54 protein-coding genes (2 of these 54 only partly in view) are annotated in these 56,378 nt (G+C 74.1%); 37 read left to right on the forward strand and 17 right to left on the reverse strand.

What is annotated here, in order from left to right; all coding sequences use genetic code 11:
- Positions 1-719 carry the 5' portion of a DUF4394 domain-containing protein gene (locus tag ACQZ2A_RS06910; protein WP_430208773.1) on the reverse strand. Its footprint begins 124 nt before the window's first position, so only the first 719 of its 843 coding nucleotides appear in the window; its start codon is at positions 717-719; its stop codon lies beyond the left edge, outside the window.
- A 278-nt stretch (positions 720-997) separates the two neighbouring features.
- Here ACQZ2A_RS06910 and ACQZ2A_RS06915 point away from each other — a divergent pair, with 278 nt between their 5' ends.
- From ACQZ2A_RS06915 to ACQZ2A_RS06945, 7 genes are all read left to right on the forward strand, one after another.
- Positions 998-1,786 carry an electron transfer flavoprotein subunit beta/FixA family protein gene (locus ACQZ2A_RS06915; RefSeq protein WP_430208775.1) on the forward strand — a complete coding sequence of 263 codons (789 nt, stop codon included), beginning with the start codon at positions 998-1,000 and terminating at the stop codon, positions 1,784-1,786.
- Positions 1,787-1,818: 32 nt separating this feature from the next.
- Entirely contained in the window at positions 1,819-2,778 is a 960-nt protein-coding gene (locus ACQZ2A_RS06920; RefSeq protein ID WP_430208778.1) for an electron transfer flavoprotein subunit alpha/FixB family protein, read from the forward strand.
- Between the two features lie 23 nt (positions 2,779-2,801).
- Positions 2,802-3,212, forward strand: a complete 411-nt coding sequence (locus ACQZ2A_RS06925) for a VOC family protein (RefSeq protein ID WP_430208781.1) — start codon at positions 2,802-2,804, stop codon at positions 3,210-3,212.
- A 46-nt stretch (positions 3,213-3,258) separates the two neighbouring features.
- Positions 3,259-4,443: a cysteine desulfurase family protein gene (locus tag ACQZ2A_RS06930; protein ID WP_430208783.1), complete on the forward strand. Its 1,185-nt coding sequence runs from the start codon at positions 3,259-3,261 to the stop codon at positions 4,441-4,443.
- A complete protein-coding gene (gene mnmA / locus ACQZ2A_RS06935) occupies positions 4,443-5,525 on the forward strand; it encodes a tRNA 2-thiouridine(34) synthase MnmA (RefSeq protein WP_430208785.1) in 1,083 nt (360 codons plus the stop codon). Before ACQZ2A_RS06930 ends, mnmA begins: the two co-directional genes overlap by 1 nt.
- On the forward strand, positions 5,515-5,874 hold the full coding sequence (locus tag ACQZ2A_RS06940; protein ID WP_430208787.1) for a TraR/DksA family transcriptional regulator: 360 nt from the start codon (positions 5,515-5,517) through the stop codon (positions 5,872-5,874). The genes mnmA and ACQZ2A_RS06940 overlap by 11 nt, the downstream gene beginning before the upstream one ends.
- Before the next feature lie 68 nt (positions 5,875-5,942).
- Positions 5,943-6,917: a pirin family protein gene (locus ACQZ2A_RS06945; RefSeq protein ID WP_430208789.1), complete on the forward strand. Its 975-nt coding sequence runs from the start codon at positions 5,943-5,945 to the stop codon at positions 6,915-6,917.
- Between the two features lie 69 nt (positions 6,918-6,986).
- Here the strand turns inward: ACQZ2A_RS06945 and ACQZ2A_RS06950 are convergent, their stop codons facing one another.
- From ACQZ2A_RS06950 to ACQZ2A_RS06960, 3 genes are all read right to left on the reverse strand, one after another.
- On the reverse strand, positions 6,987-7,265 hold the full coding sequence (locus ACQZ2A_RS06950; RefSeq protein WP_430208792.1) for an excalibur calcium-binding domain-containing protein: 279 nt from the start codon (positions 7,263-7,265) through the stop codon (positions 6,987-6,989).
- A 287-nt stretch (positions 7,266-7,552) separates the two neighbouring features.
- Positions 7,553-7,774 (reverse strand): hypothetical protein, encoded by a 222-nt coding sequence (locus ACQZ2A_RS06955; protein ID WP_430208794.1) that lies wholly within the window; start codon positions 7,772-7,774, stop codon positions 7,553-7,555.
- 10 nt (positions 7,775-7,784) lie between these two features.
- Entirely contained in the window at positions 7,785-9,206 is a 1,422-nt protein-coding gene (locus ACQZ2A_RS06960) for a PLP-dependent aminotransferase family protein (RefSeq protein WP_430208796.1), read from the reverse strand.
- Positions 9,207-9,287: 81 nt separating this feature from the next.
- Between ACQZ2A_RS06960 and ACQZ2A_RS06965 the strand changes: the two genes are divergently transcribed.
- Genes ACQZ2A_RS06965 through ACQZ2A_RS06975 form a run of 3 tightly spaced genes read left to right on the forward strand, consistent with a single transcriptional unit; the run spans position 9,288 to position 12,168 of the window.
- The gene (locus tag ACQZ2A_RS06965) at positions 9,288-10,193 is read left to right on the forward strand and encodes a DUF1272 domain-containing protein (protein WP_430208799.1); all 906 of its coding nucleotides are present in this window, start codon (positions 9,288-9,290) and stop codon (positions 10,191-10,193) included.
- Complete coding sequence (locus tag ACQZ2A_RS06970) at positions 10,190-11,194, forward strand: methionine synthase (protein ID WP_430208801.1); 1,005 nt, start codon at positions 10,190-10,192, stop codon at positions 11,192-11,194. The genes ACQZ2A_RS06965 and ACQZ2A_RS06970 overlap by 4 nt, the downstream gene beginning before the upstream one ends.
- On the forward strand, positions 11,194-12,168 hold the full coding sequence (locus ACQZ2A_RS06975; RefSeq protein WP_430208802.1) for a DMT family transporter: 975 nt from the start codon (positions 11,194-11,196) through the stop codon (positions 12,166-12,168). The genes ACQZ2A_RS06970 and ACQZ2A_RS06975 overlap by 1 nt, the downstream gene beginning before the upstream one ends.
- 10 nt (positions 12,169-12,178) lie before the next feature.
- Here ACQZ2A_RS06975 and ACQZ2A_RS06980 read toward each other — a convergent pair whose 3' ends face one another.
- Positions 12,179-13,012, reverse strand: coding sequence for an alpha/beta fold hydrolase (locus ACQZ2A_RS06980; protein WP_430208805.1), 834 nt, complete (start codon positions 13,010-13,012; stop codon positions 12,179-12,181).
- A 91-nt stretch (positions 13,013-13,103) separates the two neighbouring features.
- Positions 13,104-14,324: a PucR family transcriptional regulator gene (locus ACQZ2A_RS06985; RefSeq protein ID WP_430208806.1), complete on the reverse strand. Its 1,221-nt coding sequence runs from the start codon at positions 14,322-14,324 to the stop codon at positions 13,104-13,106.
- A 119-nt stretch (positions 14,325-14,443) separates the two neighbouring features.
- Between ACQZ2A_RS06985 and ACQZ2A_RS06990 the strand changes: the two genes are divergently transcribed.
- Complete coding sequence (locus ACQZ2A_RS06990; protein ID WP_430208808.1) at positions 14,444-15,229, forward strand: SDR family NAD(P)-dependent oxidoreductase; 786 nt, start codon at positions 14,444-14,446, stop codon at positions 15,227-15,229.
- A gap of 28 nt (positions 15,230-15,257) precedes the next feature.
- Here ACQZ2A_RS06990 and ACQZ2A_RS06995 read toward each other — a convergent pair whose 3' ends face one another.
- Together ACQZ2A_RS06995 and ACQZ2A_RS07000 are read right to left on the reverse strand one after the other, a co-directional pair.
- Positions 15,258-15,767, reverse strand: a complete 510-nt coding sequence (locus ACQZ2A_RS06995; protein ID WP_430208809.1) for a hypothetical protein — start codon at positions 15,765-15,767, stop codon at positions 15,258-15,260.
- 34 nt (positions 15,768-15,801) lie between these two features.
- Positions 15,802-17,292 carry a long-chain-fatty-acid--CoA ligase gene (locus ACQZ2A_RS07000; protein ID WP_430208810.1) on the reverse strand — a complete coding sequence of 497 codons (1,491 nt, stop codon included), beginning with the start codon at positions 17,290-17,292 and terminating at the stop codon, positions 15,802-15,804.
- 158 nt (positions 17,293-17,450) lie between these two features.
- Between ACQZ2A_RS07000 and ACQZ2A_RS07005 the strand changes: the two genes are divergently transcribed.
- From ACQZ2A_RS07005 to ligA, 4 genes are all read left to right on the forward strand, one after another.
- Positions 17,451-18,485 carry a hypothetical protein gene (locus ACQZ2A_RS07005; protein WP_430208811.1) on the forward strand — a complete coding sequence of 345 codons (1,035 nt, stop codon included), beginning with the start codon at positions 17,451-17,453 and terminating at the stop codon, positions 18,483-18,485.
- Positions 18,486-18,503: 18 nt separating this feature from the next.
- Positions 18,504-19,034, forward strand: coding sequence for a DUF664 domain-containing protein (locus ACQZ2A_RS07010; RefSeq protein ID WP_430208814.1), 531 nt, complete (start codon positions 18,504-18,506; stop codon positions 19,032-19,034).
- Between the two features lie 164 nt (positions 19,035-19,198).
- Entirely contained in the window at positions 19,199-19,558 is a 360-nt protein-coding gene (locus ACQZ2A_RS07015; RefSeq protein WP_430208816.1) for a hypothetical protein, read from the forward strand.
- 51 nt (positions 19,559-19,609) lie between these two features.
- Entirely contained in the window at positions 19,610-21,772 is a 2,163-nt protein-coding gene (ligA, locus tag ACQZ2A_RS07020) for an NAD-dependent DNA ligase LigA (RefSeq protein ID WP_430208819.1), read from the forward strand.
- A gap of 64 nt (positions 21,773-21,836) precedes the next feature.
- Here ligA and ACQZ2A_RS07025 read toward each other — a convergent pair whose 3' ends face one another.
- Positions 21,837-23,600 (reverse strand): hypothetical protein, encoded by a 1,764-nt coding sequence (locus ACQZ2A_RS07025; RefSeq protein WP_430208821.1) that lies wholly within the window; start codon positions 23,598-23,600, stop codon positions 21,837-21,839.
- Positions 23,601-23,763: 163 nt separating this feature from the next.
- On the opposite strand from ACQZ2A_RS07025, the gene ACQZ2A_RS07030 reads away from it, so the two are divergent.
- Entirely contained in the window at positions 23,764-24,105 is a 342-nt protein-coding gene (locus ACQZ2A_RS07030) for a hypothetical protein (RefSeq protein ID WP_430208823.1), read from the forward strand.
- 30 nt (positions 24,106-24,135) lie between these two features.
- Here the strand turns inward: ACQZ2A_RS07030 and ACQZ2A_RS07035 are convergent, their stop codons facing one another.
- Complete coding sequence (locus ACQZ2A_RS07035) at positions 24,136-24,807, reverse strand: trimeric intracellular cation channel family protein (protein ID WP_430208825.1); 672 nt, start codon at positions 24,805-24,807, stop codon at positions 24,136-24,138.
- A gap of 34 nt (positions 24,808-24,841) precedes the next feature.
- Here ACQZ2A_RS07035 and ACQZ2A_RS07040 point away from each other — a divergent pair, with 34 nt between their 5' ends.
- From ACQZ2A_RS07040 to gatB, 4 genes are read left to right on the forward strand one after another with little or no spacing between them, the layout of a single operon-like run.
- A complete protein-coding gene (locus ACQZ2A_RS07040; RefSeq protein WP_430208828.1) occupies positions 24,842-25,207 on the forward strand; it encodes a hypothetical protein in 366 nt (121 codons plus the stop codon).
- Positions 25,208-25,262: 55 nt separating this feature from the next.
- Positions 25,263-25,559, forward strand: coding sequence for an Asp-tRNA(Asn)/Glu-tRNA(Gln) amidotransferase subunit GatC (gatC, locus tag ACQZ2A_RS07045; protein ID WP_430208830.1), 297 nt, complete (start codon positions 25,263-25,265; stop codon positions 25,557-25,559).
- Positions 25,560-25,567: 8 nt separating this feature from the next.
- Positions 25,568-27,085 carry an Asp-tRNA(Asn)/Glu-tRNA(Gln) amidotransferase subunit GatA gene (gene gatA / locus ACQZ2A_RS07050; RefSeq protein ID WP_430208832.1) on the forward strand — a complete coding sequence of 506 codons (1,518 nt, stop codon included), beginning with the start codon at positions 25,568-25,570 and terminating at the stop codon, positions 27,083-27,085.
- On the forward strand, positions 27,082-28,608 hold the full coding sequence (gene gatB, locus ACQZ2A_RS07055; RefSeq protein ID WP_430208835.1) for an Asp-tRNA(Asn)/Glu-tRNA(Gln) amidotransferase subunit GatB: 1,527 nt from the start codon (positions 27,082-27,084) through the stop codon (positions 28,606-28,608). The genes gatA and gatB overlap by 4 nt, the downstream gene beginning before the upstream one ends.
- Here the strand turns inward: gatB and ACQZ2A_RS07060 are convergent.
- Positions 28,580-29,200 (reverse strand): histidine phosphatase family protein, encoded by a 621-nt coding sequence (locus ACQZ2A_RS07060; RefSeq protein ID WP_430208836.1) that lies wholly within the window; start codon positions 29,198-29,200, stop codon positions 28,580-28,582. The two genes, gatB and ACQZ2A_RS07060, sit on opposite strands and share 29 nt — an antisense overlap.
- A gap of 122 nt (positions 29,201-29,322) precedes the next feature.
- Here ACQZ2A_RS07060 and ACQZ2A_RS07065 point away from each other — a divergent pair, with 122 nt between their 5' ends.
- Positions 29,323-29,853 carry a SixA phosphatase family protein gene (locus tag ACQZ2A_RS07065; RefSeq protein WP_430208839.1) on the forward strand — a complete coding sequence of 177 codons (531 nt, stop codon included), beginning with the start codon at positions 29,323-29,325 and terminating at the stop codon, positions 29,851-29,853.
- Between the two features lie 9 nt (positions 29,854-29,862).
- Here the strand turns inward: ACQZ2A_RS07065 and ACQZ2A_RS07070 are convergent, their stop codons facing one another.
- Both ACQZ2A_RS07070 and ACQZ2A_RS07075 read right to left on the reverse strand, forming a co-directional pair.
- A complete protein-coding gene (locus ACQZ2A_RS07070) occupies positions 29,863-30,846 on the reverse strand; it encodes an SDR family NAD(P)-dependent oxidoreductase (protein ID WP_430208841.1) in 984 nt (327 codons plus the stop codon).
- Positions 30,846-31,334 carry a MarR family winged helix-turn-helix transcriptional regulator gene (locus ACQZ2A_RS07075; protein ID WP_430208843.1) on the reverse strand — a complete coding sequence of 163 codons (489 nt, stop codon included), beginning with the start codon at positions 31,332-31,334 and terminating at the stop codon, positions 30,846-30,848. The genes ACQZ2A_RS07070 and ACQZ2A_RS07075 overlap by 1 nt, the downstream gene beginning before the upstream one ends.
- Positions 31,335-31,390: 56 nt before the next feature.
- Here ACQZ2A_RS07075 and ACQZ2A_RS07080 point away from each other — a divergent pair, with 56 nt between their 5' ends.
- The 5 genes from ACQZ2A_RS07080 (at position 31,391) to ACQZ2A_RS07100 (ending at position 38,048) form a co-directional block, all read left to right on the forward strand.
- Entirely contained in the window at positions 31,391-33,451 is a 2,061-nt protein-coding gene (locus ACQZ2A_RS07080; RefSeq protein WP_430208846.1) for an MMPL family transporter, read from the forward strand.
- Positions 33,448-33,927 carry a TspO/MBR family protein gene (locus ACQZ2A_RS07085; protein ID WP_430208848.1) on the forward strand — a complete coding sequence of 160 codons (480 nt, stop codon included), beginning with the start codon at positions 33,448-33,450 and terminating at the stop codon, positions 33,925-33,927. Before ACQZ2A_RS07080 ends, ACQZ2A_RS07085 begins: the two co-directional genes overlap by 4 nt.
- A gap of 66 nt (positions 33,928-33,993) precedes the next feature.
- A complete protein-coding gene (ilvD, locus tag ACQZ2A_RS07090; protein ID WP_430208850.1) occupies positions 33,994-35,694 on the forward strand; it encodes a dihydroxy-acid dehydratase in 1,701 nt (566 codons plus the stop codon).
- Complete coding sequence (locus tag ACQZ2A_RS07095) at positions 35,687-36,463, forward strand: ABC transporter ATP-binding protein (RefSeq protein WP_430208852.1); 777 nt, start codon at positions 35,687-35,689, stop codon at positions 36,461-36,463. The genes ilvD and ACQZ2A_RS07095 overlap by 8 nt, the downstream gene beginning before the upstream one ends.
- 13 nt (positions 36,464-36,476) lie before the next feature.
- Positions 36,477-38,048 (forward strand): hypothetical protein, encoded by a 1,572-nt coding sequence (locus ACQZ2A_RS07100; protein WP_430208854.1) that lies wholly within the window; start codon positions 36,477-36,479, stop codon positions 38,046-38,048.
- Between the two features lie 28 nt (positions 38,049-38,076).
- On the opposite strand, the gene ACQZ2A_RS07105 is transcribed toward ACQZ2A_RS07100, so the two are convergent.
- Entirely contained in the window at positions 38,077-42,294 is a 4,218-nt protein-coding gene (locus tag ACQZ2A_RS07105; protein ID WP_430208857.1) for a BTAD domain-containing putative transcriptional regulator, read from the reverse strand.
- Between the two features lie 379 nt (positions 42,295-42,673).
- Positions 42,674-42,871 carry a hypothetical protein gene (locus tag ACQZ2A_RS07110; RefSeq protein WP_430208859.1) on the reverse strand — a complete coding sequence of 66 codons (198 nt, stop codon included), beginning with the start codon at positions 42,869-42,871 and terminating at the stop codon, positions 42,674-42,676.
- A gap of 4 nt (positions 42,872-42,875) precedes the next feature.
- Here ACQZ2A_RS07110 and ACQZ2A_RS07115 point away from each other — a divergent pair, with 4 nt between their 5' ends.
- Positions 42,876-43,442, forward strand: a complete 567-nt coding sequence (locus ACQZ2A_RS07115) for a hypothetical protein (protein ID WP_430208861.1) — start codon at positions 42,876-42,878, stop codon at positions 43,440-43,442.
- Between the two features lie 9 nt (positions 43,443-43,451).
- Here ACQZ2A_RS07115 and ACQZ2A_RS07120 read toward each other — a convergent pair whose 3' ends face one another.
- Positions 43,452-44,405, reverse strand: a complete 954-nt coding sequence (locus tag ACQZ2A_RS07120; protein ID WP_430208863.1) for an FUSC family protein — start codon at positions 44,403-44,405, stop codon at positions 43,452-43,454.
- A gap of 291 nt (positions 44,406-44,696) precedes the next feature.
- Between ACQZ2A_RS07120 and ACQZ2A_RS07125 the strand changes: the two genes are divergently transcribed.
- The 5 genes from ACQZ2A_RS07125 to serA all read left to right on the forward strand — a co-directional run bounded on the left by ACQZ2A_RS07125 (position 44,697) and on the right by serA (position 50,505).
- The gene (locus tag ACQZ2A_RS07125; RefSeq protein WP_430208866.1) at positions 44,697-46,577 is read left to right on the forward strand and encodes an acetolactate synthase large subunit; all 1,881 of its coding nucleotides are present in this window, start codon (positions 44,697-44,699) and stop codon (positions 46,575-46,577) included.
- Between the two features lie 10 nt (positions 46,578-46,587).
- On the forward strand, positions 46,588-47,100 hold the full coding sequence (gene ilvN, locus ACQZ2A_RS07130) for an acetolactate synthase small subunit (protein ID WP_166118768.1): 513 nt from the start codon (positions 46,588-46,590) through the stop codon (positions 47,098-47,100).
- A 69-nt stretch (positions 47,101-47,169) separates the two neighbouring features.
- Positions 47,170-48,201 carry a ketol-acid reductoisomerase gene (ilvC, locus tag ACQZ2A_RS07135; RefSeq protein ID WP_430208869.1) on the forward strand — a complete coding sequence of 344 codons (1,032 nt, stop codon included), beginning with the start codon at positions 47,170-47,172 and terminating at the stop codon, positions 48,199-48,201.
- Between the two features lie 109 nt (positions 48,202-48,310).
- Complete coding sequence (locus ACQZ2A_RS07140; RefSeq protein WP_430208871.1) at positions 48,311-48,775, forward strand: DedA family protein; 465 nt, start codon at positions 48,311-48,313, stop codon at positions 48,773-48,775.
- Positions 48,776-48,918: 143 nt separating this feature from the next.
- Positions 48,919-50,505 (forward strand): phosphoglycerate dehydrogenase, encoded by a 1,587-nt coding sequence (gene serA, locus ACQZ2A_RS07145; RefSeq protein ID WP_430208873.1) that lies wholly within the window; start codon positions 48,919-48,921, stop codon positions 50,503-50,505.
- On the opposite strand, the gene ACQZ2A_RS07150 is transcribed toward serA, so the two are convergent.
- Positions 50,492-51,004, reverse strand: a complete 513-nt coding sequence (locus ACQZ2A_RS07150; protein WP_430208876.1) for a DUF3995 domain-containing protein — start codon at positions 51,002-51,004, stop codon at positions 50,492-50,494. The two genes, serA and ACQZ2A_RS07150, sit on opposite strands and share 14 nt — an antisense overlap.
- Positions 51,005-51,381: 377 nt before the next feature.
- On the opposite strand from ACQZ2A_RS07150, the gene ACQZ2A_RS07155 reads away from it, so the two are divergent.
- The 5 genes from ACQZ2A_RS07155 to ACQZ2A_RS07175 form a co-directional block, all read left to right on the forward strand.
- A complete protein-coding gene (locus tag ACQZ2A_RS07155; RefSeq protein ID WP_430208877.1) occupies positions 51,382-51,474 on the forward strand; it encodes a 3-isopropylmalate dehydrogenase in 93 nt (30 codons plus the stop codon).
- Positions 51,475-51,597: 123 nt separating this feature from the next.
- The gene (locus ACQZ2A_RS07160; protein ID WP_430208880.1) at positions 51,598-52,671 is read left to right on the forward strand and encodes a 3-isopropylmalate dehydrogenase; all 1,074 of its coding nucleotides are present in this window, start codon (positions 51,598-51,600) and stop codon (positions 52,669-52,671) included.
- A gap of 78 nt (positions 52,672-52,749) precedes the next feature.
- The gene (locus tag ACQZ2A_RS07165; protein WP_430208881.1) at positions 52,750-53,844 is read left to right on the forward strand and encodes a branched-chain amino acid aminotransferase; all 1,095 of its coding nucleotides are present in this window, start codon (positions 52,750-52,752) and stop codon (positions 53,842-53,844) included.
- Between the two features lie 150 nt (positions 53,845-53,994).
- Positions 53,995-55,662, forward strand: coding sequence for an amino acid permease (locus ACQZ2A_RS07170; RefSeq protein WP_430208883.1), 1,668 nt, complete (start codon positions 53,995-53,997; stop codon positions 55,660-55,662).
- Positions 55,663-55,673: 11 nt separating this feature from the next.
- Positions 55,674-56,378, forward strand: the 5' portion of a protein-coding gene (locus ACQZ2A_RS07175) for a phosphotransferase (protein WP_430208885.1). It continues 195 nt past the right edge of the window; 705 of the gene's 900 nt are visible here — the first part of the coding sequence; its start codon is at positions 55,674-55,676; its stop codon lies beyond the right edge, outside the window.

Consider the following 56,378-nt stretch of genomic DNA (forward strand, 5'->3'; position numbering starts at 1 on the left):
GTCGCCCAGCCGCGGTTGCGGGTGTCGATGTCGAGGCCTGCCTTCGTCGCGTCGACGCCGAGCTTCCCGGTGGGGGCGAGGCTGCCGGCGTTGGCGGGGGACTGCAGCGCGACCTGGTCCATGGCCGTGTCGATGTCGAACAGGCTCGTCGCCGTCGCGGCGTCGTTGTCGTTGTTCGTGTAGGCCGCGGCCGTGACGCCGGTGGCCGGGGTCGCGGCCGGCGCGTAGGCCAGCGTGCCGTCGGCGATGGTCGTGCCACCGGGGTTGACGTCGTGGCGGAGGTTCTGGCCGGTGTCGCTGATGACGCGCAGGCGGTCGGCGGCCGGGTTGAAGTCGACGCCGAAGGAGGTGCCGGAGAGGGCGACCGAGAGGCGGTTGACGAGCGTCGCGGTCGGGGCCTTCTTCCACAGCAGGTGCTGGGTGGGCACGGTGACGGTGTAGACGCCGCCCTTGTTCCCGACCGCGTAGAGCTTGCCGTCGGCGGGCCGGCGGTCCAGGCCGACGAGGGCGGTGTCGCCCGTCAGGCCCTTGACCTCGCCGAGCGAGCGGGCCGACTCCGGGCGGTCGAGGCGGAACCCGACGAGGGTGCGGTCACCCGCCAGCCCGACCGTCGGGTTGCTGCCCAGCGGGGAGAGGGTGGCTGTGGCGGCCGGGGCCATCGGGACGGCGAGGGCGAGGCTGAGGGCGCCGGCGGCGACGAGGGTGCGCGTGCGGTTCATCGGGTGCTCCTGGTGTCCGGTGGGGGTCTGCCACCGGTGGGTACGGGCGCCGACGCGTGCGCGTTGAAGGCCGTCGACAGGTGTTTCGGAACTGCGCCACGGGCCGGATGCGACGCCGGGCCGGGCGCGGCGGTCCGACGGCGATCCCTCGACGGGGTGGTGACCGTCACGCCTCCCGGGTGGTGAACGAGCGCTCACCGGCTGAGAGGATGGACGGCGATGCGCGCCGGGCACCCCGGGCGCGAGCCACCGACCGAAGGAAAGAGGACGAGGCACGCATGAACATCGTCGTCTGCGTCAAGTACGTCCCGGACGCGCAGTCCGAGCGGACGTTCCAGGAGTCCGACAACACCGTCGACCGTGCCGTCGACGGCCTGCTGTCCGAGCTCGACGAGTACGCCGTCGAGGAGGCCCTGAAGATCGTCGAGGCCGCCGGCGAGGGTGAGGTCACCGTCGTCACGGTCGGCCCCGAGGCCGCCGCCGACGCGCTGAAGAAGGCGCTCCAGATGGGTGCGCACCAGGGCGTCCACGTCCAGGACGAGGCGCTGCACGGCTCCGACGCCGTCGGCACCTCGCTCGTGCTCGCCAAGGCCGTCGAGAAGGTCACCGACGGCAGCCCCGAGCTCGTGCTCACCGGCATGTCCTCGACCGACGGCGTCATGGGCGTCGTCCCCGCGATGCTCGCCGAGCGCCTCGGCCTGCCGCAGGTCACCTACGCCTCGGAGCTCACCGTCGGCGACGGCACGGTCACCATCCGCCGCGACGGCGACACCGCCTCCGAGACCATCGAGGCCTCGCTGCCCGCCCTGGTCTCGGTCACCGACCAGATCAACGAGCCGCGCTACCCCTCCTTCAAGGGGATCATGGCGGCGAAGAAGAAGCCCGTGCAGGTCTGGTCGCTGGCCGACCTCGGCGTCGACGCCGGTGACGTGGGCCTCGAGGCCGCGTGGACCTCGGTCGTCTCCTTCGCCAAGCGCCCGCCGCGCGAGCAGGGCCAGATCGTCACCGACGAGGGCGACGGCGGCACCAAGCTCGCCGAGTTCCTCTCCGCCCAGAAGTTCCTCTGAGCCGCGCCGACCAGGACCAGGAGCACACAGACATGGCCGAAGTACTCGTCCTCGCCGACCACGCCGGGGGGCGCCTGCGCAAGGCGACCGCCGAGCTGCTGACCCTCGCCCGCCGCCTCGGTGAGCCCTCCGCGGTGCACGTCGGGCCCGGCGCCGAGACCGCCCAGAAGACCTACGCCAAGTACGGCGCGCACAAGGTGTACGTCGTCGACGACGCCGACGCCGCCTCGTACCTCGTGGCCCCGCAGGCCGAGATCCTCGCGCAGCTCATCGAGAAGACCTCTCCCGCAGCGGTGCTCATCCCGAGCAACGCCGCCGGCAAGGAGATCGCCGCACGTCTCGCCATCAAGTCGGGCTCGGGCCTGATCACCGACGCCGTCGACGTGCGCGCCGGTGACGACGGCGCCCCCGAGACCACGCAGTCCGTGTTCGCCGGCTCGTACACGGTGACCGCCAAGGTCACCCACGGCACGCCGATCATCTGCGTCAAGCCCAACTCGGCCGGCATCGAGGCCGCGCCCGAGGCCGGTGCCGTCGAGACCGTCGAGGTGGGCGTCAGCGACGCCGCGAAGGCGGCCCGCATCACCGACAGCCAGCCGAAGAAGGCCACCGGGCGCCCCGAGCTCACCGAGGCGGCCATCGTCGTCTCCGGCGGGCGCGGCACCGGCGGCGACTTCGGCCCGGTCGAGGAGTTCGCCGACAGCCTCGGCGCCGCGGTCGGCGCGAGCCGTGCCGCCGTCGACGCCGGCTGGTACCCGCACAGCAACCAGGTCGGCCAGACCGGCAAGCAGGTCTCACCGCAGCTGTACGTGGCGGCGGGCATCTCCGGGGCCATCCAGCACCGGGCCGGCATGCAGACCTCGAAGACGATCATCGCCGTGAACAAGGACGAGGAGGCGCCGATCTTCGAGCTCGTCGACTTCGGCGTCGTCGGCGACCTGTTCTCGGTCCTGCCGCAGGCGACCGGCGAGGTCAAGAAGCGCAAGGGCTGATCCCGCGGGACTACGGTCGGTCGATGGGGACCTCGCCGCGACTGCTGCACACCGTCATCGACACGACCGACGTCCGGGGCAGCGCCGAGTTCTGGCGCGAGCTGCTCGGGCTCGTCTACCGGCCCGGTGACGAGGTGCCGGCCGACGGTGCGGACGACGCCGACTGGCTCGTGCTCACCGAGGCCGACGGCACCCGCCGGCTGGCCTTCCAGGAGGTCGAGGAGCTGACGCCCACGACGTGGCCGGCCCACGACGTGCCGATGCAGCTGCACCTCGACCTGACCGTCGAGGACGCCGAGGACCTCGAGCGGCAGCGGGCGCGGGCCGAGGCGTTGGGGGCCCGGCTGCTGCTCGACCGCACCGACGACCCGGACGAGCCGCTCTACGTCCTCGCGGACCCCTCGGGGCACCCGTTCTGCCTGTTCCCGGGGTGATGCCGGCCGCCGGGCGGGCGGCGCCCGAAACGTAGACTCGGACCTCGTGAGCCACTACCTCGACCACGCGGCGACCACGCCGATGCTGCCCGCGGCGGTCGCGGCCTGGGTCGAGACCTCGGGCCGGATCGGGAACGCCTCCTCGCTGCACGGGTCGGGCCGCGCGGCGCGCAAGGTCGTCGAGGAGTCGCGCGAGCGGATCGCCGCCTCGCTCGGCGCCCGGCCGTCGGAAGTCGTGTTCACCTCCGGGGGCACCGAGGCCGACAACCTCGCGGTCAAGGGGACGTGGGCGGCCCGCCGGGACGCCGATGCGCGCCGCACCCGCGTCGTCTCCAGCGGCATCGAGCACCACGCCGTCCTGGACCCCGTCGAGCACCTCGTCGCCGCGCGCGGCGCCGCGGTCTCCTGGCTCGAGCCCGACCGCTGCGGCCACGTCGCCGTCGACGACCTGCGCGGCGTGCTGGCCGAGCACGCCGCCGACGCGGCGCTCGTCACCGTCATGTGGGCGAACAACGAGGTCGGCACGGTCCAGCCGGTCGCCGAGCTCGCCGCCGCCGCGCACGAGCACGGGGTCCCGTTCCACACCGACGCCGTGCAGGCCCTCTCGCACCTGCCGGTGCGCTTCGACGAGTCCGGCGCCGACCTGATGTCGGTCACCGCGCACAAGATCGGCGGACCCGTCGGCGTCGGGGCCCTCCTGGCCCGCCGCGACGCCGTGCTCGTCCCGCAGCTGCACGGTGGCGGCCAGGAGCGCCAGGTGCGCAGCGGCACCCTCGACGTCGCCGGGGTGCACGCGTTCGCCGTCGCCCTCGACGAGACCGTCGCCAGCCGTGACGTCGAGGCCAAGCGGGTGATGGCCCTGCGCGACCGGCTCGTCGAGGGGGCGCTGGCGCTCGGGCTCGGCATCACCGTCAGCGGATGCTGGACGGCGGGCGATGCCACCCGCCGCCTGCCCGGCAACGCCCACCTGCTCGTCCCGGGCTGCGAGGGCGACTCCCTCCTGTACCTGCTCGACGCCGCGGGTGTCGAGTGCAGCACCGGCTCGGCCTGCCAGGCCGGTGTGCCGCAGCCGAGCCACGTCCTCCTCGCGATGGGGCACGGCGAGGCCGAGGCCCGTGGTGCGCTGCGACTCTCGTTGGGGCACACCTCGACCGATGCCGACGTCGATGCCGTCCTCGCCGCGCTGCCGGGTGTCGTCGAGCGCGCCCGGCGGGCCGGCGGGCTGCTCTGATGCGCGTCGTCGCCGCGATGTCCGGCGGGGTCGACTCCGCCGTGGCCGCCGCCCGGATGCTCGACGCCGGCCACGACGTCGTCGGGGTGCACCTGGCCCTCTCGCGCTCGGCGGCGACCCTGCGCGAGTCGGCCCGCGGCTGCTGCACCATCGAGGACGCCGGCGACGCCCGCCGGGTCGCCGACCGGCTGGGCATCCCGTTCTACGTGTGGGACCTCGCCGAGCGGTTCGAGCGCGACGTCGTCGAGGACTTCGTCGCCGAGTACGCCGCCGGCCGCACCCCGAACCCCTGCCTGCGCTGCAACGAGTCGATCAAGTTCGCGGCCCTGCTCGACCGCGCCGTGGCGCTGGGCTTCGACGCCGTCGCGACCGGTCACTACGCGCAGGTGGTCGAGGGGCCGGCCGGGCGCGAGCTGCACCGGGCGGTCGACCCCGCCAAGGACCAGTCGTACGTGCTCGGGGTGCTCGACGCCGAGCAGCTGGCCCGCTCGTTCTTCCCGCTCGGTGACACGGTCAAGGACGGTGTGCGGGCGGAGGCGGCCGAGCGCGGCTTCGCCGTGGCGCGCAAGCCGGACAGCCACGACATCTGCTTCATCCCCGACGGCGACACCCGCGGCTTCCTCGCGCGCCGGCTGGGGGAGCGGCCCGGCGAGCTCGTCGACGCCGTGTCGGGCGAGGTGGTCGGCACCCACGCCGGCGCCCATGGCTTCACCGTCGGGCAGCGGAGGGGGCTCGGCATCGACCGGTCCCGGCTCGACGGCGACCCCCGGTTCGTCGTCGAGGTCGACGCGCCCCGCAACCGGGTGGTCATCGGCACGGCCGACCTGCTCGGGGTGGACCTCGTCGAGGGTGCCCACCTGCGCTGGTGCGGCCCGGCCCCGGACGGCGAGGTCGCCGTCGGTGCGCAGCTGCGGGCGCACGGGGCCGAGGTGCCGGCGACCGCCCGGGTCGTCGGCGACGGCGTCGAGGTGCGCCTCGCCGAGCGGGTGCGCGGTGTGGCGCCCGGGCAGTCGGTGGTCCTCTACGACGGCACGCGCGTCGTCGGGTCGGCGACCATCACGGGGACGGGCCGTGCCGCCTGACCCGGGCGACCGCCTCGAGGCCGAGCGCGCCGAGCTCCACGACCGGCTCGTGACGATGGAGGCCGACATGGCCCGCCTCGTCGAGGCCTCCCTCGACTCCAACGCCGACGACGAGCACGACCCCGAGGGGCAGACCATCGCCTGGGAGCGCTCGCAGCTGGCCGCGCTGACCGCCGGGGCCCGGCAGCACCTCGCCGATCTCGACGACGCCCTCGCCCGCGTCGCCGACGGCACCTACGGCACCTGCACCGTCTGCGGGGAGCCGATCCCGGAGGGCCGGCTCGAGGCCCGGCCCACCGCGCGGACGTGCGTGCAGCACGCCGGCGCACCCACCGACCGGAATAGTTGAAGCATCAACTACTGTTGGACGCCGTGACCCTCCACCGCGGAGGACGACCACCGAGGAGCGTGAACGACATGCCAGCCGTGACCGTCGAGAACATCCTGACCCTGCCCCGGGTCACCGAGCCCGGCGTCGAGGCCGTCTCGCGCCCCGTGCGCTCCATCACGACCGCGCCGCAGGGCTTCGAGGGTGAGGGGTTCCCCGTGCGCCGCGCCTTCGCCGGTGTCGACCTCGCCGCGCTCGACCCGTTCATCCACATGGACCAGATGGGCGAGGTCGAGTACGCGCCCGGCGAGCCCAAGGGCACCGCGTGGCACCCGCACCGCGGCTTCGAGACCGTCACCTACATCATCGACGGCACCTTCGAGCACCGGGACAGCACCGGTGGCGGCGGCACCATCACCAACGGCGACACGCAGTGGATGACGGCCGGCTCCGGCCTGCTGCACATCGAGGTGCCGCCGGAGTCGCTCGTGATGTCCGGTGGGCTCTTCCACGGCCTCCAGCTGTGGGTGAACCTCCCGAGCCACCAGAAGATGTCGCCGCCGCGGTACCAGGACATCCGCGGCAACGACGTCGCCCTGCTCTCCAGCCCCGATGGTGGCGCGCTGGTGCGCGTGATCGCCGGTGAGCTCGACGGGCACGAGGGGCCGGGCATCACCCACACGCCGATCGTCGCGCTGCACGTCACGGTGGCGCCCGGTGCGCGGGTGCGGCTGCCGTGGAACCCCGCCTACAACGCGCTGGTCTACGCGCTGAACGGCAAGGGCTCGGTCGGGCCGGACCGCCGACCGCTGCGGATGGGCCAGCTCGCGGTGCTCGGCGGTGGCGACGTCGTCGAGGTCGGTGCCGACGAGAGCCAGGAGTCGCGCAGCCCGAGCCTGGACCTCTACATCCTCGGCGGGCGGCCGATCCGCGAGCCCGTCGCGGCGTACGGCCCGTTCGTCATGAACACGCGGGACGAGCTCGTGCAGGCCTTCGAGGACTTCCAGGCCGGCCGGCTCGGGACCATCCCGGCCGAGCCGCACCCGGGGCACGACGTGCTCTGAGGTCGCCCAGGACCGCCGACGCCCCCGTCACCGTGAGGTGGCGGGGGCGTCGTCGTGCGGCGTTCTCGCTCAGCGCTTCTCGCAGGCGATGCCGTCCTTGTCGCGGTCCAGGCCCTTGTTGGCGCGCATGGCCTCGGCGTAGAGCTTGTCGCTCTTCGTGAAGGTCGTGACCGGCTTCCCGGAGGTGCGGTCCTTCGCCTTCTTCTTGCCGACGCCGTGCTTGTAGGTCTTGTTGACGGTCGTGCAGTTCTTCCACTTCGCCGGGACGGCGCTCGCCGGGGCCGCGGTCGCGGTCCCGAGGGCGAGGGTGGCGGCCGCGAGCACGGCCGGGATCATCGACTTCTTCACGTGCTGTTCCCTCCCTGGGTATCCCGGCCACCGTAGGGCGGGACCCCTGCGGACGCCGCATCCCCGGGTCGAGGTCGAGCCGTTCGGGGGAGGAGTGCGACGTCCGCGCCGAGAGAGCTCCCTGTGCGGCCTGGCAGGGATGCTGCACGATGGCGCAGCAACTTCCGCGTCATCGGGCACCTTCTCCGTCGTCACGGGGATGGCGCGGAAGAGCGGTCGTGACAGGGATGCATCCGCGTCATCGAAGAACTTCCCCGTCGTCACCGTGATGACGAGGAAGTTCGTGGTCAGCGGCCGCGGTTGCGGGGGTGCTGGCGGGCCTGTCGCTCGTTGCCGCGCCGGTAGTTGCCGGTGAGCCGCGCCATCAGCTCCTGGGGGTCGCCGCGCTCGACGTCGTCGAGGAAGTCCCGCGCCCGGGCACCGCGCAGCACGGTGGCCACCCGGCCGTGGTGGCTGACGACGACCTCGTCGCCGCGCTCGTGCCAGGTGAAGCCCTCCGGTCCGCCCATGACGTCCAGCCTAGGGCGCCAGGGCCCGGGCCAGCCGGCGGACGGCATCGTCCGCGGCCGTCTCGGGCAGCCCGGCGTAGCAGAGCACGAGGCCGCGCACGGAAGTCCGGACGGCGTAGGCCGAGAGCGGGCTGACGGCGACGCCGGCGGCGTGGCACCGGTCGGCGACCTCGTGGTCGTCGACGTCGTCGGGCAGCCGGAGGACCACGTGCAGCCCGGCGTCCACGCCCTCGAGGGTCGCGCCCGGCAGGTGCTCGGCCACGGCGGTGACGAGGGCGCCGCGCCGGGCGGCGTAGGTGCGGCTGGCCCGGGCGTGGTGCGCCGCCAGGGCCCCCGAGGTGACGAGCTCGGCGAGGGCCAGGCCGGTCGCCTCGTTGACGACCAGCCCGCGCGACTCCAGCGTCACCCGCAGGGCGTCTCGCAGGTGAGCGGGCGCCGCGACCCAGGCCACCCGCAGCGAGGGCGCCAGCAGCTTGGAGGCCGTCCCGACGTAGACGACGTGGTCCTCGGCGCCGGGGAGGGAGCGCAGCGCCGGGAGCGGTGAGACGTCGTAGCGGAACTCGCCGTCGTAGTCGTCCTCGAGGACCAGGCCTCCGGTGTCCCGCGCCCACTCCAGCAGCGCGACCCGGCGGGTGACCGGCATCCGGGCGCCGAGCGGGTACTGGTGCGACGGCGTGACGTACACGGCGCGGGCACCGTCCGGCAGGAGGGCGGGGTCGAGACCGTCGGCGTCGACCGGGACCGGGTGCGTGCGGACGCCCTCGGCCGCGAAGGCCGTCCACGCCTCGACGTAGCCGGGGTCCTCGAGGGCGACGGAGGCGCCGACGAGCCCGAAGGCCTCGGGCAGGGCGCGCAGCGAGGCCCCGACGCCCGGGACGACGAACAGGTCGTCGGGGTCGACGACGACGCCCCGGCCCCGCCGGAGGTGGTCCGCCAGGACGCGGCGCAGGTGCGTGTGGCGCGGCACCTCACCGGCGTCGTTGCCCGGCAGGGCATCACCGACCGCCCGCCAGGCCCTCCGCCACGCGGCGCGGTCGAGGAGCGAGGTGTCGGGGCGCCCGGGCCGCAGGTCGAGTCGCGGTGCCGCCGGGACCGGTTCGGGCGACGGTGGGCGGACGCGGCCGGTCTCCGGGACGTGCGTCGCCGCCCCGGCCCGGGCGGCCGTGTCGGCCCCGGGAGCGACGACCGCGCCCGAGCCCGCCCGCGAGCGGAGGAAGCCGGCGGCGGCGAGCTCGTCGTAGGCGGCCACCACCGGTCCCCGCGAGACGCCGAGCGCCGCCGCGAGCGAGCGGGTCGAGGGCAGGGTGTCCCCGGGGCGGAGCCGGCCGGTGCGCAGCGCCCCGACGACGGCGTCGGCCACCCGGTGGCGCAGCGGGGCCGGGGAGTCGTCGAGGACGAGCGGCACGTCGACGGCGCGGGGGGAGCGGGCCATGGCGCCGACCATAGTGGTCCTCGACGAACGAGCGATAGTGGACCTTCTCGGTGGTCCAGTGGTGTTGGCAGGATGGACCCCGTGAGCCTGGAGATACGTCCGTCGTGCGAGTGCTGCGACACCGACCTGCCCGCCGACGCGGTGGGCGCCGTCGTCTGCTCGTTCGAGTGCACCTTCTGCTCGGGCTGCGCCGAGCACCTCGGCCGGGAGTGCCCGAACTGCGGGGGAGCGCTGATGCCTCGGCCCACCCGCGTCGGCGACGCACTGCTGCGGCACCCGGCGTCCACCGAGCGCGTCGTGCGTGAGGAGCCGTGTCCCGGACGGGGGTACGAAGGCGGAGCGGCCCCCGTGGAGCGGCTCACCCGCAAGCCGGAACGGGGGACCTCCGACCGCGCCGACCTCGACGCCCTCCTCGACGAGGTGCTGGCCGGCACGCTCTCGACCGTCGTCGACGGCCGCCCCTGGTGCGTCCCGATGCTCTTCGCCCGCGACGGCGACCGCATCCTCCTCCACGGCTCCACCGGGGCCGGCGCGCTGCGGCAGGTGGCGGCCGGCGCCCCGGCCGCCCTCACGGTCGTCTCCGTCGACGGCATGGTCGTCGCGCACACGACCTTCGAGTCCTCCGCCAACTACCGGTCCGCGGTGGTCCACGGCGAGCTCGTGACCCTCGACGACGCCGACCGCGAGCGGGCGCTCGACGCCCTCTCCGAACGGCTCGTCCCGGGCCGGACCTCCGAGGTGCGTCCGATGACCCGGCGCGAGCAGGCGGCGACGCTCGCGATGGCCCTGCCGATCACCGACGGCCGGTGGGTCCTCAAGGCGCGCAGCGGCGGCCCGGGGGACCCGGACGAGGAGACCACCGCCTGGACCGGCGTCGTGCCGTTCCGCACCGTCGCGGGGAGCCCCGAGCCCGCACCCCACGCCCTCGCCGCCGGCGCGCCCGTCCCCGCCTCCGTCCTCGGCCTCGTCGAGCGGTGGTCCCGGTGAGCGCGCCGATGCCGGTGCGCGCCACCGGGATCGGCTCGTGGCCGGGGAACTCGGTACGCGAGGCGGTCCGCACCGTCCGCGACCTGCTGCTCGACGGCGACGGCCTCGGCATCCCCTTCCTGCCCGAGACCCCCGGCCGCGGCCCGGGCTCGGAGATGGTCGGCCGTGCCGCCGGGATGCTCGTCGACCTCGCGGTCGACCTCCAGCCGAGCGGCTGGCGCCTCGTCGACCGCCCGGGCCGCGATGCCGCGCGCACCGCATCCCTCCTGCGCGAGGACCTCGACGAGCTGGCCGAGGCCTACGACGGCTACGAGGGCGGACTCAAGGTGCAGGTCTGCGGGCCGTGGACCCTCGCCGCCACCCTCGAGCTGACCCGCGGCGAGCGGGTCGTCACCGACCCCGGCGCCGCCGCCGACCTCGCCGCCTCGCTCGCCGAGGGCGTCGCCTTGCACGTGGCCGACGTCCGTCGGCTCGTCCCCGGGGCCGAGGTGGTCCTCCAGCTCGACGAGCCGGCCCTGCCGGCCGTCCTCCAGGGCTCTCTGCCCACGGCCTCGGGCTACGGGCGGGTGCGGGCGGTCGACCCGCAGGTCGTCGCCGGCACGCTGCGCGACGCCCTCGCCGCGCACGACGGCCCCACCGTCCTGCACTGCTGCCACCCGCAGGCGCCCGTCCCGCTGCTGCGCTCCACCGGTACCGGTGCGCTGGCCCTCGACCTCACCGCCGCCTCGCCGGCGCGCTGGGAGTCCGTCGCCGCCACCCTGGAGGCCGGCACCGGCGTGTACGCCGGCGTGCTGGCCACCGACGGCTCGACCACCGACACCGTCGCGGTGCGCACCGTCCTCGAGGGGCTCGAGCGGGCCGGGCTGGCCACCGCGGACGCCCACGGCCTGGTCGTCACGCCCACCTGCGGCCTCGCCGGACTCACACCCGAGGGGGCCCGCAGCGTTCTCCGGACGGCGCTCGACACCGCGCGCCGTCTCGTCGAGGAAGTGGGTCCCTGATGGCGCAGCCGCGCGTGCCCTGGCAGGTCAAGTTCGTCGCCCTGGTCCTCATCTGGGGGTCCAGCTTCCTGCTGATGAAGGTCGGCCTTGAGTCCCTCGACCCCGTGCAGATCTCGGCCCTGCGCATCCTCACCGGTGCGCTCGTCGTCGGCGGCCTGCTCGTCGCCGGGGGTGGCCGGCTCCCCACCGGGGCACGCACCTGGGGCCACCTCGTCGTCTGCGGCTTCTTCCTCGCGACCCTGCCGTTCACGCTGTTCGCCCTGTCCGAGACGCGGATCGCCTCGGCGCTGGCCGGCATCGGCAACGCCGCCACGCCGATCGCCACGGTGCTCGCGACCATCGCGATCCTGCCGGGCGCCCGGGTCACGGGCCGGCGCCTCGTCGCCGTCGGGGTGGGCTTCGTCGGGGTCGTGACGATCATGCAGCCCTGGACCACCACCCAGGGCCCGGACCTCGTCGGCTTCTCGATGGCCCTCGCCGGGGGCGCCAGCTACGGCCTGGGCTGGACCTACAACCGGCGCTTCCTCGCCGGCGCCGACCTCGGCGGCCTCGCCATGCCCACCGCGACGCTGCTCACCGGGCTGGGCCTCATGGTGCCGGTGACCCTGGTGTGGGCCGCGACGACGCCGCAGGGGCTCTCCGCGATCACGGCGTACGCGCCCGCGACCGACGTGCCCGGATGGCTGCCGCTGGTGTGCGTGCTCGCGCTCGGCGTCGTCGGCACGGGCTTCGCCTACGTGCTCCAGTTCGACGTCGTCCGGGGCGCCGGACCCGTGGTCGGCTCGACCATCACCTACCTGATCCCGGTGGTGTCGGTGCTCCTCGGCGTGCTGGTCCTCGGGGAGCGGCTCGGCACGTGGCAGGTCGTCGGGTTCGCCGTCGTCCTCGCGGCCGCGTGGGTGGTCAACCGCAGCCCGCGCTCACCCGAGGTGCGGGCGGTGAGCGAGCGGGAGCAGGCCGCGCGGTCGGCCTGAGGCCGAGGGCTCACCGGGCGAGGAAGCCCGTGAGCTCGTCGACGAAGGTCTGCGGCTGCTCGACGAACGGGAAGTGCGAGCCGCCCTCCTCGGCCCCGAACACGCGCAGCCGCGATCCCGGGATCCGGTCGGCGATCCACTCCTGGGACGCCGGGTCGACGTGGCTGGAGCGGCCGCCGACGACGAGCGTCGGGCGGTCGATGCGCGGCAGGACGTCGCGCCAGTCCTGCATCACGTGGTCGAGGAGCAGCCGCGTGCCGAAGTCGACGTCCATCGCGAGGTTCTCGCCGAGGAGCCACCCGACGAGGTCCTCGGGGACGTCGTCGCTGAGCATGGAGCGCAGGAAGGCCTCGCGGGCGGCACCGCTGTCCTCGCCGAGCAGCGCCCGGCAGAAGCCCTCGGCGCCCGGCATGTCGAGGATCGCCCCGGCAGCCTGGGCGTCGGCGGCGTCCATCCACGGCAGGCGGGTGCAGACGCTCGGCTGGTCGAGGAGCACGAGGCGGTCGACGCGGTTGCTGCCGTGGGTGTCGAGGTAGCTCCAGAGGACCGAGGCCCCCATCGAGTGCCCGAGGAGGTCGACGCGCTCGAGTCCCAGGTGGTCGAGCAGGTCGTGCAGGTCGGCCGCGAGCGTGGCGATGCGCGCCCCGCCGGCCGGGCGGCCCGAGCGTCCGTGGCCGCGCTGGTCGTAGGTGACGACGCGGCGGTCGGCGGCGAGCGGCTCGACGACGTGGTCGAAGGTCGCCTGCGACTGGGACCAGCCGTGGAGGAGGACGAGCACCTGCTCGCCGGACCCGGCCTCGCGGTACTCGATGGGGCAGCCGTCCCGGGTGGTGAACGTGCTCATGCGACTCCTCCGTCACGTCGTCGTGCGGTCCTGCGGTCCCTCCGATCCTCGGTACCCCGGCCCGACACGGGAACCGACGGCCGACGGGAGTTCAGCCCTGCCGTTCCTCGCTCTGTCGGAAGGCGTCGAGCCGGTCGAGGACGTGCAGGCCGAGGTGCAGCTCGAGGCGGACCCGGCCGTCGCCGAGGTCGGCGCCGACGTGCTCGGCGATGCGGTCCAGCCGGTAGTAGAGGGAGGTCCGGTGGATGAACAGGTCCTCCGCGGTCCGAGGGGCCGAGCCGCCGCGGTCGAGGAAGGTCCGCAGGGTCTCGACGAGGTGGCCGCCGGTGCGGGCGTCGGCCTCGCGCAGGGCGAGCAGGCCCGGGGGGACGGCGGTCTCGTCGAGGTCGAGCGGGTCCAGCCGCAGCAGGACGGCGTCGACGCCGAGGTCGTGGTGGGGGAGCACCTGCGGGCGCCCCGGTCGGCCCGCGCCGGAGGCGGCCAGCCGCGCGAGGCGGGCCGAGCGCCAGGCGTCCGCCGGGTCCGGGACGGCCGGTCCGGTGCCGGCCACCCACTCCCGCGGCGCGCCGGCGGCCCCGGACAGGCGGGTGACCCACCGGGAGACCGCGGCCTCCACCGCACCGTCGGACGGGCAGGCGGGTCCGCACCAGAGGAGCAGCGCCAGGGTGCCGTCCGCGACGACGAAGGGCGCCGTGCCCACCCCGGGAGCCGGTGACGAGGCGCCGCGCAGCACCCGCAGCGGCGGGACGTCGGTGTCGTGGCGCCCGAGCCGGACCGCCGCGACCCGCGTGGAGCCGGCGCCGTCCCAGGCCCCGGCGGCCTCGAGGGCCCGCCGGGCCGGCACCCGGGCCGCGGGGTCGGTCCCGAGCAGCGCGCCCACCTCCTCCTCGAGCCGCGCCACGCGCCGCCGGTGGGCACCGGCCTCGAGGAGGCCGCCGATGCGCTCGGCCGTCCGGCGGAGGAGCTCGACCTCCTCGGGCGTGAGGGTGGCGTCGGCGTCGATGACGAGCAGCATCGCGAGCAGCTCGCCCCCCACGCGGACCGGGACGCAGCGTCGCGCGGTGAGGCCGAGGTCCGCGCGGGCCGGGACCACGCCGTCAGAGGTCCATTCGGCGACGCCGGAGGCGAGGACGTGGGCGGCGACCTCGGGCCCGGCATCGCGCTGGAGCACGGCCCGGATCCGGACGGGGTCCTCGTCGCCGAAGTGGCGGCTGGCCCACAGGAGGCGGACGCCGGGGTCGTTGACGACCACCGAGCGCCGCAGCCGGGCCGCGAGCTCGTCGACCAGCTGCTGGGGATCGTCGTCGACCACGGGCTGATCCTACAAAGCGAGGACGCCCGGTGCGGCCCCTCCGGCACGCCGACGGTGACCGACCGGGGGCCGCGGGCAAGGCTGGGCACACGGAGGGAACCGAGCGTCGAGGAGGACCGATGGCCGACGAGCTGGCCGGAGCGGTGGCCGTCGTGGTCGGCGCCGGGTCGAGCGGTGAGGCCGTGAGCAACGGCGAGGCCGCAGCCCGCACCTTCGCCGCCGAGGGAGCCGCCGTGCTCGCCGTCGACCGGGACGGCGCCGAGGCCGAACGGGTCGCCGCCCTGGTCGAGGCCGCCGGCGGGCGGGCCGTGGCCGTCCGTGCCGACGCGACGGACCCCGAGGCGATGTCCCGCGTCGTCCGCCGCTGCCTCGCCGACCTCGGGCCCCCGAGCGTCCTGCACAACAACGTCGGCCTCGCCCGCCTCGGTGGTCTCGAGGACCTCGACGCCGGGGACTGGGACCGGGCGCTCTCGGTCAACCTCCTGTCTGCGGTCGTGGCGTGCCGGGCCGTGGTCCCGGTGATGGTCGCCCACGGCGGCGGGAGCGTGGTCAACGTGTCGTCGGTGGCCAGCACCCGGTCCACGGGGTACGACTACCTCGCCTACGGGGTCGCGAAGGCCGCGCTCAACCGGCTGACCGCCGGGCTGGCGCTGGAGTACGCGGACCGCGGGGTGCGGGTCAACGCGGTCCTCCCAGGACTCATCGACACCCCGATGGCCCGACGCCTGCACGCCGAGCAGGGCGGGGGCGACCTCTCCGCCCGGGACGCGGCGAGCCCGACCGGGGCGATGGGCACGGTGTGGGACGTGGCCAACGCGGCGCTGTTCCTCGCCTCGCCCCGAGCCGCCTACGTCAGCGGCGTCTGCCTGCCCGTCGACGGTGGCCTGAGCGCCCGCGCCGGCTGACCCCGGGCGCTCCGTGCCCGGCGCCGGCTCACGGCCGGTCGTCCTCGCCCGCGCCCGGGAGCGCGCGGCCCGCGTGTGACTCCTCGAGGGCCTCGGCCGCCCGCCGCCACGAGCGCTGCGCGAGGAGGCCGGCGACGACGGACACCACCCCGAGCACCACGAGCCCCACGCTCATCGGCGTGAGCCCCTTGCCCGGGCCGCCGTCGAAGCGCCAGGGGGTGGCGATGAACACCCCGCTCGTGAGGGCCAGCCCACCGATGACGACCACGGGGTCCCAGCCGGACGGCCGGCGCTGGTGGATCCGCCACCCCGCCACCGCGACCCACACGAAGAGGACGACCGCCACCAGGGCCACCGGCGCCAGGAGCACCCGGACGAAACCGGGCGGGTCGCCGTCGACGGGGGAGCGGACCAGGCTCAGGGCGTACCCGACCACGACGAGCAGGACCACGCCCCAGACGAGGGCGAGGCCGGTGCCCACGGCCCGCCAGAGGTCGGCGGAGTGCACCTCGTGGTCCGGGTCGTGTGCCGTGCCCATGGGAGGCCGTCCGTGTGTCGTCACCGCGTCGGCGTCACTCCGCCGGCGCGTGGACCTCTCGGCGCAGGATCTTGCCGGTCGGACCCTTGGGGAGCGCGTCGACGACCCACACCGTGCGTGGGTACTTGTAGGCCGCGATCCGCTCCTTGGTGAACGCGATGATCTCGTCGGTGCTCGCCGTCGCGCCCTCGCGCAGCGCCACCGCCGCGCCGACCTGCTCGCCGTAGAGCTCGTCGGGGATGCCGACGACCGCGACCTCGAGGACGTCGGGGTGGGTGTAGATGACCTCCTCGACCTCGCGCGGGTACACGTTCATGCCGCCGCGCAGGATCATGTCCTTCTTGCGGTCGACGATCGTGAAGTACCCCTCGTCGTCCATCGTCGCGAGGTCGCCGGTGCGGAACCAGCCGTCGGGGATGGCCTCGGCGGTGGCCTCGGGCTTGTTCCAGTAGCCCTTCATGACGTTGTCGCCGCGGATGGCGATCTCGCCGACCTCGCCGACCGGAACCTCGTTGCCGTCGAGGTCGACGCACCGCATCTCGCAGCCGGGGATGGCCAGGCCGATGGTGCCGGGCTTGCGCTCCTTGTCGGGCATGTTGAAGCTCGCGACGGGGCTCGTCTCGGAGAGGCCGTAGCCCTCGAGGATGACGCAGCCGAACTTCTCCTCGAAGGAGCGCATCACCTCCAGCGGCATCGCGGACCCGCCACTGGCACAGGTGCGCAGGCTGCTCGCGTCCATGCCGTCCGAGCTCGGGTGGTTGAGGATCGCGGCGTACATCGTCGGCACGCCCTGCATGATCGTCACCCGCTCCTTCTCGATGACCTCGATGGCCGCCTGCGGGTCGAAGCGCGGGATGAGCGCGAGCGAGGCACCGGCGATGGTCGCGGCGTTGAGACCGACGACGAGGCCGAAGACGTGGAAGAGCGGGAGGCATCCCATGACGACGTCGTCCGAGGTCATCTCCTGGATGACCTTGGCGGAGCGCATCGCGTTGAGGTGGATGTTGCTGTGGGTCAGCTCGGCGCCCTTGGGCCGGCCGGTCGTGCCGGAGGTGTAGAGGATGATCGCCGTGTCGTCGTCCTCGCGGGCGTGCGGCTCGGCCAGCGGCTCGCCGCCCTCGAAGTCCTCCGGGCCCATCGCGCCGGTGCGCACGACCCTCGTGCCGCTGTTCTCGGCGCCCTTGGTGGCCTCCTCGACGAAGTCGGGCCACACGAAGGCGATCTTCGCGCCGGAGTCGGTGAAGAAGTAGTCGATCTCCCCGGCCTTGAGCAGCGGGTTCATCGGGACGACGATGCCGCCGGCGAGCAGGATGCCCCAGTACACGACGGGGAAGGCCGGCACGTTCGGGAGGATGACCGCCACCCGGTCGCCGGGCTGGATGCCGTTCTCGCGCAGGGTTCCCGCCACCTTGGCGGCCATCCCGTGCAGCTGCGCGTACGTGACCCCCTGGCCGTTGACCCGCAGGGCGTCCTTCTCGGGCAGCTCGGCGGCGGTCGTCGTGAGGTTCGTCGCGAGGTTGGTCATCGGTGCTCCTGGGGTCCGGCGTCGGTGACGGTCCGCCCCATCCTCATACGGAAGCGGTCCCCACCGCCAGAGGCTCGACGGATCGCCGCGAGCGCCGGACGTGCGTGCCGTACCCGTGCCACACTGCGCCGGGCAGCCGAGCGAACGGGGGAGTGGTCGTGGGACGCAGGTCGATGGTCCTCGCGGTGGTGTCGGCGGTGCTCGCCGCCGCGACGGTGGCGGGAACGGGTCCGGCCGCGGCGCAGCCGACCGCGGCGGCTCCCTCGGCGGGGTCGGAGTCCGGGGTGACGGCGGCCGCGGCCAGGGGGCCGAGGCTGGGCTGCGGGTTCGACCTCAGCGTGGCCTCCCCCTCGGGAGAGCTGGCCGCGCTCGGGTACGGCGACCCGTGGACCTCGACGTGGACGTCCGTCTACAGCCGCGGCAGGCTCGGGGTCACCGCCCTCGGGGACACGACGTCGTGGAGGACCCCGTCCTTCAACTACCGGCGGAGCCTGTCGGTGCGAGGGGGGACGCTCTGGCTCGACGACGCCCGGTTCCGCCACGACCAGAGCAGCGCCGACGCCCGGACGACGTCCCGTGCGGTGGCGTCCGGATGGGGCTCGGTGACCCGGATGGTCGACGTCTCCACGACGTCCGGGAGCTCGATCCGCAAGAACGGCTACCTGTACGCGCTGCGGCCCTCGCTCGGCGTGCTGGCCCGCTACCGGGTCACCGAGCCGGTCTTCGAGAGCGTGAAGGTGGCCCGGGCCGGTTCCCGGAGTGGCTACGGCAGGGTCCGGACGCTCGCCCTGGCCTTCACCCTCGAGCGCCCGGGGCGTCCTGTGTCCGACGTCCTCATCGCGACGACCAGCGCCGGCCGCCTGTACCTCATCGAGGTACCCCGGACCGCGACCTTCGCGCCCCGGCCCGTCCTCCTGCGGTCCTCGGGGTGGACGGTCGACGACCTCGCGGTGAGCGACTGCACCGGCGGTCCCGCCTCGCACCAGACCGTCATGAGCGTCAGCTCCGCGACGCACCGCGCGCGGCTGCACCACCTCGGGAGGGTCGACCTCACGGCGAAGGGTGCGGCGTCGACGTCGCTCGTCTCCCAGGGGGTCCTTCCCGGGCCGTGGCCGTTCGTGCGTGCCTCGTCCGAGGTGTATTGGGGCTTCTACCAGAGCCGCTGGGTGCGGTCGGGGTCCGTCCTGCCCTGAGGCCCTAGCCTCGAGCGGGTGATCACGACCGAGGTCTTCCTCCGGTACTGCGACGAGTCCCTCGACCAGTACGCCGCGATCTGCCGCGCGCTCGGCGACGACGGCGTCAACGCCCGGCTCCCCGAGCTGCCCGGGTCGAACAGCGCGTTCGCGCTCGTGACCCACGTCGCGGGGGTGATGGCGCGCTGGGGGCGGACGGTCAACCGCGGGATCGAGGTGCCTCGCGACCGGCCGGCGGAGTTCACCGCCACCGGGACGGTCGAGGAGGCGCTGGCGCTGCTGGCCGCCGCGCGCACGGGCCTCCACGAGGACGTGCTGGCGTGCGACCCGGGCGCACCCCCGCGCAACCCGCCACCCGACGAGCCGGACGCCTACGCGACGCAAGGCGACGTCCTGCTGCACGTCTACGAGGAGCTCGCGCAGCACCTGGGCCAGCTCGAGGTGACGCGCGACGTGCTCGGGGCGGAGCCCCGCCGGCGGGCAGGGGGCCGACGGGGCTCCGGGTCGAGTCCAGCCGACCCCGGGGACGCGGCGCGCGACGACGCCTGACGGGTGGCAGGCCCTGTACGTCCTCGGGGGCCGGCTGCTCAGGGAGGACGCTAGGGCCGCCGGGCGGGACGCGGACAGTGGCCGATGGTCCTACGACCACCCCTGACCAGGGCTAGGCTCGCGCTCGCGCGGGAGGGGCCCGCGCCTCTGAGGGGGGATCCACGGTGCTCGGTCTGTCCAACGCCCCGGGCCTGCTGCTGCAGCTCGTCCACGTCGTGCCGCCGCTCGTCGGCCTCGTGCTCGTGGCCCGGGTCCGCACCACCCGGCGCTGGCGCACCTGGGCCCTGCTGTCCTTCGGGCTCTCGTCCGGCCTGGCCCTGCTCTCGACCCTGCTGAGCGTGGCCGTCGTCTCCGGGTTCCGGCCCGGAGGGAGCTTCCAGCTGTACGGGATCCTGTCGGCGGGGCTCGGCCTGCTCTCGCTCGTGGCGGCCGGCCTCGGCGTCGCGGCGGTCGTCGCGGACCGGACCGACGACGCACCGGCGCCGGGTGCGCCACCCGTGCAGCCCTACCCGCCGGCGCGCTGAGCAGCGCGTCGGGGCGGGCCGGGCGTCGGTGGTCTGCGGCAGGATTGCCCCGTGAGCGCGACGCCGACCGACCCCGCAGTGCAGCAGCCCGCCGACACCGTCCCCGCCGACGTCCGGCACGAGTGGGAGACGCTCGCGGAGGAGGCGCTGGGCCACCAGTTCGCCTACCACGTCAAGGACGCGCCGACCGTCAGCGACGGCCAGTACGACACGCTGATGCGCCGGCTCAACGCCATCGAGGACGAGCACCCCTCGCTGCGCACCCCGGAGAGCCCGACCCAGCAGGTCGGTGGCGCGATCTTCTCCACCGAGTTCCAGGCCGTCGACCACCTCGAGCGGATGCTCAGCCTCGACAACGCCTTCTCCACCGACGAGATGCTGGAGTGGAACGCCCGGGTCACGCGCGACGCCGGCGGCGCCGCGCTGCACTACCTCTGCGAGCTGAAGATCGACGGGCTCGCCGTCAACCTCCTGTACGAGAAGGGCCGTCTCAGCCGGGCCCTGACCCGCGGTGACGGCCGCACCGGCGAGGACGTCACGCTCAACGTCCGCACGGTGCGCGGCATCCCCACCGAGCTCGCCGGCACGAAGGCCCACCCGGTGCCCGACCTCGTCGAGGTGCGCGGCGAGGTGTACTTCCCCATCGAGGCCTTCGGCGAGCTCAACGCGCAGCTCGTCGAGGCCGGCAAGCCGCCCTACGCCAACCCGCGCAACACCGCCGCGGGGTCGCTGCGGCAGAAGGACCCTCGCGTCACGGCGAGCCGCGAGCTGCGGATGCTCGTCCACGGCCTGGGCAAGCGCGAGGGCTTCGACCTCACCCGCCAGAGCGAGGCCTACGCCGCGCTCGAGGCCTGGGGCCTGCCGGTCTCCAGCCACTTCCGTGTGGTCGACACCATCGAGGAGGTCAACGCCTTCATCGCGCACACGGGCGAGCACCGGCACGACGTCGAGCACGAGATCGACGGCGTCGTCGTCAAGATCGACGAGATCTCGGTGCAGCGCCGGCTCGGCTCCACCTCGCGCGCGCCCCGCTGGGCCATCGCCTTCAAGTACCCGCCGGAGGAGGTCAACACGACGCTCCTCGACATCCAGGTCAACGTCGGCCGCACCGGCCGGGTCACGCCCTTCGGCGTCATGGAGCCGGTCGTCGTCGCGGGGTCCACCGTCGAGCGGGCCACGCTGCACAACGCCACCGAGGTCGTCCGCAAGGGCGTGCTCATCGGGGACACCGTCGTCCTGCGCAAGGCCGGCGACGTCATCCCCGAGATCCTCGGCCCGGTCGTCGACCTGCGGGACGGCACCGAGCGCGAGTTCGTCATGCCCACCGACTGCCCCGCGTGCGGCACCGCGCTGGCCCCCGAGAAGGAGGGCGACAAGGACATCCGCTGCCCGAACAGCCGGTCCTGTCCGGCCCAGCTGCGCGAGCGGCTGTCCAGCCTGGCCGGCCGCGGCGCCTTCGACATCGAGGCCCTGGGGTGGGAGGGCTCGGTGGCGCTGCTCGACTCCGGCGTCCTCGACGACCCCGAGCTCGGTGGCCCCAGCGAGGCGATGCTGTTCTCGCTCACCGCCGCCGACGTCGCCAAGGTCCCGCTCTACACGCGCGCCGCCAAGAAGACCGACCCTGCAGACGCCGTCGTCGACGGTCGCGTGCTGTCGGCGAACGGGCAGAAGCTCGTCGACAACCTCGGCCAGGCGAGGCAGCAGCCGCTGTGGCGCGTCCTGGTCGCCCTGTCGATCCGCCACGTCGGGCCCACCGCGGCGCGGGCGCTCGCGCAGCACCTCGGCTCCGTGCAGCGCATCCGCGAGGCGAGCCTCGAGGAGCTCGCCGGCGTCGAGGGCGTCGGTCCGGTCATCGCCGAGGCGGTCCGCGACTGGTTCGACCGCGAGGGCAACGACTGGCACGTGCGCATCGTCGAGCGCTGGGCGCAGGACGGCGTGCGGATGGAGGACGAGCGCGACGAGTCCGTCGAGCAGACCCTCGCCGGGCTCACCGTCGTCGTCACCGGCTCCCTGCCCGGGTACTCGCGCGACGAGACCAAGGAGGCGATCCTCGCCCGCGGCGGCAAGGCGAGCGGGTCGGTCTCGAAGAAGACCGACTACGTCGTCGTCGGCGAGAACGCCGGCTCCAAGGAGGACAAGGCCCGAGAGCTCGGGCTGACCATCCTCGACGAGGCCCAGTTCACCCGGCTCCTCGAGACCGGCTCGCCCGACTGACACGAGACGCCGGACGACCCGGCGGGCCTGGATCGGCGATGGCCCGCCGGGTCGCGTTCGGGGGTCAGGGCGCGCGGCGCGCCTCGACCGGGCGGGTGGTGATCGACGGAGCGCCGACCGACCCGGGTCCGCCGTCGGCGGTGTGCACGACCCGCACCTCCAGCGGCAGGTCGGACACGATGTCGAGGACGCCGACGAGCAGCCCCTCGCCGTGCTCGACCGCCTCGTCGAGGGCGCAGCAGTCGTCCATCGTCGCGTGACCCGCGGGCAGCTCCAGCTTCGCGAACGGCTTGGCGGGCACCACGTCCGGCTCGCGGCCGACGGTCTTGCCGTCGAGGACGAGCGGCGCGAACCGCTTCTCGAGCGTCGCGGGGCAGGTCGAGGGGTTGTCGATGAGCACCGCGGTCGCGTACCGGCCGGGCACGACGGCGCACGGGCCGCTCCGGTCGTCGTGCCCCGTCTCCTTCTCGTCCCTGCGCGTGCCGCAGACGACCTCGACGACGTAGTGGTACCGGCACCTCGGCACGACCACGCGGACCTTCTTGCTCGCGACGACCACGCCGTCGGCGACGACGTCGATCGTCCCCTCGAACTCCTGGTCCCGCTCGCCGCACGGCTTGGTGCCCACCCACACGACCTCGAAGGTCAGGACGTGGGTCTCGTCGCCGGCCAGCGGGCCGTACCCGCCTGCGGGAGTGATGCTCTCGACGAACTGCGCCGTGTCGCCGGTGGCCTCGAGGTGCACGTTGCCGGTGGCCTTGACGGCGGCGGCGATGAGCGCCGAGAGGGTGGTGACGATGCTCCCCGCGTCGATGCCGCTGACGTGGACGCCACCCGGGGTGGCCGCGGTGATGCGGGTCGCCTGGCCGGGGCTGCCCGCGCCGGGACAGGTCGTGTAGTCGCCGGCGTCGGCCTGCGGGTCGCCGTCGAGGGCGTCCGGTGCGCCGGTCGTCGTGCTCACGGCGACCACGGTGATCCCGGCGCCGACGAGGTCCGCCGTGGCCGAGGCCTCGGTGATCGCGGCGGGCAGGCCGGTGAGGTCGGTGCAGATCGGGTCGTGGCCCGGGGCGTCCCCGAACCACACGACGATGCGCTTGCTGTCGGGACGCCAGCCGATGGTCGGGTTCGTCGCGAGCTCGTGGAGGGCGTAGAGCTGCCCCTCGGAGGTGTCGCCGCCCTCGTCGGCCGACCACGCGCCGATCGCCAGGCCGGCGGCGGTGTGGTCGGTGCTCGGGGCGAGCTGGTGCTGGAATGCGTAGGAGTTGGTCCCGGGCACGGGGAAGTCGCGGTAGTTGCCGACGCCCCAGGCGACGTCGAAGGCGGCGAGCGCGGGGTCGCCGAGGATGGCCCCGGCGCCGGCCTTCACGGCCTCGATGACCGGTCCCATGCTGCCGGTGGTGTCGGCGAGGAGGTAGACGTCGGCCTTCGGGGTGGTGCCGTTGGGCGGGACCGTGACGGTGATCGTCTCGCGGTGCCGCTCGCACCGGTCGAGGCGCCAGTCGTTGCGGGCCGGCTCGATGCGCACGGGCTCCCGGGGGTGGGCCGGGACGCCGACCACGGACGGGTCGAAGACCGGGGTGAACGGGTCGTGGCCGAGCGCGGCGGTGAGGTCGGCGAGCGGGGTGAGCGTGCCGTCCTCGGCGAGGACCACGCTCACGACGGCGTTCGGGTGGTCGGGGGAGACCGCGTGGTAGGCGGTGAGCACGGCCCCGGAGGCGAGCCGCGCCTGCGCGGTGGCCGCCAGGCGTGCGTCGCTGCCGAGGGCCGGTGCGAGGTGGTCGCGCACGGCGGCGGGCAGGCTGGGGGTCTTCCTCTTCTTCGTGGGCATGACGGGTGTCGCTTCCGAGCGTGGCGGGCCGATCCCCAGTCCGTCTGGCCGCTCACCGGATGAGGAGCGGTCCCTGTTCGTGGTGATACCTCGCGGAGTTCCCGTGTAGCGTCTGGCCGACCGCGTGGGACCGCCCGCCGCGGACCACAGGAGGGCCTGCGTCGTGCTGTCCCAGGAGCTCCACCCCGAACGGGGTGTCGCGCTCGCCGGGCTCATCGGCCTCGCCCTGTTCGGCGGCATCCTGCTGCTCTTCCTCGTGCCGTACGTCCGTGGCGTCCTCGCCGGGCTGCGCACCGGCGACTGGTGGACACCGTTCGACCGCCGACCCGACGGCCGCTGGGGCGTCCTTGCGGACTCCCGCTTCTTCGCGCTCTTCCGGGCCCCGGACGCCGAGGGCCGCACCACCGGCGGCCTGGTCACGCGGTGGGTCGTCTGGACGGTCGTCGTCCTCGGCCTCGCGTACTACCCGGCGACGCTGGTCGCCCTGGTGGTCGGCGCGTTCTGAGCCGCTCGGCACATCCGGGCGGGCGCTCCGTCACTCGGTCGGGGTGCTCCGCAGCGCGCGCGGCGCGTTGAGGTCGAGGGCCACCGCCACGACCCGGATGACGAATACGAGCCCGACGCACAGCCACGCGGTGAGCGGCGAGAGCGCGCCGAGGTGGTGCAGCAGCACGACGAGCGCCGCTCCGGCGAGGGCGGGCACGGCGTAGAGCTCGCGCTGGAGCACCTCGGGCACCTGGCGGGCGAGCACGTCGCGCAGCACGCCGCCGCCCACGGCCGTGATGCCCCCGATGAGGGTCGCCGCGAGCGGGCCGGCCGACCGGTCGAGGGCCACGAGCGACCCGCTGACCGCGAACACCGCGAGCCCGGCGGCGTCGAGGAGACGGACGACGTGCGAGACCCGACGCCACCGCGCGTGCGGCCGTGCGGCGGAGGCGAGCTCCCACGTGCCGTGGAGGAGGAAGACCCCGAGACCGGCGGTCACCGCGGCCGCGAGCAGCCGCCAGTCGCTCACCGCCACCGGCGGGGTGATGCCGAGGAACAGGTCGCGGATGATGCCGCCGCCCAGCCCCGCGACCCACCCGAGCACGAGGATGCCGAAGAGGTCGAGCCCGCGCCGGACGGCCACGATGGCGCCGGAGAGGGCGAAGACGAGGACACCGACGACGTCGAGGACGGTCTGGAGCGACGCGGTGTCGGTGAGCACGGGTCGATTCTCGCAGCGGTAGGCTCCACGGCTCGTGGGGGACCAGACGATGCTGCGCGTGGCCCTCTGGGTCTTCCTCGTCGTCGTGTTCCTCGTCGCCGCGGGGCTCCTCGTCGGGTGCTGGTGGGTCATCGTGCGTCCCGTGGTGACCGAGGCCGTCCGGGCCCGCCGTGCGGGGGACTGGTGGCTCCCGTGGCTGCCCCGCGAGGACGGCGGCTGGGGGCCGCTGACCGCGAACCACTGGTGGTCGGCGATGCGGGCGGAGCAGCGGGGGAGCACGGCGGGTCTCGCCGTGCGCTGGGGCTTCTGGGTTCTCGAGGCCGTGGGCCTGACGTTCGGTCTCGGCTACGCGCTGTGGGGCCTGGCCCGCCTCCTCGTCCTGGGCGTCGGCGGGCTGTGACCGGCGGCCCGACCGCCGCGTGGGGCGCGGTCGGCACCCCCATAGACTGACCGCCATGGCCGACCTGACCCGCGACGACGTCGCCCACCTCGCCGGGCTCGCCCGCATCGACCTCTCGGACGCCGAGCTCGACCGGATGGTCGGCGAGCTCGCCGTCATCCTCGAGTCGGTGGCCACGGTCCAGCAGGCCCCCATCGCCGACGTCGAGCCGATGAGCCACCCGATGCCGCTCGTCAACGTCACCCGCCCCGACGTCGTGCGCCCGTCGCTGACCCCCGAGGAGGCGCTGTCCGGCGCCCCGGAGTCCGAGCAGCAGCGCTTCAGCGTCCCCCGCATCCTGGACGAGGAGTGAGTGCCCACGTGAGCACCGACCTGACCCGCGCCACCGCCGCCGAGCTCGCCGACCTCCTCGGCGCCGGCTCGGTCTCCTCCCGCGAGGTGACCCGCGCCCTCCTCGACCGCACCGCGGCCGTCGACGGCGCCGTGCACTCCTACCTCCACGTCGACGAGGACGGCGCGCTCGCCGCCGCCGACGACGTCGACCGCCGGCGCACGGCGGGGGAGAGCCTCCACGCGCTCGCCGGTGTGCCGATCGCCGTCAAGGACGTCATGGCCACCCGCGGCCTGCCGACCACGTGCGGCTCGCGCATCCTCGAGGGCTGGGTGCCCCCGTACGACGCCACGCTCGTGGCCCGGCTGCGCGCGGCCGGGATGCCGATCCTCGGCAAGACGAACATGGACGAGTTCGCGATGGGCTCCTCCACCGAGCACAGCGCGTACGGCCCGAGCCGCAACCCGTGGGACCTCGACCGGATCCCCGGCGGCTCCGGCGGCGGCTCGTCCTCGGTCGTGGCCTCGTTCCAGGCGCCGCTGGCCATCGGCACCGACACCGGCGGCTCGATCCGCCAGCCGGCGGCCGTCACCGGCACGGTCGGCACCAAGCCCACCTACGGCGGGGTCTCGCGCTACGGGCTCGTGGCCCTCGCCTCCTCGCTCGACCAGGCGGGCCCGTGCTCGCGCACCGTCCTCGACTCCGCGCTGCTCCACGAGGTCATCGCCGGGCACGACCCGCTCGACTCCACCTCGGTCGACGCGCCGGTGCCGCCGGTCGTCGAGGCCGCCCGCCGGGCCGACGTCTCCGGGATGCGCATCGGCATCGTCCGCGAGCTGACCGGCGAGGGCTTCCAGGCCGGCGTGCAGGCGCGCTTCGACGAGGCCGTCCAGCACCTCGTCGACGCCGGGGCCGAGGTCGTCGAGGTCTCCTGCCCCTCGTTCACCTACGCGCTCGCCGCGTACTACCTCATCCTCCCGAGCGAGGCGTCGAGCAACCTCGCGAAGTTCGACGCCATGCGCTACGGCCTGCGGGTCGCCCCCGACGGCCTCGACGCCCCCAGCGCCGAGCAGGTCATGGCGGCCACCCGCGACGCCGGCTTCGGCGACGAGGTCAAGCGCCGCATCATCCTGGGCACGTACGCCCTCTCCAGCGGCTACTACGACGCCTACTACGGGTCGGCGCAGAAGGTGCGGCGGCTCATCGCGAACGACTTCGCGTCCGCGTTCGAGACCGCCGACGTCCTCGTCAGCCCCACCGCGCCGACCACGGCGTTCCGCCTCGGGGACAAGCTCGACGACCCGATGGCCATGTACCTCAACGACATCGCCACCATCCCGGCCAACCTCGCGGGCATCCCCGGCCTGTCGCTGCCCAGCGGCCTCGCCGACGAGGACGGCCTGCCGGCCGGCTTCCAGGTGCTGGCCCCCGCGATGGCCGACGACCGTCTCTACTCGGTGGGTGCCGCCCTCGAGGCCCGGCTCGCCGCGGCCTGGGGAGGCCCCCTCCTGGACCGCGCCCCCGACCTCACGGAGGTGTCCCGATGACCGCCACGACCGGCGAGCCGACGCTCTCCTTCGACGAGGCGCTCGCGACCTTCGACCCCGTCATGGGGCTCGAGGTGCACGTCGAGCTCGGCACGAACACCAAGATGTTCTGTGGCTGCCCGACCGCCTTCGGCGCCGAGCCGAACACCCAGACCTGTCCCGTGTGCCTCGGCCTGCCGGGTGCGCTGCCCGTGGTGAACGCCGTCGCCGTCGAGTCGGCCATCCGGATCGGGTTGGCGCTCAACTGTTCCATCGCCGAGTGGTGCCGCTTCGCGCGGAAGAACTACTTCTACCCGGACATGCCGAAGAACTTCCAGACCTCGCAGTACGACGAGCCGATCGCCTTCGACGGGTACCTCGACGTCGAGCTCGAGGACGGCACCACGTACCGGGTCGAGATCGAGCGCGCCCACATGGAGGAGGACACCGGCAAGTCGCTGCACGTGGGCGGTGCGACCGGTCGCATCCACGGCGCCACGCACAGCCTGGTCGACTACAACCGCGCCGGCATCCCGCTCATCGAGATCGTCACCAAGCCGATGACGGGTGCGGGGGAGCGGGCGCCCGAGGTCGCGAAGGCGTACGTCGCGACGCTGCGCGACCTGCTCAAGGCGATGGACGTCTCCGACGTGAAGATGGAGCAGGGCTCGATGCGCTGCGACGTCAACCTCTCGCTGATGCGTAAGGACGCCGACGTCTTCGGCACGCGCACCGAGACCAAGAACGTCAACTCGCTGCGCTCGGTCGAGCGGGCCGTGCGCTACGAGATCGGCCGCCACGCAGCGGTTCTCACCGGTGGCGGCTCCATCACCCAGGAGACGCGGCACTGGCACGAGGACACCGGTATCACCACGTCGGGTCGCGTGAAGTCCGACGCCGAGGACTACCGGTACTTCCCCGAGCCCGACCTCGTCCCCGTCGCGCCGTCCCGCGAGAGCGTCGAGGCGCTGCGGGCCACGCTGCCCGAGCCGCCCGCGGCCCGGCGCAAGCGGCTGCAGGGCGAGTGGGGCTTCGCCGACCTCGAGATGCGCGACGTCGTGAACGCCGGGCTCGTCGAGCTGGTCGAGGAGACGGTCGCCGCCGGTGCCTCGCCGGCCGCGGCCCGCAAGTGGTGGTCCGGTGAGATCGCCCGGCGTGCGAACGCCGAGGGCGTCGACGTCCCGGCGTACGCGGCCTCGCTCGGCGTCACGCCGGCGCACGTCGTCGAGCTCGAGTCGCTCGTCACCGGTGGCCGGCTCAACGACTCGATGGCCCGGCAGGCGTGGGAGGGCGTCCTCGACGGCGAGGGCACCCCGACCGCCGTCGCCGACGCGCGCGGGCTCGAGCTCGTCCAGGACACCGGGGCCCTCGAGGCCGCGGTCGACGCGGTCATCGCGGCCAACCCGGACGTCGCCGACAAGATCCGCGACGGCAAGGTCCAGGCCGTCGGGGCGCTCATCGGGCAGGTCATGCGCGAGATGAAGGGCCAGGCCGACGCCGCCGCGGCCCGGCAGATCATCCTCGAGCGGCTCGGCCAGGCCTGAGCGTCGGGAGGCGGCGCCAGCCGTCCTCGTCGGACTCGAGCACGAGGTGCCCGCCCCCGGGCAGGACGAGGTCGTGCGCGCGCGCCCGCGGTGCCCCGACCAGCTCGGGGACGGTGGCCATCACCGCGCCGCCGTGCGAGACCACGAGCACCGTCTCGCCGCGGTGGGCGTCGGCCACCTCCTCCAGGACCGTCCGGACCCGTGCCACGACGTCGGCGATGCGCTCGCCGCCGGGGATCCGGGCCGAGTCGTCGCCGGCCACCCACGCCGCGAACACCGGCCCGATGCTGTCCGCCTCGTCGGCGTCGGTGCCGGCGATCGCCCCGACGCCGTACTCGCGCAGGCCTTCCCGCACGACGACGTCGACGCCGAGCACGCCGGCGGCGATCTCGGCGGTCTGCACGGCACGGGACAGCGGGCTGCACCAGACCCGCGCGACGTTCTCGTCGCGCAGCGCCTCCCCGAGCGCGCGCGCCTGCTGCCGCCCGACGACGGTGAGGCATCCGCCGTCGTCGGTGGTCAGGCCGGTCTCGTACTCGGCCTCACCGTGGCGGGCGAGGACGACCCGCGCGGGACAGTGCAGGTCAGCCACGGTGCCCGCCTCTCCGTCGTCCTCGTCGGGGTCCCAGCGAACCACGTCGGCCCCGGGTCCGGCGAGGTCCGGTGCGTCACGGCCGGGATGACCGGGGGATCGGCAGGGTGGATGATCGGGGCATGACCCGCGCAGCCCGAGACCGGACCCTGATCCTCCTGCGGCACGCGAAGGCCGAGCAGACCCTCGGGATGCCCGACCACGACCGCGAGCTGACCAAGCGTGGGCGCCGGGACGCCGCGGCGGCCGGCCGCTGGCTGCACGAGCACGGCATCGGGGTCGACGAGGTGCTGTGCAGCACGGCGGAGCGGACCCGCCAGACCTGCGAGGAGGTCTGGCGCGCCGGCTGCCCCGAGGCCGACGTCCACCACGACCGCCGCATCTACAACGCCTCCGCCGAGGCGCTGCTCGCCGTCGTGCGCGAGGCGGACGACGACGCCGACGTCGTGATGCTCGTGGGTCACGCGCCCGGCGTGCCGGCGCTCACCGAGTTGCTCGCCGACGGCGAGGGCAGCACCGAGGGCCACCACGCGCTCGCGCAGGGCTTCCCCACGTGCGGCCTGGCCGTCCTGCACTACGCGGGGCGGTGGGCCGACCTCGAGGTCGGGGACGCCTCGCTCGAGCGCTTCCACGTGGCCCGCGACGAGGCCTGAGCTGCCCGCTCAGGGCTCCAGGCCGGTGGCGCCGGCCACCCACGCCCAGTAGCGCACGCGGTCGGCGAGGGCCGGTGCGGTGGAGGGCAGCACGCTCGTGGGCCGGGGACGGCGGTCGTGCCAGAAGCGGCCCGGCTGGGGCGCCGGCTCGGCCGCGACCACCCACACCGTGGTGTCCGCCCCCGCGGCGTCCGAGCGCAGGACCGGGCGCAGCGCCTTCGAGAACGCCGGCAGCGACGTGTCGAGCCCCGGTGTGCGCGCCCACCCGGGATGGGTGGCGTGCACGGTGACGCCCCGGGGCGCCCACCGCTCGGACAGCACGGGCAGCAGCTCGACCTGGCCGCGCTTGCTACGGGCGTAGGCGACCGAGCCGCTGGACCGCTCGTGGCGGTACTCGGGGTCGTCGGCCGGCAGGGCCTGCGTGTACATGCCACCGGACGTGACCAGCACGACCCGGCCGGCGTCCGCGGCCAGCGACGGCAGCAGCAGCTCGGTCATCAGGACGGGCCCGAGGACGTGCAGGGCCTGGGTCAGCTCGTGGCCCTGCGCCGACTCGGTGCGCTCGGCCGGCAGCGCGCCGGCGTTGTGGACCAGGCCCCGCAGCGGCAGGTCGGCGGCGAGGAAGCGGCCCGCGAAGGTGCGGACGGAGTCGAGGTCGGAGGTGTCGCACCACCACACGCGGGCGGCACCCTCGCGGCCGACGGCGGCGTCCACCTCGGCCGCCACCGTCTCGCCCCGGGCGGTGTCGCGGACGACGAGGTGCACGGTGGCGCCGAGGGCGGCGAGGTCGAGGGCGGTCCGCCGGCCGAGGCCCGAGGTGGCGCCGGTGACGGCCACGTGCCGCCCGGCGAGCGCGCCGGGCCGGGGGTCGGCCGGCCAGCCGGGGAGCCGTCGGCGCACGCCGAGCCCCAGGGCGGTGAAGCCGGGCACGACGGTGCGGTCGAGGGCGACGTCGACGACGCGCGAGAGCGCATGGGGGAGAGGGGCGCCCATCACATCAGGGCCTTCATCGCGTCGGTGGCACCCCGGAGGAAGGTCTCGACGACCACGCGGTCCTCGGGGGAGAGGCGGGCATCGACCGCGGCCAGGCCGGCGAACATCGGAGCGAGACGCCCGATGACCTCACGGCGCCCGGACTCCGTGATGACGACCTCGGTGCGGCGGCGGTCCTCGGCGTGCGGGCGACGCTCGACGTGGCCGCGCGCGGCGAGCCGGTCGACGACGCCGGACGAGGCGGCCGAGGTGACCCCGAGGACTCGCGCGAGCTCGACGGGACCCATCGGGTGCTCGAAGAGGTGGCGCAGCGAGTGCAGCTCGGAGGTGGAGAGCCCGGCGCGCCGGGCGACCTCGTGCGGCACCTGGGCCGCGACGTCGACGAGCTCCTGGAGCGCGTCGAGCGTCGCCGAGTTCTGGAACTGGGGCACGACGTCGGCCATGACGCGACTTGCGTGGTCCGGGTGCTGGTCCGTAATATCGCTCACCTACTTAGTAATCAGGTGAATCACCTGATACCACAACCTTATCAAGGAGGATGACGGTGGGACGGATCGCCGACATGGTCACGCGTCGTTGGGTCGCCGGGCTGCTCGCCCTCGCGGCCCTGCTCGGGGCCGGGGCGCTCATCGGCGTCGTCGGGCAGGCCGAGAAGCCGGACGGCACCCTGACCGCCCTGCCGCTCGACTCCGACAGCCGCGCCGCCGCCGAGCTGCGGCAGGCGCTGCCCGAGGCCGACGGCTCCGCCGCGGTCGTCCTGTTCGCCCGCGACGGCAAGCTCACCGAGGCCGACACCGCGGCCGTCGAGAAGGCGGCCCGCTCCCTGCCCGGCGCCCAGGGAATCCCGCCGCAGGTGAGTGAGGACGGCACCGCAGCCGTGGTCGTGGTCCCGGTCGCGTCCGGCGACGCCACGCGCACCGCCGACCTCGTCGCCGAGATCCGCAGCGCGGCCAAGGCCGGTCTGCCGGACGGCCTCACGGCCCAGGTCACCGGCCCGGCCGCCATCCAGGCCGACCTCGCCGGCGTCTTCGACGGCGCGAACACCCGGCTGCTCCTCGCGACCGCGAGCGTCGTCGCCCTGCTCCTCGTCATCACCTACCGCAGCCCGGTCCTCTGGCTCGTGCCGCTGACCGTCGTCGGCATCGCCGACCAGCTCGCCGCCGTCGCCGCGACCCGCACGCTCGCGCTCTTCGACGTCGCATGGGACGAGTCGACGGTCGGCATCCTCTCGGTCCTCGTCTTCGGTGCCGGCACCGACTACGCGCTGCTGCTCATCTCCCGGTACCGCGACGAGCTGCGCACGACCGAGGACCGCCGTGCCGCGATGGCGCACGCCCTGCGCCGCACCACCGAGGCCGTCGTCTCGAGCGCCTCGACCGTCGTCCTCGGCCTGCTCACTCTCCTGCTGTCGGCGTTCCCGGCGACCCGCGGCCTCGGGCTCGCCTGCGCCGTGGGTGTCGTCGTCGCCGCGATCTTCGCCCTCGTCGTGCTGCCCGCCGCCCTCGTGGTCTTCGGGCGCTGGGTCTTCTGGCCCAAGGTGCCGCACGTCGGGTCGGCCGGTCTCGCGGACGCCCGCTCGCCGTGGCGCCGCGTCGGTGACGCCGTGGCCCGCCGCCCCGTCGCCGTCGCCGCCGTCGTGCTCGTCGCGCTGGGGGTCGCGGCCGGTGGCATCACCCAGATCAAGGCCGGCCTCTCGACCGCCGACCAGTTCCTCGACACCCCCGAGTCCATCACCGCCTCGCAGCGCTACGGCGAGTCCTTCCCCGCCGGCTCGGTCGACCCCGTCGTCGTGATGACCCGGGGTGACGAGGCCGCCGGGAAGGCCCTGGCCGAGAAGGTGTCCGCCGTGGATGGCGTCGAGTCCGCCCGGGTGGCCGCGAGCGGGGGAGGTGTGGTCGAGGTCGACGCCGTCCTCGCCGGCGACCCCGGCTCGGACGAGGTGCGCGACAACGTCGTGGCGCTGCGCGAGGCCCTCGCCGACAGCCGGGACACCCACGTCGGCGGCACGGAGGCCGAGGCGGTCGACACCGCCGACGCCTCGAACCGCGACCGCGCGCTCATCCTGCCGCTGATCCTCGGGCTGGTCGTGCTCGCCCTCGGCGGGCTGCTGCGCAGCGTCGTCGCGCCGGTCGTGCTCGTCGCGACCGTCGTCGGTACCTACCTCGCGAGCCTCGGCGCCAGCTGGGTGCTCTTCACGCAGCTCCTCGGTTTCGAGCGGCTCGACGAGGGGGTGCCGCTGCTGGCCTTCGTCTTCCTCGTCGCGCTCGGCGTCGACTACAACATCTTCCTCGTCACCCGCGCCGCCGAGGAGTCCCGCGGCCACGGCCCGCGCGAGGGGATGCTCCGCGCGCTGGCCGCGACCGGCGGCGTCATCACGAGCGCGGGCGTCCTGCTCGCGGCGGTGTTCGCCGTCCTCGGCGTGCTCCCGCTCGTGGTGCTCGCCCAGCTCGGCGTGATCATCTGCGTCGGTGTGCTCCTCGACACCCTCGTCGTCCGGACCCTGCTCGTGCCGGCCCTGGCCGTGAAGCTCGGCGACCGGTTCTGGTGGCCGCGGAAGGTCGGGGCGCCCGCGGCGGCGGAGGAGCGCGCCCGGGTGGACGCGTGAGCGCCCGCGTCGCGCTCGCCGCGGCCGTCGTCGTCCTCGTCGCGGTGTACGCGGTGCTCTCCCAGCGGTGGGTCTCCGCCGATCCGGGCTGGTACGACGCGCTGCCGAAGCCGGCGTGGCAGCCGCCGCCGTGGGTGTTCGGGGTGGCCTGGCCGCTCAACTTCCTCGCGCTGCTCGTCGGCGGCATCGCGATCGCCTGGACCCGCCCGAGCGGCGACGCGCTCCGGTTCCTCGCGGTGCTCGCCGTCTCGGTCGTCCTCGCCCTCGGGTGGGCGCACGAGTTCTACGTGCCCCACGAGCTGGGGCGGGCGGCCGTGGCCCTCGTCGTCGCGGCAGCGCTCACCTGGGCGCTCGTGCTCGTGGCCGGCTCCTCACTGGCCTGGGCGGGGTGGGTCCTCGTGCCCTACGCGCTGTGGATGACCGTCGCCACGTCGCTCTCGGTCGGCTACTGGCGGCTCGTGCCCGCGGGCGGCTGAGGGTCGGCGTGGCCGGTCGTCGGGACACCCCGGCGGGCGGGGCCCGACGAACCTAGGATGACCGGCATGACGAGCACCCCGGACATCAAGCCCCGCAGCCGCGACGTCACCGACGGACTCGAGAAGACCGCCGCCCGGGGCATGCTCCGGGCCGTCGGGCTCGGGGACGACGACTTCGCCAAGCCGCAGGTCGGGGTCGCGAGCTCGTGGAACGAGATCACGCCCTGCAACCTCTCCCTCGACCGCCTCGCGCAGGCCGTCAAGGACGGCGTCCACGCGGGCGGCGGGTACCCGCTCGAGTTCGGCACCATCTCGGTCTCCGACGGCATCTCGATGGGACACGAGGGGATGCACTTCTCGCTCGTCAGCCGTGAGGTCATCGCCGACTCGGTCGAGACGGTGATGAACGCCGAGCGGCTCGACGGCTCGGTGCTGCTGGCCGGCTGCGACAAGTCGCTGCCGGGGATGCTGATGGCCGCCGCGCGCCTCGACCTGTCCTCGGTCTTCCTCTACGCCGGCTCGATCCTGCCGGGCATCGCGAAGCTCTCCGACGGCACCGAGAAGACGGTGACGATCATCGACGCCTTCGAGGCCGTGGGCGCCTGTGCCCGTGGGCTGATGAGCCGCGAGGACGTCGACGCCATCGAGCGCGCCATCTGCCCGGGCGAGGGCGCGTGCGGCGGCATGTACACGGCGAACACGATGGCCTCCGTCGCCGAGGCGATCGGGATGTCGCTCCCGGGCTCGGCGGCCCCGCCGGCCACCGACCGCCGCCGCGACGGGTTCGCGCGCAAGAGCGGCGAGGCCGTCGTCGAGCTGCTGCGCCGCGGCATCACGGCCCGCGACATCATGACCAAGGAGGCGTTCGAGAACGCCATCGCCGTCGTCATGGCCTTCGGCGGCTCGACCAATGCCGTGCTCCACCTCCTGGCCATCGCGCACGAGGCCGACGTCGACCTCACCCTCGAGGACTTCCGCCGCGTCGGCGCGAAGGTGCCGCACCTGGCCGACGTCAAGCCCTTCGGCTCCTACGTGATGACCGACGTCGACCGCGTCGGTGGCGTGCCGGTCGTCATGCGCGCTCTGCTCGACGCCGGTCTGCTGCACGGGGACTGCCTCACCGTCACCGGCCGCACGATGGCCGAGAACCTCGCCGACATCGCGCCGCCGGACGTCGACGGCAAGGTCGTCCGGGCGATGTCCGAGCCGATCCACCGCACCGGCGGCATCACCATCCTCACCGGCTCGCTCGCGCCCGAGGGGGCGGTCGTGAAGTCGGCCGGCTTCGACTCCGACGTCTTCGAAGGCACCGCGCGCGTCTTCGACGGCGAGCGGGCCGCGATGGACTCCGTCGAGGACGGCACGCTCGCCGCCGGCGACGTCGTCGTCATCCGCTACGAGGGTCCCAAGGGCGGCCCGGGGATGCGCGAGATGCTCGCGGTCACGGGCGCCATCAAGGGCGCCGGCCTCGGCAAGGACGTCCTCCTGCTCACCGACGGCCGCTTCTCCGGAGGCACGACCGGCCTGTGCGTCGGGCACGTCGCGCCCGAGGCCGTCGACGAGGGGCCCATCGCCTTCGTCCGCGACGGCGACCGCATCCGCCTCGACGTCGCGGCCGGCACCCTCGACCTCCTGGTCGAGGACGCCGAGCTCGAGCGCCGCCGCGCCGAGGGCGTCACGCACCCGGAGCCGAAGTACACCCGCGGCGTCCTCGCCAAGTACCGCAAGCTCGTGCAGAGCGCCAGCACGGGGGCCGTGTGTGACTGACGCCGCCCGGGGGGAGGGGCCGGCCCTCGAGCTGGTCGGCCTCGTGAAGGAGTTCCGCGGCCGCCGCGTCGTGCACGGCCTCTCGCTGACCGTGCCGCGCGGCTCGCTGTTCGGCATCGTCGGGCCGAACGGCGCCGGCAAGACGACGACGCTGTCGATGGCCACCGGCCTGCTCCGGCCCGACGGCGGCACCGCCCGGGTGCTCGGGCACGACGTGTGGGCCGACCCCGCCGCCGCGAAGGCGGTCATGGGCGTCTCGCCCGACGGGCTGCGCCTCTTCGAGCAGCTGTCGGGCCGCGAGCTGCTGCACTACGTCGGCGACCTGCGCCGGATGCCGGTGCAGGAGAGCCGGGCCCGCGCCGAGGAGCTGCTGGCCGTGCTCGACCTCGCGTCCGACGCGAACACCGTCGTCGCCGACTACAGCGCCGGCATGGTCAAGAAGATCAGCCTGGCGGCGGCGCTCATCCACGCCCCGCGCCTCCTCGTGCTCGACGAGCCGTTCGAGGCCGTCGACCCCGTCTCCGGGCAGGCGATCCGCACCATCCTGCGGCGGTACGTCGCCACCGGGGGCACGGTCGTGATGTCGAGCCACGTCATGGAGCTCGTCGAGGGCCTCTGCGACCGGGTCGCCGTCGTGGCCGGAGGGCGCGTGCTCGCCGACGACACCATCGCGGCGCTCACCGCGGGTGGCTCGCTCCACGCCCGCTTCCTCGAGCTCGTCGGCGCCGGCGAGGTCGGCGACGGCGGCCTCACCTGGCTCGGCGGATGAGCGGCGCGCGCCCGTGACCCTGCTCGTCGTGCGGCTCCGGTTCACCATGTGGCGCACCGCGATGACGCGCAGCACGCTGCACCTCACCTCGTCGGTGGTGGGGGGACTGGTCGCGCTCGGTGTCGTCGTGGTGCTGGGACCCTCCATCGCCCTGCTCGCGGCGCGACCCCTGCGCCTCACCGCGCTGACGGTCCCCCTCTTCGCGACGGCCACCCTGATGTGGGTGGTGCTCAGCCTCGTCGCGACCGGCGTCGACAACGTGCTCGACCCGGCCCGCTTCTCGGTGTTGCCACTGCGCGCCCGCGAGCTGGCCCGCGGCCTGCTCGCCGCCGCCTACACCGGGATCCCGGCGATGATGTTCGTCCTGCTCGCCCTGGCGCAGGTGGTCGCGTGGGCGGGCCACCCTGCCGCGTTGCCGGCCGCCCTGCTGGCCGCGGTGCTCGGGACGCTCACGGCGGTCCTGGGATCGCGGGCGGTGACCAGCGCCCTCGCCCGGGTCATGGGCAGCCGCGGAGGACGGCTGGTCGGGGCGGTCGTGGTGTCGCTGGTGACCCTGCTGCCGCTCGTGCTGAACCTCGCGCTCAGCACCGGCGCGGTCGGCACCGACCTGCGCGCCTTCGACGCCGGAGCCTCGGCCCGCGTCGCGTCGTGGACCCCGCTGGGCTGGTCGTGGGGCCTGCCCTACGACGTCGCCACGGGGCACTGGGGCCGCGCGGTGCTGCACCTCGTCCTGGCCGTCGCCCTCGTCGCGCTGCTCTGGGAGGTCTGGGTGCGCCAGCTCGGCCGCACCCTCACCTCGCCGATGACGTCCGGAGGTGGGCACCGCATCGGACGCGCCCGGCTGCTGCCGGCCGTGCTGGGGCACGGCCCGACCGCGACGATCGCCGCCCGCCGCATCCGGGCCTGGTACCGGGACAGCCGGCTCGTGAGCATCGCCCTGCGCACCGCCGTCCTGCCGGTCTTCTTCGTCGTGCAGTCGGCCCTCACGGGCGCCGGGGCGTTCGCCGGCACGGGGGTGGTCACGCTCGCGGTGTTCGCCGGCCTGACCCTGATGAACGACCTGGCCTTCGACGGGCCCGCGTGGTGGGTCCACGTCAGCACCGGCGTGCGCGGGTGGCAGGACCGGCTGGGTCGCGCCCTGGCCTCCACCATCGTCTTCGGGCCGGTGCTCGTCGTCACCTTCGTGGTGTCGGCGTCCCTCGGGCTGCTGACCGCCGTCGTCCCGTGGGCCTCGGTCGCGCTCGCGGCCTTCCTGGCCAGCCTCGGGCTCGCCGTGGGGGTCGGGGCCGTGCTGCCGGGCACCGCGCCGCGCACCGGCGGCAACCCGTTCGCGGCGTCGTCCGGCGGTGCGGCACAGGGCTGCCTGACCGCGCTCATCTCGTTCGTCGGCCCGCTCGTCCTCGTCCTGCCCGTCGGGGTGGCCGCAGCGCTCACCGCGGGCAGCCCGGTGGGGCGGTGGGTCGTGCTCGTCGTCGCGGCCGTCTACGGGGCGGGCCTGCTCGCCGCCGGCGTGGTGCTGGGCGGGCGCCGGCTCGACGCCCGCGCGCCGGAGATGCTCGGCCGGCTCGCCCACGCCCAGATCTGAGGTCCGGATGCCCCGACGACGGGGGGCCTCACGAGGAGCAGACGGGGCGGTAGTCACGTTCGGGCACGTAGGTCTGCCACTCCTGACGGCTCACCGGCCGTCCGGCGAGGCGGCAGGCCGCCGCCGTCCACGACGCGGGGTCGAGGTCCCACTCGACCACGCTGCCGTCGTCGCCGGCGACGAAGAGGCTTCCGGCGTCGTCGGAGAAGGCGGGGTTCCCCAGGGACGGTACGGTGACCGTCCCCAGGTGGTCCCCCGTGCGGCCGTCCCAGGTGCTCAGGTGTCGGTCCACGACGCTGGCCACGTACGAGCCGTCGCGGCTCCACGCGGTCTCGAGCCCGAGGAGGCCGGCCTGCGCGGGGTCCGGCCGCGAGATCCACTGCATGGTCCCGGCGTCGAGCAGACCCACCCCGGCCGGGCCGGCACCGACGACGAGGCGCTTCCCGTCCGGTGAGGGGTGGACATCGACGACCGCGTACCCCAGGTCGGGCATCGGACGGGTCGTGCCTTCGACGTGGTCGACGATGGCGTCGCGCAGGTACACGGTGCGGCCGTCCCCGCTGGGAGCGAAGCTCTCCACGGCGCGCGGCCCGGCCCCCGCGGTGCCCCCGTCGTACACCCGGATCGGCGGCCTGGTCGGGAGCAGGGTCAGGGCGTCGAGGACGTGGAGACGCCCCTCCGTCGATCCCACGAGCAGGAGGCGACCATCGGCGGTGAAGACGGCGACCGCGGCGGCCTCCGTGGACGGTGCCGGTGCCAGCCGGTGGGAGGCGGTCCGGCGCCCGGTGACGCTGTCCCAGGTCGTGACGAGGGGGTCGCCCGAGGTCATGGTGAGCACCCTGCCGTCGGGGTGCCAGGCGATGTCGTTGTACGCGCCCTGGGCCATGTCGTGCGGAGCCACCTCGGGACGCAGGCGCCCCGTCCCGACGTCGCGCACCCTGAACCGCGGCCCGACCGCCACGTAGGCGATCTGGGTACGGTCCGGGGAGAACCGGCCCCAGGAGTCCGGCCAGTCCAGGTGCTCACCGCGCCCGGTCCTGAGGAAGCGCCGCTCGCCCGTGAGGTCCCACGTCTGCAGCAGGCCGGACACGGTCGTCGTGTGCAGGACTCGGCCGTCGCGGCTGAACCGGGGGTCGTCGGCGTCGCCGGGCTGCGAGAGCACCTCCACCGGTTCCTCGCCGCTGACGTCCCAGACGACGAGTCGGTCGCCGCTCGCCGCGACGTGCCTGCCGTCGGGCGAGAAGGCGAGCGCCTGGACGGCTCCCTGCGCGCTCAAGTGGGTGCGCGGACGCCAGGTCGCCGTGTCGAGCAGGACGGCCTCCTCACCGGCACCCACCGCGAGGGTCCGGCCGTCCGGGCTCTGGGCCAGGACGTCGTCGAGCAGCCGGACGTCGAGGTCGTCCGGTGTCAGCACGTGGCGGGTCCGCCCGGTCCCGACGTCCGTGACGAGGACCCGACCCGGGGTGTCGCGCGGGCCGTACTCGCCGGAGTAGAGGGTGCGCCCGTCCGGGCTGAGGACCGGCGAGCTCCCCGCGTCGCCGAGGCGCAGCACCGCCACGGGCCGCCCGGGTGAGGTCAGGTCCCACACGGGTGTGAGGGTGGGGCCGACTCCCGAGAGGGGGACCAGGGAGGCGGTGAACCACCGGCCGGTCGGCGAGAACCCGAGGTACCACCGGCGCGGGAATCCCAGGTCGAGGACGTGGTGGGCGGGCGGGATGCCACCGAGCTGGATGGCGGAGCGCGCCCCGTCACGGTCGAGGAGGACGACGGGAGGTTCGCCGCGGCTCTCGACGAGGTCGCCGGCGATCGTCACGGCGTAGCCCTGACCATCGGGCCGGGACACCACCGATCCGCCGACCAGCTTCTCGCGGAGCGGGATGCTCCGCAGGGTCGCTCCGTCGTAGAGCTCGAGACCGACGCCGTCCGCGGCCATCACGGCGACCCTGTCGCTCGCGGCGTCGACGGTCCCGTGGAGGATGCGGCCGGCGCTCCTCGCCGTGCCCAGGAGAGCGGGGGCACGGTCGAGCGTGGCCAGGAGGTTGTTGCGGGTGTCCACCGAGTCGTCGAGGGACACGCCCGCCGCCGCGAGGAGCAGGGAGCGGTCGAGCTCATCGGACCGTAGCGCCTCCGCACCGAGCCGACGGGCGTCCGCCGCGAGCGCCTGAAGCTCTGCGGTGGACGCCTCCCGGTCCGCCCGCCGGCCGGCCGTGACGGCCAGCCCGCCGGCGACGAGCGCGACGGCGAGGAGGCCGCCGACCGCTGCCAGGCCCATCCGGAGGCGCCGGTTCAAGCGCCGCTCGCGCTCCACCTGGGCCTGCGTCGCCCGGTGCTCCTGGTCGGCGAGGCCGGCCGACGCCGCGACGAAGTCGTCCTCCACGGGGGTCAGGGCGGGGTGTGTGCGCTCCCGCCACTCCAGGGCACGGGTCAGCCGACCCCCTCGGTAGAGCTCGCTGTCCGGGCGGCCGAGGCCGTCCCAGCTCTCGGCCGCGACCGCGAGGTGCCGCATGATCCGCAGCCCCTCCACGTCGTCGTCGAGCCACGACCGCAGTCGTGGCCACGCGTTCGCCAGGGACTCGTGAGCGATCTCGACGCTGTCGCCGTCGGTGCTCAGGAGGCGTGCGACCACGAGGCGCTCCACCACCGCCGAGTGCTCCTCGTCGGCGGCGACGGAGCGCCGGGCGACCCGGACGCGGACCGGTTCGCCGGCCTCGTCCGCGGACACCAGGCGGACCATCAGGTCGTGGAGCAGGCCCTGCTGGTTCGGGGCCAGCTCCCGGTACAAGCGCTCTGCGGAGCGCGCCACAGCCTCGCGCACGCCACCGGTGGCGGTGTAGCCCGCGACGGTCAACGTGTCGCCCTCCCGGCGCCGCCAGGTCTGACGCAGCACGTGGGAGAGCAGGGGGAGCGCGCCCGGCGCGCCCTGGGCCTCCCGGACCAGCAGGTCGACCAGCCCGGCCTCCAGGCGGAGCCCGGCCTGAGCGGCGGGTCCCTCGATGGCCGTCCGCAGGTCGGCGGCACCCATGGGCCCGAGCAGGTACAGGCCGGACTCCACGAGCCGGGCGAACTCGGGATGGGCGGCGAGCTCGCCCAGCCGGTCGGCGCGCAGCGAGATCACGAGCCGGCCCCTGGCCGCGAAGCCGACCAGGCCTGCGAAGAACTCGGCTCGCTCGACGGAGGCCTCGTCGAGGGTGAGCGCCTCCTCGCACTGGTCGACGACCAGGACCGAGCCGCTCCCGCCGAGGACCGGCGCCAGGGCGTCACCGGGGCGGGCGCCCGGCGTGAGGACCCGGACCTCCGCCCCGTCGCGGATCAGCGCCGCGGCCACTCCCGCCCTGATGAGCGAGGACTTGCCACTGCCCGACGGGCCCACGACGGCGAGCACCCGTGCTTCGTCGAGGCGGGCGAGGCACGCGGCCACGTCCGCGGCCCGACCGAAGAAGGCGGACGCGTCGTCGACGTCGTAGGCGACGAGCCCGAGGTAGGGGCACGTGGCCGTGGTGCCGGGCGCGGTGTCGACGAGCAGCGAGGGGTCCTGGCGGAGGATCGCCCTCTCGAGGTCGGCGAGGGCCGGGCCCGGGTCGAGCCCTGCGTCGCGGACCAGCGTGGTCCGTGCCCGCTGCAGGGTCGCCAGCGCGTCGGTCTGCCGGCCCGACTGGTACTGCGCACGGGCGAGCAGCCCCCACCGGTGCTCCCGAGTGGGCTCCAGGGCGACGAGGCGGACGAGCTCTCCGAGGACGTCGGCATGCCGGCCGGCACGGATCGCCGACTCGACGTAGAGGTCCTCCGCGTCGCGGCGCCGCTCGGTCAGACGTTCCGCCTCGACCCGGCCGGTCTCCCACTCACCCAGACGGCCCAACGGGTCGCCGCGCCACAGCGCCAGGGCCTGTCCGCTCGCGAAGCGGGCCCGCTCCGGCTCGCCGTTCTCGAGGAGAGCGCCGGCGCGCACCAGGAGGTCCTCGAAGACCACGTGGTCGACGTCGTCGCGGTGCAGGGCGAGGCGGTAGCCGGCGCGGGCGGTGACGATCGCGCCGGGACCCAGCACCTTGCGCAGGCGCGACACGCACCCCTGGACGACCTTGGGCCACGACGGGGGCGGTGCCTCGCCCCACACCGCGTCCGCGAGGGCGTCCGCCCGGACGGTTTCCCCGGGGCGCGCGGAGAGTGCCTCGAGCACCACTTCGTCCCGTGGTGCCACGGCGGTCCGCCCCTCGTCGATCTCCAGGGGGCCGAGCACGGCGATGCGCACCTCGTCAATGTGCTCCTTCCCCGATACCGCGTCAACGGCGCCGATACCGGGGCGATACCGCGGGGCGACCAGCCCGCTACCGGCACGTGCGAGACCTGTGGCGGACGGCTCGCCGAGCCGGCCAGCAGACCGCACGAGCAGGGAGACCAGCCATGAGCCACACCATCACCCCCCTCACCCACCACGCACGGACCTGCGCGAGCCTGGGCGTCGCCCTCGCGGTCATCGGCGTCGGTGCCGCGCCGTCCTCCGCGCGGCAGGACCCCGGGCCGATGCACCGTCATGTGGGCCACCGCGAGCACCTGCTCGCTCCAACGGGTCGGCACCCAGCTCGTCCGCTGCGACGACCTCACCGGCAACGGCGTCCCGGCGCCCTCCTTCATCCCGTCGCGTTGAGCCCCGGAGCCACTGTGTCCTCGTCACGAGCGCTCGCCGTCACCCTCTCGTGCGCAGCGGTCGGGTCGCTGCTCGTCGCGTGCAGCAGCGACACGCCCTCGGCACCGCGGGTCGCCGTGTCGACCGCCGCCTCCTCGGCGGCACCTTCCGGTGCGCCGAGCCCGAGGGACTGGACGCCCATCCCGTTGACGAACGACGACTCCCTCCCCGGCGGGCGGATGGGGATGACCGCCAACGGGCGTCCGGACGCCCCCTGGGCGGTGCTCGACGTTCCTCGGGGCTTCGAGACCATCGACGGGTGGGTGATCTTCGATCCCCGGCCGGAGGGTGGGGGTGGCGTCGGCTACTGGACGATCTCGGAGGTCGTGCGAGACCCGTGCGGGGATCCGGAGCCGATGCCTGCCGGGTCAACCGCCGAGGAGGTCGTCGCGTCCTTCGGGAAGCAGCGGCTGACGCGGGTGACCAAGGCCGTGGCCGTGAGCGTCGACGGCCACGACGGGCTCTCCATCGACCTCGCCGTGCCGGACGACGTCGACTTCGCCCTGTGTCCGCACTTCAGCCTCTGGGAGAGCGACCCGGCCGGTTCGCGCTACATGCAGTCGACCGGGGCGTTCGACCGGCTCTGGATCCTCGACGTCGACGGCGAGGTGGTCGTCCTCACCGTCGTCGCCGACGACCGGATGCCGGCATCCGAGGTCGCCCGCCTCACCGCGATGGTCGAAGCCGCGCAGTTCGTGCCCCGGGTGGAGTAGACCGGGCGGTCAGGCGCCGGCGTCCGCCTCCGGCTCCGGGGAGCGCTCGAGGCGCCAGAGCCCGGCGGCAGCGAGGGCCGCGAGCGCGGCACCCGTACCGGTGAGCAGCAGCCGCTCGAGGGCCAGGCCCGCGCCGGACCCGAGCAGCCCGCCCGACCCGACGAGCACGACGGCCGCGCTGCTCGCACCGGCGACGAACCGGGTCTCGCGCACCAGGGTCCACGCCAGGGACAGGACCGACAGGACGCCCGCGAGCACGAGGGTGACCAGGGTGGGCAGGAGCGCCACGGCGAGGACCGCCGCGAGCACGCCGACCACCGTGCCGACGACGCGCTGGGCGGCCTGGGTACCGGTCTGCTCGCGGGAGACCGCGAGCACGAGGGCCGCGGCGACGACGAGCCAGTAGCCGTGGCCCAGGTCGAGGGCGGTGGCGACGGCGGTGCCGACCCCGGCGACGACGGCTGTGGCGAGTGCGTGCCGGAACGCCTCGACGGGCGGCACGGGCTCGGGCGGTACCGAGACGGGGGCCACCATCCCGAGGCCGACGAGCGCCAGGGCCCCGACCCCCACCCAGACCGTCACCGTCCACCCGGCCGACCCGAGGGGCAGCCCGCTGCCGAGGGCGGCGAGCACCGGCACGAAGGTCGCGACGCGGGCGGCCCGGACGGTGAGGGGAGCAGGAGCCAGCGCGGCCAGCGCGACGGCGGCCCCGGCGAGCACCGGGTGGCCGGCGGCGAGGTGGCCGAGCCCGAACGCGGCGGTGGCCAGCGCCGCCACGAGCAGGCGGGTGCGGGCGTCGACGGCGGTGACCGCGGCGGTCAGCGCGGCGAGCGCCCCGAGCAGGAGACCCAGGGCCGGGGCCCGACCGGCGAGCATCCCGACCGCGCCGGCCAGCACCCCCACGACGAGGACGACGCCGACGGCGAGCGCGACGACGCGCGGGGGCGGCCACGGGACGTGCACGGGGACCTCCGGTCGACGAGGGGGTGCCGCTCGCGAGGCTAGCGCCCGCCCGGCCGGGGACGTGAGCAGCGCCACGGTCCCGGATCGTGGGACCGGGCGTCTCGCGGGTTGACACGCCGGGGGTCGCGGGACACGCTTCTCGTGTGGCCCGAGTCCTCGTACTTCAGCAGCGCGCCTGAGCCCCACGCACCAGGCGCGCTCCCTCCGTCGTCCCACCCCGGGACTGGAGGGTTTTTTTGTGCGCGGACCACGGACGACAGCCCCCCGGCGACCAGAGAGCGGTGACCCCGAGTGAGCGACACCCGACCGGCGACCCCGGCAGCCCTGCACCCCGCCCCGAGCCCTGCGCAGGTCGCGCAGCAGGCGCGGGCCCGGACCCCCGTCGAGGTCACCGGGGCGCAGAGCCTCGTGCTCTCGCTCGAGGCGATGGAGGTCGACACCGTCTTCGGCATCCCCGGCGGCGCGATCCTCCCCGCGTACGACCCGCTGCTCGACTCGGTCAAGGTGCGGCACATCCTCGTCCGCCACGAGCAGGGCGCCGGCCACGCGGCCGAGGGGTACGCCGCGGCCACCGGTCGGGTCGGCGTGTGCATGGCGACCTCGGGACCGGGCGCGACGAACCTCGTGACGCCGCTCGCCGACGCCTACATGGACTCGGTGCCGATCGTGGCCATCACCGGCCAGGTCGCCAGCTCGGCCATCGGCACGGATGCCTTCCAGGAGGCCGACATCCGCGGCATCACGATGCCGATCACGAAGCACAACTACCTCGTGACCGACCCGGCCGAGATCCCGCGCGTCATCGCCGAGGCCTTCCACATCGCGGCCACCGGCCGGCCCGGGCCCGTGCTCGTCGACATCTCCAAGGACGCGCTCCAGGCGCGGACGACGTTCTCCTGGCCGCCGAAGATCGCGCTGCCCGGGTACCACCCCGTGACCCGCCCGCACGGCAAGCAGATCCGCGAGGCCGCGCGGCTGGTCGCCGCGGCCGAGCGGCCGATCCTCTACGTCGGCGGCGGCGTCATCCGGGCCCTGGCCGCCGAGGAGCTCAAGCGCTTCGTCGAGCTGACCCGGATCCCCGTCGTCACGACGCTCATGGCCCGTGGCGCGCTGCCCGACAGCCACCCGCTGCACCTCGGCATGCCGGGGATGCACGGCTCGGTGGCCGCGGTCACCGGCCTCCAGAAGGCCGACCTCATCATCGCCCTCGGCGCCCGCTTCGACGACCGCGTCACCGGTCAGCTCTCCACGTTCGCGCCCGAGGCCAAGATCGTGCACGCCGACATCGACCCGGCCGAGATCAGCAAGAACCGCAAGGCGGACGTGCCGATCGTCGGCGACTGCAAAGCGGTCATCGCCGACCTCGCCGAGGCCGTGGACGCGGACCTCGAGGCCGGCCGCGGCGGCGACTACACCGAGTGGCGCGAGCGCGTCGCCGGCTGGAAGGAGACCTTCCCCGTCGGGTACACCTCGCCCGAGGACGGAACTCTCTCACCGCAGCTCGTCATCGAGCGGCTCGGGGCGATCGCCGGCCCGGAGGCCGTGTACGTCGCGGGCGTCGGCCAGCACCAGATGTGGGCCGCCCAGTTCGTGCAGTACGAGCGCCCCAACGCCTGGCTGAACTCCGGCGGGCTCGGCACGATGGGCTACTCCGTGCCGGCCGCGATGGGCGCGCAGGTCGGCGAGCCCGACCGCACCGTGTGGGCCATCGACGGCGACGGCTGCTTCCAGATGACCAACCAGGAGCTCGCGACCTGCGTCATCAACAACATCCCGGTCAAGGTCGCGATCATCAACAACAGCAGCCTCGGCATGGTCCGCCAGTGGCAGACCCTCTTCTACAACGAGCGCTACTCCAACACCGACCTGCACACCTCCGTCGGTTCGCGCGTCCCCGACTTCGTCAAGCTCGCCGACGCCTACGGGTGCGTCGGGCTGCGGTGCGAGAGACCGGAGGACGTCGACGAGACGATCCGGCAGGCGATGGCCGTCACCGACCGCCCGGTCGTCGTCGACTTCGTCGTGCACCGCGACGCGATGGTCTGGCCGATGGTGCCCGCCGGCGTGAGCAACGACGCCATCCAGGTGGCCCGCGACACCGCGCCCCAGTGGGACCGCGAGGAGTCCGAGGCCATCGAGCAGGACCCCGACGCCGACCACGACGGCGAGTGAGGAACCACCCATGAGCAAGCACACCCTCTCGGTCCTCGTCGAGAACAAGCCCGGCGTCCTCGCCCGCATCGCGGCCCTCTTCTCGCGCCGCGGGTTCAACATCGACAGCCTCGCGGTCGGCGAGACCGAGCACGCCGAGGTCTCCCGGATGACCGTCGTCGTCGACGTCGAGGACCTGCCGCTGGAGCAGGTGACCAAGCAGCTCAACAAGCTGGTCGAGGTGCTCAAGGTCGTCGAGCTCGAGCCGGGCTCGGCCGTCCAGCGTCAGGTCATGCTCATCAAGGTGCGCGCCGACGCCGCCACCCGCAGCCAGGTCCTCGAGATGGTCCAGATGTTCCGCGCCAAGGTCGTCGACGTCGCCACCGAGTCGCTGACCATCGAGGCCACCGGCACCTCCGAGAAGCTCACCGCGCTGCTCGAGGTCCTCGAGCCGTTCGGCGTCCGCGAGCTCGTCCAGTCCGGGATGGTCGCCGTCGGCCGCGGGCCGCGCTCGATCACGGACCGGGCGCTCCGGACCGCCTGAGCGCGAAGCACCTAGAGTCCCCACCAACCCCGAAGCACGTCACCCGAGCACGAAGGAGAGGCCCTTCCGATGGCCGAGATGTACTACGACGACGACGCCGACCTGTCGGTGATCCAGGGCCGCAAGGTCGCGGTCATCGGCTACGGCAGCCAGGGCCACGCGCACGCCCTCAACCTGCGCGACTCGGGCGTCGACGTCCGCGTCGGGCTCGCCGAGGGCAGCAAGAGCCGCGCCAAGGCCGAGGCCGAGGGGCTGACGGTCACCACGGTCGCCGAAGCCGTCCGTGAGGCCGACCTCGTCGTCATCCTCACGCCCGACCAGGTGCAGCGCGGCCTCTACGCCGCCGAGATCGAGCCGAACCTGCGCGAGGGCGCGGCCCTGCTCTTCGGGCACGGCTTCAACATCCGCTTCGGCTACATCCAGCCGCCGGCCGGCTCCGACGTGCTCATGGTCGCCCCGAAGGGCCCCGGCCACATCGTGCGCCGCGAGTTCGTCGACGGCCGTGGCGTGCCGGTGCTCCTCGCCGTCGAGCAGGACGCCTCCGGCTCGGCCTGGGACCTCGCGAAGTCCTACGGCAAGGCGATCGGCGGCCTGCGCGCCGGCGGCATCCGCACCACCTTCACCGAGGAGACCGAGACCGACCTCTTCGGCGAGCAGGCCGTCCTCTGCGGTGGCGCGTCGCAGCTGGTCATGTACGGCTTCGAGACCCTCGTCGAGGCCGGCTACCAGCCCGAGGTCGCCTACTTCGAGTGCCTCCACGAGCTCAAGCTCATCGTCGACCTGATGATCGAGGGCGGCATCGCCAAGCAGCGCTGGTCGGTCTCCGACACCGCGGAGTACGGCGACTACGTGTCCGGGCCGCGGGTCATCGACCCCCACGTCAAGGACAACATGAAGGCCGTCCTCGAGGACATCAAGAACGGTGCCTTCGCCAAGCGCTTCATCGACGACCAGGACGCCGGCGCACCGGAGTTCAAGGACCTGCGCGCCAAGGGTGCGGCCCACCCCATCGAGGGCACCGGCCGCGAGCTGCGCCAGCTGATGGCGTGGGTCGACACCGACCGCGACAGCGACTACGTCGAGGGCTCCGCCGCCCGCTGACGCCCGACGAACGACGAGAACATGCCGTGAGCCCCTCGAGGGCCACGGCATGTTCTCGTCTCTCGACAGGTGACGCAGGCCGGAGCCGGGGCAGACCTAGGCTGGCGGTGTGCGTGACCTCGTGGACGGCTGGCCCTTCTGGGTCGTCCTCGTGGTGTTCTGGCTCGGCGCGACGGCCCGGGGCACGGCCACGTACTGGGTCGGGCGCGGCGTGCGCGCCGGGGGAGCGCGCACCCGGTGGGCCCACCACCTCGACCGGCCGGCCGTGGCCCGCGCCGAGGGGTTCGTCCGCCGGGTCGGGCCGCCGGCCGTCACCCTCGGCTTCCTGACCATCGGGCTGCAGAGCGCCATCAACGCCTCGTCGGGGATGCTGCGGATGCCGCTGCGCCGCTTCCTGCCCGCCGTCGTCCTCGGGGCTCTCCTCTGGGCGGTGCTCTACACGACCGTGGGGCTGACCGTCGTCGACGCCGCGCTCGGCCGGGTGCCGTGGTGGTGGCTGCTCGTCGTCGCGGGCCTCGTCGTGGCCGTCGTGCTGGCGGCCCGGCGCGTCCGCCGCGTCGCCGACCGTTCCTGAGAGGCGACGACGATCACATCGTGGTCACCGGTGTCCACATGCTGGCGTCGACCTACGATGGGAACCCCGGCACAGCGGCGTGCCGGACGGCAGTCACCGCACCTGCGGACCCCGACCATCCACGCACGCAAGGGACCTGACACGTGACCAAGCCCGTCGTCCTCATCGCCGAGGAGCTCTCACCCGCGACCATCGACGCCCTCGGACCCGACTTCGAGGTGCGCCACACCGACGGCGCGGACCGCTCCCAGCTCCTGCCGGCCATCGCCGACGTCGACGCGATCCTCATCCGCTCCGCCACGAAGGTGGATGCCGAGGCCCTCGCCGCCGCCAAGAACCTCAAGGTCGTCGCCCGCGCCGGCGTCGGGCTCGACAACGTCGACGTCGACGCCGCCACCAAGGCCGGCGTCATGGTCGTCAACGCGCCGACCTCGAACATCACCTCCGCCGCCGAGCTCGCGGTCGGCCTGCTGCTCGCCTGCGCGCGCAACATCGCCCCGGCGAACGAGGTGCTCAAGGGCGGGAAGTGGGCCCGCAGCAAGTACGGGGGCGTCGAGCTGCTCGAGAAGAAGGTCGGCATCGTCGGCTTCGGCCGCATCGGCCAGCTGGTCGCCGAGCGGCTCAAGGGCTTCGGCGTCGAGATCCTCGCCTACGACCCCTACGTGTCCGTGCAGCGCGCCGGCCAGCTCGGCGCCCGCCTCGTCACCCTCGACGAGCTCCTCGCGCAGTCCGACTTCATCACCATCCACCTGCCGAAGACCGCCGAGACCATCGGCCTCATCGGCAAGGAGGCGCTGGCCAAGGTCAAGCCCACCGTGCGGATCGTCAACGCCGCGCGCGGCGGGGTGCTCGACGAGGAGGCGCTCGCCGAGGCCATCGCCGACGGCCGCGTCTCCGGCGCCGGCCTCGACGTCTTCGCCACCGAGCCGTGCACCGACAGCCCGCTCTTCGCCTTCGAGTCGGTCGTCGTGACGCCGCACCTGGGCGCCTCCACCGAGGAGGCCCAGGAGAAGGCCGGTGTGGCCGTGGCGAAGTCGGTCCGGCTCGCGCTCGGCGGGGACCTCGTCCCCGACGCGGTCAACGTCTCCGGCGGCGCGGTCGCCGAGGAGGTCCGCCCGGGCATCGACCTCGTCGAGAAGCTCGGCCGCGTCTTCACGGCCATCGCCGGCACGGTGCCGGTGCAGCTCGACGTCGAGGTCCGCGGCGAGATCACCGCCCACGACGTGTCCATCTGGGAGCTCTCGGCGCTCAAGGGCCTCTTCACCGACATCACCGAGGACCCGGTCACCTACGTCAACGCGCCGCTGCTCGCCAAGGAGCGCGGCCTGGAGTCGCGGCTCGTCACCGACTCCAGCAGCGAGGACTACCGCAACGTGACGACGCTGCGGGGCACGCTCTCCGACGGCACCGTCGTCTCGGTGGCGGGCACGCTCACTGGCCCGAAGCTGGTCCAGAAGGTCATCGGCGTCCACGGTTATGACCTCGAGGTCCCGCTGAGCCGGCACCTGGCGTTCTTCTCCTACGTCGACCGCCCGGGCGTCATCGGCTCGATCGGCCGCCTGCTCGGCGACGCCGACGTCAACATCGCGGCGATGCAGGTCTCGCCGCACGACGCCGACGGCACCGCGATGGTCGCGCTCACCGTCGACCGCGAGATCCCGGACGAGGTCGTCGCCGGCATCGGCCGCGAGATCGGCGCCGACACCGTGCGCGTGGTCAACCTCGGCTGAGCCCCACCCGCTCCGGACGGCGGTCGGTCCCCTCGGGGGCCGGCCGCCGTCGGCGTCCGGCCCACAGGCCCGCGGCCAGCGCCAGCCCCCAGCCGAGGAAGAGCGGGTCCCAGAGCAGGACGTGCCCCCACGTCGCGGTGGGCTCCTCGACCGGCCCGAGCAGGCCCGTCAGGGCCACCGCGCCGCCCAGGGTCGAGGACAGCCCGTAGAGGACCAGCCCGCCCGCGCCGAGCCACGCCGCGATGCGCAGGCCGTGCCGCGGTCCACCCCGCCGCGCGGCCAGCCACGGCACCCACGCGGCCACCAGCTTGCCCACGCCGATGGCGCCGAGGGCCAGCCCGGCCGCGGTGGGGGAGTCGGCGCGCCAGGACCGGGCCCACTCGCCGACCGTGGTGAACAGCAGGTCCCCGCCGAGCGCCCAGTGCAGGCTGGCGGCGGCGTGCGCCGAGCCGAGCACGGCGGCGACGAGGAGCCAGGGGACGGGGCGGTGCGAGGTCATCCCTCGACGCTAGGTCGCGCGCGAGGGCACGGCCATGGGGGTCACCCCCGACCCGACCCCGAGCGGCCTCGGGGTGCGTCGCGCGGACGCGGCCGCGCCACGGATTCCGTCGCGCGAGGGCGGCTGTGACGCGCGTCTCGTCGGTCGGCGGTCCACATCGTGAAAGCCGGGTGCCGGGTAGTAGGACGTCCACGTACCGTCGATGGCATGACGCGGCTCGAGGTACTCCTCATTCCCGGCCGCGGCGAGGCCCGGTAGTCAGCACCCTCGCCGCGGAGATCCCGCGACGTCGCTGACCGCTCGCCGGTGAACCACCGGCTCGAGCTCCGGACCACCCCCACCGTGCGGCCCCGTGCCGCGGAATGCGAGAGACGACGATGAACACCGACACGATGACCGACGCCGACAAGGCCCGCCAGGCCCTGCAGGAGTCGATGGACCTGCGCGACCAGGGCCACTCCGACGACTGACTCCGACCGGGTCCCACGCTCTGCGTGGGCCTGAGTCGTCCAGCCCCGCCGCCGGCCGTCCCAACCCTCCCACGGGCTGGGACGGCCGTCCGCATCCCGGACCGACTTCCTAGAGTGGACGTCATGAGCGAGACCGCCACCCACCCCGCGCCGACCTCCCTCGACCTCGCCGTCATCGGCGGCGACGGGATCGGTCCCGAGGTCGTCGCGGAGGGCCTCAAGGTGCTCGAGGCGGCCCTCGGCGCGGACGGCCCCAAGGTCACGACCACCGAGTACGACCTCGGCGCCCGCCGCTGGCACGCGACCGGCGAGACCCTGCCCGACTCGGTCCTCGACGAGGTGAAGGGCCACGACGTCATCCTCCTCGGGGCCATCGGCGACCCCACGGTCCCGAGCGGCGTCCTCGAGCGCGGAGTGCTCCTCCCGTTGCGCTTCGCCCTCGAGCACTACGTCAACCTGCGCCCGGCGAAGCTCTACCCGGGCGTCGAGAGCCCGCTGGCCGTCGAGCGCGTCGCGCCGGGCGGCATCGACTTCGTGGTCGTGCGCGAGGGCACCGAGGGTCCCTACACCGGCAACGGCGGCGCCCTGCGCGTCGGGACGCCCCACGAGATCGCCACCGAGGTCAGCGTCAACACGCGCTTCGGCGTCGAGCGCGTCGTCCGCGACGCCTTCGCCCGCGCGGCCGCCCGACCCCGCAAGCACCTGACGCTCGTGCACAAGCACAACGTCCTCACCCACGCCGGCCACCTCTGGCGGCGCACGGTCGAGGAGGTGGGCGCCGAGTTCCCCGACGTCGAGACCGCCTACCAGCACGTCGACGCCGCCACGATCTTCCTGGCCACCGACCCCGGCCGCTTCGACGTCGTGGTCACCGACAACCTCTTCGGCGACATCATCACCGACATCGCCGCGGCCATCGCCGGCGGCATCGGCCTCGCGGCCAGCGGCAACATCAACCCCGAGGGCCGCTTCCCGAGCATGTTCGAGCCGGTGCACGGTTCGGCCCCCGACATCGCCGGACAGGCGAAGGCCGACCCCACCGCGACGATCCTGTCGGTCTCGATGCTCCTCGCCCACGTCGGCCTCCCGGACGCCGCCGCGCGGGTCGAGCGGGCGGTGGCCGCGGACCTCGCCGAGCGGGGGAGCGCGCCGCGCTCGACGAGCGCCGTGGGCGACGCCGTCGCCGCCCGCCTCTGAGCGGTCCGCCCGGCCCGAGGCGATAACCTGCGGGGACCGCAGCACCGTCGCTCGACCACGGAAGGACCGACCCCTCCCATGACCCTGACCTTCGACCTCCAGCGTCGTCCGGACCCCGCGAGCGACGAGCGCCGTGCCGAGATCCTCGCCAACCCCGGGTTCGGGGTGCACTTCACCGACCACATGGCCAGCGCCACGTGGACGAAGGACGGCGGCTGGCACGACGGCCGGATCCACTCGTACGGCCCGATCACGCTCATGCCGAGCGCGGCCGTGCTGCACTACGCGCAGGAGGTCTTCGAGGGGCTCAAGGCCTACCGGCACGAGGACGGCTCGGTGTGGTCCTTCCGCCCCGAGGCCAACGCCGAGCGGATGCAGCGCAGCGCCCGCCGCCTGGCCCTGCCCGAGCTGCCCACCGACGACTTCCTGGCCTCGCTCAAGGCCCTCGTCGAGGTCGACGAGGCCTGGGTGCCGGCGTTCGGCACGGGGGAGACCAGCCTCTACCTGCGGCCCTTCCTCTACGCGTCGGAGGCCTTCCTCGGGGTCCGCCCGGCGAACGAGGTCACCTACTCGGTCATCGCCTCGCCGGCCGGCGCCTACTTCCCGCGCGGCCTGAAGCCGGTCGCCCTCTGGATCTCCCAGCACTACGCCCGCGCCGGGGCCGGCGGCACCGGCGCCGCGAAGACCGGTGGCAACTACGCCTCCTCGCTCGCCGGACAGCTCGAGGGCATCGAGAACGGTTGCGACCAGGCCGTGTTCCTCGACTCCGCGACGCACACGTACATCGAGGAGCTCGGGGGGATGAACCTCTTCCTCGTCACCGACGACGGTCGCCTGCTCACTCCCGAGCTCACCGGCACCATCCTCGAGGGCGTCACGCGCAGCTCCATCCTCGAGCTCGCCAAGGGCCTCGGGCTCGAGCCCGAGGAGCGGCGCATCGAGATCGAGGAGTGGAAGGACGGCGTGCGCGACGGCACCGTGCGCGAGGTGTTCGCCTGCGGCACGGCCGCGGTCGTCACCCCGGTGGGCGAGCTGCGGTGGGAGGGCGGCTCCGCGCCGTCGACCGCCGGCGACGAGGGCGGCGAGGTCACCCGCGCGATCCGCAGCGCGCTCCTCGACGTCCAGTACGGCCGCGCCGAGGACACCCACGGCTGGTTGACGCGCCTGGCCTGAGGGCTGCGGTTTCCGCGGCGGACGGTCGGTGTCCACCGCGGAAATGGTCCTCCCGGGAACCATTGACAGCCGGGTCCGTGCGGGTGTTGTCTGTGCAGCACTCGATCCGCCCCGGACCAATGGTCCGCTTCTGCACGTCAAGAGGTGCACGTGAGCGTTTCCCGGACGACCGAAGGCCACTCGGACGACGAGGCCCTCCTCGCCGAGCTGGGCTACAAGCAGGAGCTGAACCGGACGTGGTCCGGGTTCTCCAACTTCGCCATCTCCTTCTCGATCATCTCCATCCTCGCCGGGTGCTTCACGACCTTCGGCCAGGCCTGGAACAACGGCGGCCCGATCGCCATCTCCATCGGGTGGCCGCTCATCTCCGCGTTCATCCTCGTCATCGGGCTCTGCATGTCCGAGCTGGTGTCGGCCTACCCCACCTCGGGTGGCATCTACTGGTGGGCGGCCAAGCTCGGCGGGGCCAAGGCCGGCTACTACACCGGTTGGCTCAACCTCATCGGGCTGCTCGCGGTCGATGCCTCCGTGGCCTACGGTGCCGCGACCTTCTTCGACCTGTCCTTCAGCACGATGAGCGAGTCGTGGGCGGCCGGTTACTCCTTGTCGCGGGTCTTCTGGATGTTCCTCGTCGTCCTGGTGCTCACGGCGCTGGTCAACATCTTCGGTGGTCACCTGCTCGCGATGCTCAACAACATCTCGGTCTGGTGGCACGTCGTCGGTGCCGCCGTCGTCATCGCGATCCTCGTGTTCCTGCCCGAGAAGCACATGAGCATCGCCGACGTCTTCTCGATGAGGGTGAACAACAGCGGCGGCCTCGCCGGTGGCGAGACGAGCGGCTGGGGCTTCTGGTTCTACGTGCTCCCGCTCGGCTTCCTGCTCACGCAGTACACGATCACCGGCTACGACGCCTCGGCCCACCTGTCGGAGGAGACGCAAGGCGCCGCCGACGGTGCCGCCAAGGGCATCTGGCGCTCGATCTTCTACTCCGCGATCGGCGGATGGTTCCTCCTGCTCGCCTTCCTCTTCGCGGTCCAGGACGCCGACGCCGTCACCGCCGGAGGCGGCGGCGTCGCGGTGATCTTCACCCAGGCCCTGTCATCGACGTGGGCGGGCACCGTTCTCCTCATCGCGAGCATCGGCCAGTTCTTCTGCACGACCGCCTGCATGACCTCGACGAGCCGGATGCTCTTCGCGTTCAGCCGGGACGGGGCGGTCCCCGGAGCGTCCTTGTGGGCCAGGCTCAACTCGCGCAAGGTGCCGGCCAACGCCGTGCTCGTCTCCTCGGTCATCGCGGCGATCATCACGATCCCCGCCCTCGTCGAGGTGAACATCGGCACCGAGGACGCCCCGATCATCGTCCCGACGGCCTTCTACGCCGTCGTCTCGGTCGCGGTCATCGGTCTGTACATCGCCTTCGCCATCCCGATCTGGCTGCGCTGGCGTGCGGGCGACGCGTTCCGGCAAGGTCGCTGGAACCTCGGGACGAAGTGGCGGTGGATGGCGCCGCTCGCCGTGGCCGAGATCGCGATCGTGTCGGTGTACTTCATCCTCCCCTTCACCCCGGCGGCGAACCCCCTCAACGACTCGTTCGAGTGGAAGTTCGTCAACTACGCACCGATCCTCACGGGCGGCACACTGCTCGCCCTGTGGATCGGGTGGCACCTGTCGGCCAAGAAGTGGTTCACCGGGCCGAAGACGACCGTCGACCTGCCGGCCGGCATGAGCGGCGCCGACGAGATCGCGCTCGAGCACCACGGGAAGAGCGCGCACGGTGGGTCCGAGCACGACTGGAAGCCCGGGGACCCGACGTCCTGACCGGGCTCCCGGTGACCGGTCTCGAGGAGGTGCTCGAGGGCATCCCCGTCCTCGCCGGGCAGGGGCGTGAGGTCACGCCCCTGCCCGGGGGCCTCACGAACCACAACGTGCGGGTCCGGACCGAGCGCGGGCTCGACGTCGTGGTGCGGATCTCCTCGCCCGACACCGGGCTGCTCGGGGTCGACCGGCACACCGAGTTCGTGAACACCCTGGCCGCGGCGGCCACGGGCGTGGGCGCGCCGGTGGTCGACTACCTCGGCGGGCGCGGGGTGCTCGCGGTGGCGTTCCTCTCCGGCCGGACGTGGGGCGATGCCGACGTGGCGGCGGGCCTGCCCCGGCTCGCCGCGGCGTTGCGGCGGCTGCACGCCGGTCCCGGGTTCGTCGGCCGGTTCGACATGACGACGCTGCGGCGCCGCTACCTGAAGGTGGTGCAGGACAAGGGCTTCCGCCTTCCCGACGGCTACCTCGACCTCGAACCCTTCGCGCAGCGTGCGGAGGAGGTGCTGGCCCTGGCCCCCGAGCGCCTCGTGCCGTGCCACAACGACCTGCTCGCCGCCAACGTCCTCGACGACGGCGGGGACCTGCGCATCATCGACTACGAGTACTCCGGGATGAACGAGCCGTCCTTCGAGCTGGGCAACGCCGTCGCCGAGGCGCGCCTCGGCCCGGAGGCCCTCGCCGAGCTGTGCGCCGCCTACTACGGGCGGGAGGACCCC

Source organism: Phycicoccus avicenniae (genome assembly GCF_050496545.1).
Lineage (GTDB): Bacteria > Actinomycetota > Actinomycetes > Actinomycetales > Dermatophilaceae > Phycicoccus > Phycicoccus avicenniae_A.

Excerpts from the sequence above, each read along its gene's own strand:
- ACQZ2A_RS06975 (WP_430208802.1), top strand. The coding sequence starts at position 11,194 with ATGGCGCAGCCGCGCGTGCCCTGGCAGGTCAAGTTCGTCGCCCTGGTC.
- ACQZ2A_RS06980 (WP_430208805.1), bottom strand. The coding sequence starts at position 13,012 with ATGAGCACGTTCACCACCCGGGACGGCTGCCCCATCGAGTACCGCGAG.
- ACQZ2A_RS06945 (WP_430208789.1), top strand. The coding sequence starts at position 5,943 with ATGCCAGCCGTGACCGTCGAGAACATCCTGACCCTGCCCCGGGTCACC.
- ACQZ2A_RS06915 (WP_430208775.1), top strand. The coding sequence starts at position 998 with ATGAACATCGTCGTCTGCGTCAAGTACGTCCCGGACGCGCAGTCCGAG.
- ACQZ2A_RS06925 (WP_430208781.1), top strand. The coding sequence starts at position 2,802 with ATGGGGACCTCGCCGCGACTGCTGCACACCGTCATCGACACGACCGAC.
- ilvD (WP_430208850.1), top strand. The coding sequence starts at position 33,994 with ATGACGAGCACCCCGGACATCAAGCCCCGCAGCCGCGACGTCACCGAC.
- ACQZ2A_RS06920 (WP_430208778.1), top strand. The coding sequence starts at position 1,819 with ATGGCCGAAGTACTCGTCCTCGCCGACCACGCCGGGGGGCGCCTGCGC.
- ilvC (WP_430208869.1), top strand. The coding sequence starts at position 47,170 with ATGGCCGAGATGTACTACGACGACGACGCCGACCTGTCGGTGATCCAG.
- ACQZ2A_RS06990 (WP_430208808.1), top strand. The coding sequence starts at position 14,444 with ATGGCCGACGAGCTGGCCGGAGCGGTGGCCGTCGTGGTCGGCGCCGGG.
- ACQZ2A_RS06960 (WP_430208796.1), bottom strand. The coding sequence starts at position 9,206 with ATGGCCCGCTCCCCCCGCGCCGTCGACGTGCCGCTCGTCCTCGACGAC.
- ACQZ2A_RS06995 (WP_430208809.1), bottom strand. The coding sequence starts at position 15,767 with ATGGGCACGGCACACGACCCGGACCACGAGGTGCACTCCGCCGACCTC.
- mnmA (WP_430208785.1), top strand. The coding sequence starts at position 4,443 with ATGCGCGTCGTCGCCGCGATGTCCGGCGGGGTCGACTCCGCCGTGGCC.
- ACQZ2A_RS07160 (WP_430208880.1), top strand. The coding sequence starts at position 51,598 with ATGAGCGAGACCGCCACCCACCCCGCGCCGACCTCCCTCGACCTCGCC.
- ACQZ2A_RS07065 (WP_430208839.1), top strand. The coding sequence starts at position 29,323 with ATGACCCGCGCAGCCCGAGACCGGACCCTGATCCTCCTGCGGCACGCG.
- ACQZ2A_RS07150 (WP_430208876.1), bottom strand. The coding sequence starts at position 51,004 with ATGACCTCGCACCGCCCCGTCCCCTGGCTCCTCGTCGCCGCCGTGCTC.
- ilvN (WP_166118768.1), top strand. The coding sequence starts at position 46,588 with ATGAGCAAGCACACCCTCTCGGTCCTCGTCGAGAACAAGCCCGGCGTC.
- gatB (WP_430208835.1), top strand. The coding sequence starts at position 27,082 with ATGACCGCCACGACCGGCGAGCCGACGCTCTCCTTCGACGAGGCGCTC.
- ACQZ2A_RS07155 (WP_430208877.1), top strand. The coding sequence starts at position 51,382 with ATGAACACCGACACGATGACCGACGCCGACAAGGCCCGCCAGGCCCTG.
- gatC (WP_430208830.1), top strand. The coding sequence starts at position 25,263 with ATGGCCGACCTGACCCGCGACGACGTCGCCCACCTCGCCGGGCTCGCC.
- ACQZ2A_RS07070 (WP_430208841.1), bottom strand. The coding sequence starts at position 30,846 with ATGGGCGCCCCTCTCCCCCATGCGCTCTCGCGCGTCGTCGACGTCGCC.
- ACQZ2A_RS07110 (WP_430208859.1), bottom strand. The coding sequence starts at position 42,871 with ATGGGCGTCCAGTCCCTCGGGCTCGGCGCACCGGAAGGTGCCGCCGAG.
- ACQZ2A_RS06955 (WP_430208794.1), bottom strand. The coding sequence starts at position 7,774 with ATGGGCGGACCGGAGGGCTTCACCTGGCACGAGCGCGGCGACGAGGTC.
- ACQZ2A_RS07165 (WP_430208881.1), top strand. The coding sequence starts at position 52,750 with ATGACCCTGACCTTCGACCTCCAGCGTCGTCCGGACCCCGCGAGCGAC.
- ACQZ2A_RS07025 (WP_430208821.1), bottom strand. The coding sequence starts at position 23,600 with ATGCCCACGAAGAAGAGGAAGACCCCCAGCCTGCCCGCCGCCGTGCGC.
- ACQZ2A_RS07000 (WP_430208810.1), bottom strand. The coding sequence starts at position 17,292 with ATGACCAACCTCGCGACGAACCTCACGACGACCGCCGCCGAGCTGCCC.